Source organism: Faecalibacterium sp. An122 (genome assembly GCF_002160895.1).
GTDB lineage: Bacteria > Bacillota > Clostridia > Oscillospirales > Ruminococcaceae > Faecalibacterium.
This window is the reverse complement of record NZ_NFLL01000016.1, coordinates 1-57671: the sequence shown is the minus strand read 5'-3', so window position 1 is coordinate 57671 and position 57671 is coordinate 1. Positions and strand designations below refer to the sequence as shown.

The following is a 57671-nucleotide window of genomic DNA, read 5'->3' as shown; positions in this document are numbered from 1 at the left end:
CCTATTGCGTCAACCGCCGCAGCAACGATGTGCCCCGGGCCACCTTCACCCCCAGGGAACTGGCCGACTTGACCATCGCCTTTTACCGCCGCAATTACATCGAAGGGTTGTTTTTGTCCAGCGCTGTGCTGGGCAGCGCCGACTATACCACCGAACGGATGATCGAGGTGCTGCGGCTTCTGCGGGAGGAATACGGCTTTCACGGCTATATCCACGCCAAGGCCATCCCCGGCGCCAGCCCGGCCCTGATCCAGCGTCTGGGCTGCCTGGCTGACCGGCTCAGCGTCAACATTGAACTGCCCAGCGAGGGCAGCCTGAAACGTCTGGCCCCCGACAAGGGCCGCAGCGATATCCTGCGCCCCATGGGCCAGATTGCCGCCTCGGCCGCCGCCAGCCGGGAGGCCATGACCCTTTACCGCCATGCGCCGGCCTTTGCGCCGGCGGGCCAGAGCACCCAAATGATTGTGGGGGCCACCCCCGAGAACGACTACCAGATTCTCCGGCTCACCGAGGGCCTCTACCACAAATACAGCCTCAAGCGGGTCTTTTACTCGGCCTATATCCCGGTGACCGAGGACAGCCGCCTGCCTGCCCTGGACACCAAACCGCCTCTGGTCCGGGAGCACCGGCTGTACCAGGCTGACTGGCTGCTGCGGTTTTACCGGTTCCGGGCGGATGAGATTCTGGATGAGTCCAGCCCCTATTTCAGCCCCTACCTGGACCCCAAGTGCGGGTGGGCCATCCGTCACCTGGAATTGTTCCCGGTGGACGTCAACCGTGCCCCTTACGAAATGCTTCTGCGGGTGCCGGGCATCGGGGTCAAGAGCGCCCAGCGGATCCGCACCGCCCGCCGCCAGGGCTCTCTGGGCCTGGAGGAACTCAAGCGGATGGGCGTGGTCCTCAAGCGGGCTCAATATTTCATCACCTGCCGGGGCTTCACCGGGGCCCAGGGAGGCCGCGGCGCCGCCCGGCGGCAGCGGATCGCCCACGCCCTCATTGATCCCGGGGTATTCAACGCGGGCTGTGAACAGCTGAGCCTGTTCAGCGCGCCCGCCGTCCAGCAGCTGGCCGCCCAGGGCACCCCGCCTCAGCTGGCGGGCCGGCTGGTGAAAGAGGAGGCGGTCCGATGCCTGGTCAACGCCCTTTGAGGGAAGCGGATATTATCTACAGCTACGACGGCAGTCTGGCGGGCTTTTTCTGCTGTGTGTTTGAGAGCTTTGCCCGGCGGGAACTGCCCTTTGCCATCTGGGACCCCGAGGCGGAACAGCCCTCACTCTGCCCGGTGCGGGATATCCCTACCGACCCTGAGCGGGCGGCCCGGGTCCGCCGCGGCATCCGGGCCAAACTGGGCCCTGCCGCCGGCGAGAAGGTGGCCGTGGCGTTTTTGTCGGGGCAGGCGGACAAAGAACTGGTGCTGCTCCGGTTCCTGCACCATGCCTTTTCGGTGGGGCCGGGTGCCCTGCGTCAGCTGGGCCGCCCCGAAGTGGCCGCCGTCAATAACCTGGAGCGAAACGTCCAGTGGGAGGCGGAAAAACTCCGCGGCTTCGTCCGGTTTGAGGAGAGCGGCGGGATGCTGGGCGCGGTGGTTCACCCCAAAAACCATGTTCTCCCCCTGCTGCGGCCCTTTTTCTGCGCCCGCATCGGCGGGGAGGACTTTTTGATTTATGATGCGTCCCACAGCGAGGTGCTGCTCCATCAGGGGGGCCAGACCCGGCTGGAAAAGCTGTCCGCGCCCCTGACTTTGCCGGAGCCGGACGCCGCCGAGGCCGAGTGTCAGCGGCTGTGGAAACAGTTTTATGAGACCCTGGCCATTGCCGGCCGCCGGAACGAACGGGGCCGGATGAACCACTGTCCCAAGCGGTATTGGGCCGATATGACCGAACTGCGGGACCAGGTTTAAGGATTTGTCAACCCCGTCGGGTTGTGTTATACTGAACCCACCAAGACAACGGGAGGGCAGGCGAGATGAAAGAGATTCTGATACTGGGCGCGGGGGCGTCGGGCCTGGCGGCCGCCATCGGGGCGGCCCAGACCGGGGGCAAAGGGGTGCGGGTCACCCTGCTGGACCAGAACCCCGCTCCCGGCAAAAAGCTGCTGGCCACCGGCAACGGCCGCTGCAACCTGGACAACCAGGCCAGCAGCGATCCCCGGCGGTATTTTACCGCCTCGCCCGGGGAGCTGGCAGCCCTGCTGGAAGGCATCGGCCGGGCGGACGTGCTGGGCTGGTTCCAGGAGCTGGGGCTGGTGACCCGGGCCGACGAGGAGGGCCGCCTCTATCCCTATTCCAATCAGGCCGCCGACCTCACCGGGCTGCTGCTGCGGTGGGTGGAGCGGCTGGGAATTTCCTGCCGCACCGGCTGCCGCATTCTGGAGCTGGGGCAGAAGGGCCGCCGCTATGCCGTCCAGGTGGAGGAAGGGGGCGCCAAGCGCCTCCTGACCGCCGACCGGGTCATCTGCGCGCTGGGCGGCAGCGCCGGGCCCCAGTTCGGCACCGGCGGCTTTGGGCCTGCCCTGGCCAAACGGTGCGGCGGGGCCTGTGAACCCCTTTACCCTTGCCTGACCCCTCTGCGCTGCGGGGACCCGGCCCGGATGCAGAAGCTGTCGGGCCTGCGGGCCCGCGGCGTGGTCACCCTGCTGGACGGGGAAACCCCGCTGGCCCGGGAAGAAGGGGAAATCCAGTTCGCCAACTACGGCCTGTCGGGCATCTGCGTCATGCAGCTGTCGGGGTTTTTGGCGCCGGGACGGGGGCCGGTCCGGCCGGTGCTGTCCCTGGACCTTTTCCCCCAACAGGAAGCCGATGCCCTGGCCGGATGGTTTGCCCGCCGTGCCGCCCATCTGCCTGACCCCGGCGCGTTCTGGCAGGGCCTGCTGGACCAGCGGCTGGGAGAGGCCCTCTGGGCCGATGCAGGGCTGGCGGCCTCGCCCGACCGGGTTCCGGCAGCGGGCTGGCAGGCATTGGCCCGGGTCTGCAAGGGCTGGCGGTTTGAGCAGCCCACCCTCTGCGGCTGGAAACAGGCCCAGACCACCGGCGGCGGCCTCTCTTTGAAAGAGGTGGAGCCGGATTTCCAGCTCAAGGGGTGCAGAGGCCTCTACTTTGTGGGAGAGACCCTGGACTGCGCCGGCAGCTGCGGCGGTTTCAATCTCCATTGGGCCTTTGGGTCCGGACTGGTGGCGGGCCGGTCGGCGGCAAAAAGCGAGACAACATAAAGAAAACCCGGCCAGACCGGCGGTGTAAACCGCTTGTCTGCCGGGTTTTTGCTTGTTCAAGATGGGATGAGGCGCAGGGAATCAGTCCTCGTCGTCCTGGTCGGCCTCTTCTTCCTCGTCGTCGGCGGCCAGGGGCTTCTTGTAGAAGATCTTGCACAGGACCGTGCTGATACCATACAGCAGGCACATGGGCAAGGCCACCATGGTCTGGGAAACGATGTCGGGCGGGGTGATGACCGCCGCCACAAAGAAGATCAGAACGATCATCACACCCCGTGCCTTCCGCATGAATTCAGGGCTGACAATGCCCATGCGGGACAGGATGATGACGACCAGGGGCATTTCAAACACTGCACCGAAGATCAAAAAGATGGTGATGCAGAAGCTGACGTAGCTTGCAATACTGGTGGTCTGAACGATGTAATCTGCGCCTTCCAGGGTGCCCATGAAGTTGAGCATGAAGGGCAGCGAAATGAAGTAGGCGAACATGACGCCCACCACGAACAGGCCCAGGCCCATCACCAGAACCAGACCAAAGAAGAAGCTCTCGCTTTTCTTCAGGCCGGGTCTTGCAAAAGCATATACATGATAGGCGATGAAGGGGATGGTGACGACCAGTGCTGCGATCAGAGCCACGCGGAAATACTGGATCAGTTTTTCCTGGGGATCGATGGAGATGAAGTTGTACGCTCCATCCGCCATGGCTGTCAGAAAGTTGATCAGCTGATCGGCAATGGTCAGGAAACCGACTGCCGCCACGATGTAGATGACCGCACAGATCACCACGCGATTGCGCAGTTCCTTCAGATGGCCGCTCAGGGTCATATTCCCTTCCGGGTCCACCGCCTTAGTGCCTTTTCTGTGCTTAATGTTCGTGGCCACAATTACTCCTCGTTGTTCTTGCTCTCGGTCTTGGTCTCAGCCTTCTTGGAGGCGTCCTCGTCCTCGTCGTCGATGCCTTCCTTGAAGCCCTTCATGGTCTGGCCGAACATCTTACCCAGCTTGGGCAGGTTCTTGGGTCCAAAGATGATCAGGACGACAATGAGGATCATAACTATTTCAGTGGTACCGATACGCATAATCTGTTACTCCTTTTTGCTTTCCGGGCTTTGGGCCCGTATCACTACTCTACACAGCCGCATTCTGCGGCCTGCTGCTTGGTTGGTGGACTGCCTCAGACCGACGCAGCGGTCTTTTCGGGGTCAGCGGGGGCCTTGTCCGGGTCAGCCGGGGTTTCGGCAGCCTGGGCAGGGGCAGCGGCCTCGGCGGGCGCTGCGGCAGGGGCAGCTTCGGCGGCGGGAGCAGCTTCCGCAGTGGGTGCGGCGGCTGTCTCAGGGGCGGCGGGGGCGGCAGCCTCGACGGGCTCCTCGCTCAGCTCCTCCAGCTCTTCCACCGGCTCCTCGACGGCGGCCTGGGCCTCAACTTCCGCCTTGCTGGTCTTGCCGATGCCGGCAAAGCTCTTGGTCACGTCCTTGACGCTGTTGTCCAGGTCCTTCTTGATGTCGGTCAGGGGAGACATGGCCTCCTTGATGGGCTGCTGGATCTCGTTGAGGGGCTCGACGATGTTCTCCTGAATATCCTTGGACGCGGTGCTGGTGTACTTGCGCAGGTCGCGGAGCATCTTGCCCAGCTTGCGGGCGTATTCAGGCAGCTGATTCGGCCCGATGAATACGAACGCCACGATCACGATGACCACCAGCTCGGTAAATCCGATCTTCATGTTTTACACAATTCCTTTCCGTCTCCTTGCCGGCCGGAAACCGGCTGCTTTGACTGCGTTGATACGCCCTGCCTGTGCCGGCTGGGAACCCTCCCGGTGCCGGCCGAATTGCGGACAAAGCAAGTATAGCATATTCCGCGTGTCTTGACCAGATGTTTTTCTATGTTTTTCTCGGCTGACAGGTAAAATTTCTGCATAATGGGCGGAAAGCTCTGTTTTTTGCTTTGTATGCAGCTGGCAGGAAGTTCACTAATCTTGTACCAAAAAAATAGAGACGGATTATGAGGCGTGTATGAATTTTTTGTGAACAATAGAAAAAATGTCGTAACGGTGCGAGAAATGCCAAAAATGAGAAAAAACAGAGGGAGAATTTTGTTTTCTCCACGTTGGAATATAACTGCAAAATTATACAAAACAACCGCAAAAGGAGCAGGCCGCCGGGACCCGCCTGTCCGGCGCAAAAAAGCCCCCGTCCGACCGGGAGGCCGGGCAGGGGCGGGAAGGCATGGTGCAGGGAGTAACCAGCGGTGAAAAACGCCGCCCGCTATTACAAAAGGGAGTGTGGAGAGACGGCTCAGTTCAGCTTCAGGTCGCCTTCCTTGATCCAGCCCATCCGGCGCTCGATCTCGCAGAACAGAACGCTGAGAACGGCGGGCAGCACGAAGCAGAGCAAAAGCATCCCGATCCAGTCCCAGGAGGTGATAGCCGCCTTGGCCCCCGAGGCCAGATCGCTGACCCAGCCGGTGTACACCCCGATGGGACCCACCAGGCCGCAGGTGCCCATACCCGAGGAGACGGCGGCGCCGTTCATTTCAAAGTGGAACAGACAGGTGGCCAGAGGGCCGGTGATGGCGCTGGCCAGGGTGGGTGCGATCCAGATGCGGGGGTTGCGGACGATGTTGCCCATCTGGAGCATGCTGGTGCCCAGGCCCTGGCTCACCAGGCCGCCGACCCCGTTTTCGCGGTAGCTCATCACCGCAAAGCCCACCATCTGGGCACAGCAGCCCGCCACTGCGGCGCCGCCGGCCAGACCGGTCAGGCCCAGGGCGGCGCAGATGGCCGCCGAGGAAATGGGCAGGGTCAGGGCCACGCCCACAATCACCGACACCAGAATGCCCATCACCAGGGGAGACTGCTCGGTGGCCCACATAATCAGGGTGCCCACCCGGTTGGCGGCCTCGCCGATGGGGGCTGCAATCAGCAGGGCCAGGGCCACGCCCGAAAAGATGGTCACCAGCGGGGTGACCAGAATGTCGATGCGGGTCTCTTTGCTGACGGCCTTGCCCAGCTCAGCCGCCACAATGGCGATGAGCAGCACCGCCAGAGGGCCGCCGGCGCCGCCCAGAGAGTTGGAGGCCCAGCCCACCGTCACCAGACTGAACAGCACCAGGTTGGGGGCGTGGAGGGCGCAGCCGATGGCGCAGGCCATGGCGGGGCCGCTCATGGCCGAGGCGTATCCGCCAATGGTAATCAGCATCTCCACCCCCAGCTGCTGGCCCAGGGTGTTCAGGATGGTGCCCATCAGCAGGCTGGCAAACAGGCCCTGCGCCATGGCGCCCAGAGCCTCAATCAGGTAGCGCTGAGGGGTGATGACAATATCTTTGCGTTTTAAGAAATCTTTCACATTTTCCATCTTCCTACCGCCTTTCCGGTCCAAGGGCCGGCCTCCGGCCCGCAAATGTTCTGCATCAGATGGCTCATAGTATATCATACAGGTGTCAAGACAACAAGATGTCGCCGGAAAATTGGGCGATATGCCAGAAATTGCCGGAAAAACGTGCAATAATTCTGTCTCCGGAAGCGTTTTACTCCCAGTGAGCCTCTGTCTTGTGAAACCCGGCCGGCAGCCGGGACGCTCCCGGGAGCGTCTGGCGGACCCCTTTAAAGATTGACGGCAGAGCGCATTCTGGTGTATACTTAAAACATAATTTCTGGATGTTATGGAGGCTGAGCGAAACGGAATGAGACGAAAGATTTCGACCTTGTTTTCAAGAAAATCAGGAAGGGGCCGCGATCTGGGCCAATGCGTAGCCGCACTGGTCATTGCTCTGACCCTCACTGTGACGGGTGCCGCAGGGTATGCGGCGTCCATTTTTGAGCCGCAGACCCTGTTGGTGGAGCCCGCGGCGGTATATGATGAGGAAAACGACCTTTACACCGTCCCGGAGCAGGCCGCCGAAGAACCGGCTGCTGAGGATGAGGACCAGGTGTCTGAGAGCCAGCAGGCCGCTTCGGAGGCCGCTGAGCCGGTGAAGGAGACTGCCCCCGAGACGGCGGAAGAACCCGCCGAACCGGCCGTGCAGCCCCAGGAGCCCGCAGCGGAGGAGCCCGCTGCCGCACCCCAGGACAGCGAGCCTGTGACCGATACCAACGCCGCCCCGGCGGAGGATGTGGAAACCGCCGCCGAGCCGGTGGAGCCCGAGGTCCCGGCGGCTGAGCCGGTGAATCAGCCGGTGCTGGAAGAAGAAAACGGCCTGACCGAGATGGAAGTGCCGGTGGTTTACGCCACCGACGGCGAGAACGTCTGGCAGGAGATGGACAGCGCCCTGGCCGCCGAGGACCCCCTCCAGGCCCGGTATGAGGCCACCACCATCACCCCGGACAGCAACGGCCGCATCACCCTGACCCCCGAGGAATTCAACCTGATGCTGGAGAACCAGAGCATCGACTGGGACAAAGAGAACTGCTTCACCTGGTTCTTCAACTGGCTGTTCAACTGGCTGTTCCCCGAGAAAGAGACGCCCTCCTATTCCGGCTGGCGCACCGAGGGCGGCAAGACCTATTATTATGACCCCGTCACCCACGAAAAGGTGACCGGTCTGCAGACCATCGACGACAAGATCTATTACTTCGACGCCAAGGGCGTCCGTCAGGACAATGTGACCTTCGGCATCGACGTTTCCCGCTACCAGCAGAAGGTGGACTGGAAGAAAGTCAAGGCGGCCGGCGCCTCCTTTGTCATCATCCGCATCGGCTACCGCGGCTATGAGACCGGCGCCCTGGTGCTGGACTCCATGTTCGAAAACCATTTCGCCGGAGCCAAGGCCGCAGGCCTGAAGGTGGGCGTGTACATTTTCAGCCAGGCCATCAATGAGGATGAGGCACGGGAAGAGGCATTTGCCTGCGCTTACGTCCTGAATGGCCGCAAGCTGGACTACCCTGTCTACTTCGACAGCGAGTACAGCACCTCCTCCCACACCGGCCGCGCCGACAACCTGTCCAAGGCGCAGCGCACCGCCTGTGCCGTGGCCTTCTGCGAAGAGCTGAAGAAGTACGGCTATGAGCCCGGCGTGTATGCGTCCACCAGCTGGTTCCAGAATCATCTGGACCTGTCGGCCCTGAAGGGCTACCGCATCTGGAACGCCCACTACGGCATCAGCGCCCCCGCCATGGATTGCGATATGTGGCAGGGCAGCTGTACCGGCAAGCTGACCGGCGTGAGCAGCAGCGGCCTGGATCTGAATATCAGCTACATGGGATAATCAGCGCGCTGCAAGCGCGTCACAAAGAGAAAAAGATGGTTTGGGGGCAAACGCTATGGACCGCGACCACATCGGCCTGATCGCCTCAGATATGGATTACACCCTGCTGGATGAAAACGGACAGCTGCCCGAAGGCTTTACCGAGCTGGTACGGGCGCTGGAAGAGGAGGGGATCTACTTTGCCGCGGCCAGCGGCCGGCCCCTCTATACTCTGGAAGCCATGTTCCCCGACCTGCGGGACCGCATGGCCCTGATCGGGGACAATGGCGGAGCCATCCGCTGGCGGGGCCGGGACATCTACCAGTCCCGGATGCCCACCGCCGACTATCGGGAAATGGCCATTGCCACCCGGGAGGCGGGGGACATCGGTGTCCTGTGCGGGCTGGAGAGCGCCTATGTGGAGCGCCAGTACCAGAGCTATGCCCGGGTGCTGGGCCAGTTCTACACCCGCGTGACCTATGTGGACGACCTGACAGTTCTGGACGTCCCGGCGGACAAGTACACCATCTACCTGCCCCGGGGCAATTCCCAGGAGGCCTACGACAAGATCTACGGCGAGCTGTACGGAGAGCGGTTCTCGGTGGCGGTAGCCGGGGCCAACTGGGTGGACATCATGAACCGGGGCGTGGACAAAGGCGCCGCCCTGCGGGCGCTGGGACGCAGCCTGAACCTGACTTCGGCCAACCTGATGGCGTTTGGCGATACCTACAACGACGCCGAAATGCTCTGCACCGCCAAATACGGGTTCCTGATGGCCAATGGCAGCCAGGATCTGCGGGCCCGGGTATCTTTCCTGGCCCCGCCCCACTGGGATCAGGGCGTCATCCGCATCATGCGCCAGGTCCTGGACCAGGGCGGCTGGGTCTCCCCCACCGATTTCAACCCCGCCCACTGACCTACTTTTTTGAAAAAAAGTAGGCAAAAAACTTTTCACCTGGTACCGCTGACTGCTGTGGTCCTCACAAGGCCCTGCCGGCGACGAGGTTTCAGCCGCTTTAGGAAGTTCCCGGGCTGCGCCCCAGTAAGTCCGGCGTTTTTGCGGAACCAATCGATCTTTTGGTTCGGCGCGCTGTTTTCAGGTCCATGGGAAAGTTTCATAAATATAGGATCTCCGCTTCTGCTTACCACAGGGGCGGAGATTTTTATTATATATTTTAATTGTTAAGCGTTTGTTTTTTGTTTGGAAAACGTCGACAATAGAAAACGGACTCTGTGTTTGGCGCAGCACTCCAATTTTCACAAGGGCGCGTTGCCGCCCGCTGGGAAAATTGGCTAAGCGCAAGAGGAAAGCCCGCAGGGCTGGGGGAAGTAAAAATCCCCGCTCCTTTTGCAGGAACGGGGAGTTGTGATTTTGTAGAGCTTTTCTGTGGGTCAGAATATCAGGCTTTGAGGTGGTTTGCATCGTACCGTGCCGCAGGCAACGGCAGCGACCGCATCCGGTGGATGAAACAGGGAGCTGTAGTTGGCTGCGCAGCCGAGGCGCTGCCTGCGGCAGAAACAGCCGAGGCGGAGCAGGGGCAGCGGTCTGTCTTTTGCAAGGGCGCGACGACGCCCAAAGCAAAAGCAGGGCACCGCAACCCGGAGCTGCGCTCCGGTTTTTGCAAGCGCCATCCTTGGCACGCCGCAAAAACCGGCTAAGCGCAAGAGGAAAAAACGCCGGGAGCGAGCCGAAGCGTAACGGCCCCGTGGAACTGCAAGAATCCCGGAAAGATTCCGGCGTGTTTGCATCGTACCCGGGCGCAGCCCGAACCTAGCGTGAGCGCGGCACAGTCTGCAACCCTCTGTCACCCTATAAAGAGCGGCCAGAGTGTATGGTACACAGTAAAGCTTTTTGCAAGGCTTTTTCACGAAAAAGCCGAAGTCAGGAGAAGGAGATGAGGAAGGAAGTGGTGTGATCCTCCTGGCCGCTGATGTGGTAGGCGGGCTCCACGTCGGTGCCCCAGCTGTCGATGCCGCCTACGCCGCGAACGGCGCCCATCACCGTCAGGACGGTGCGGCTCACCGGCGGCAGCTCGTCCTGGTGGGCGGCGTTCTCCAGCTCCTGGGCCGTGTAGGGCAGCGCCGAGAAGGCAAAGGGCTTTCCGTCTGCCATCTGCACCGTCAGAGACGACGTGGTGCGGCGGGTGGCGTTCTGCTGCTCCAGGGTCAGGGTGTGGGTGCCCATGTGGACGCCGCAGTCCTGGGGAACCAGATAAGCCGGGATGTGGGGCTCTTCGGTCCAGCGGCCGAAGGTCGCGCCGCGGAACCGGTCGGGGTAGGTCTCTCCCGACAGGCCGGTCCAGCAGACCCGTGCGGCAGGCCGCAGGGTGGACAGACGAACGCCGAACACCGGCAGTTCGGGAGCACCCTCGGTGCCGTGATAGTGGGCGTCCATCCGCAGGGCGCTGCCCGTTACCGTGTACAGGATGTCGGCAGAGGTGCCCGGCACCGACGGGAAAGCAAAGGTATACCGGATGCGGACACAGGAGTCGGTCTTTTCCTCTACCTTCCAGCCCGTCACCTGGGGATAGGCGTCGGCGGCCATCCAGGCGCCGCTCCGAATCGGGAATCCGCAGCCCTTGTCGTTTTCGGTGGCGGCACGCCAGAGGGCGGGCCGCAGCGCGCGCCAGATCCACTCGTTGCCGTCGGCGGTGCGCAGGGAGGCCAGGCCGCCCTCGGTATAGGAGAACTGCAGCTCAAACCGGTCACCCCGGACGCCCAGGTTCACGTCGCCCTCGGTGATGGTCAGGGGACCGCCGGCCCGCAGGGCAGGCAGGGCGCAGGCGGCCGCCCGGCGGGCGTTTTCGGCGTCGTGGGCGGCACGGTGGGCCGGCGTGTCGTACCAGTAGCGGGCTTCCTGCATGGCCGGCTTTTCGGCGCCGTCGGCAAAGACGATGCCGTTGCCGCAGAAGGCGTAGTCGGTGGGACGCTCCCCGAAGTCGCCGCCATAGCCCAGCCGGCGGCCGGCAGGGCCGTCCTGCCACAGGGCCTGATCCATATAGTCCCAGATGAAGCCGCCCTGATACTGGGGGTACTCGTCGATCAGGCGGATATAGCTTTCCATGCCGCCCAGGCTGTTGCCCATGTCGTGCATGTACTCGCAGAGGATGAAGGGCTTGGCGGGCTTGCTTTCCAGATAGGCGCGGATCTCGTCGGGCTTGGCGTACATCCGGCTCTCCATGTCGCTGATCCGGTCAAAGGCCCGGCAGTGGAACACGCCCTCGTAGTGGACCAGACGTCCCGGGTCATTGGCGTGGAAAAAGTCGCTCATGGCCAGGATATCCTCGCCGGCATAGGACTCGTTGCCGCAGCTCCAGATCAGGACGGCGCTGTGGTTTTTGTCCCGCTCGAACATGGACCGGGCCCGGTCCACCACGCAGTCCTTCCACTCGGGCAGGCTGCCCGGCACGTTCCAGGAGGGCTCCACCGCCCCCATCTTCTGCCAGGAACCATGGCTTTCCAGGTTGGCCTCGTCGATCATGTAGATGCCGTTCTGGTCGCACAGGTGATACCACAGGGTCTGGTTGGGGTAGTGGCAGGTGCGGACGGCGTTGATATTGTTCCGGCGGAAGGTCTCCATGGCACGGAACATATCCTCGGGACCGATGACCCGGCCTGCCTCGGCGCTCCACTCGTGGCGGTTGACGCCGTTGAAGATGATCCGCTGGCCGTTCAGCTCCATGACGCCCTGGTTCATCCCGAACCGGCGGAAGCCGGTCTCATAGGGCACCGTCTCCTGGACTTCCCCGGCGGCGTTCCGCAGGGTCAGGGTGACCTGATAGAGGGCGGGGTCGCTGTGATCCCACTTGCGAATCCGGGGCAGGGTCACCGGCTGGCCGTAGAAAAAACCGTCCTCTGCGGCCTGCAGGGGCATGGGGCCATCCCAGATGACGCCGCCGCCCGGCGCGGTCACGGTGCACTGAAGGGTGCAGCCCTCCAGCGAGGCCCCCTGGGCGGCGCTGAGCCGCAGGCGGGGGGACAGGGTGCCGGTGGTGTTGTCGGTCTCCAGACCGGCCCGCAGCCACAGATCCTCGATGTGCAGGGCGGGCTTGGCGTAGAGGTACACCGGGCGGAAGATGCCGAAGAACCGGAAAAAGTCCTGGTCCTCCAGCCAGCTGCCGCTGCAGTGCTTGTAGACCTCCACGCACAGGCGGTTTTCGCCCTCCTGCAGATAGGGCGTCAGGTCAAAGTCGGCAGGGGTAAAGCTGTCCTCACTGTAGCCCACAAACTGCCCGTTGCACCAGCAGTAGAAGGCCCGCTCCACGCCCTGGAAGGAGACGCAGACCCGCTTGTTCTGCAGGGCCTGGTCCAGGACAAAGGTCTTGACGTAGCTGCCCACGGCGGTGTCCTCCCAGGCGATCTGGGGCGGCCGGATGGCCCGGCGGCCATCCCAGGGGTACATGGTGTTGATGTACTGAATCTGACCATAGCCCTGCAGCTCGATGTGGCCGGGGACGGCGATCTCGCCGAAGCCGTCCAGACAAGCGCCGGCCTGCCAGAAATCAGCCGGCCGCTGATCGGGGCAGGGGCTGTAGGCGAACTGCCAGGGGCCGTCCAGGCTCTGGCGCAGCCCGTCGCCGGCGGCGTCGTACCAGGTGTGATCGGAGTGAGCGTCCAGCCGGTTGACCGCGAAAACCCGCGGATCTTCCAGCCAGCTCAGCTCGGGGCGGGAAGCGTTCATAGGGGGTACCTCCTTGCAAAAACCAGGCGGATGTGACAAAACCATTCTACATATGATTGTACCTTTGGGGCATAGCGCTGTCAACGCGAAAATCGCCCGTGAAAGATAGAGGAATGTTGCGTCACCGCCGGCAGGCGGCGGGACACGCGGGGGCAAAATGAAACTTTTTGCAATTTCCTCTTGACAATACGGCAGAAAACTGGTATCATAAATGGGCATTCGGTACGGCGTATGGGGTGCCCACGAGGAGAGATGTCCGAGTGGTTTAAGGAAGCAGTCTTGAAAACTGCCGTGCGGCAACGCACCGTGGGTTCGAATCCCACTCTCTCCGCCATTTTTTAATTGAATCAGTTTTAGCTGACTTTGCTCTGGAGTAGTACTCAAGAGGCCGAAGAGGCGCCCCTGCTAAGGGCGTAGGTCGGGAAACCGGCGCGAGGGTTCAAATCCCTCCTACTCCGCCAGAAAAGCACCAGGAACCACAGGATGGTTTCTGGTGCTTTTTTCATTGTCCGGACGTCTTATTCGGCCAGCGAGAAGGTGACGGTCACGTCGCCGCGGCCCAGGGCGTCGGCCCAGCCGGTCAGGTCATTCACCCGGCCCAGACGGGTATAGCTCCAGCTGTTGGAGCCGTAGAAAAGGACGATCTGGTCCCCCTGGTACAGGACGATGTCTCCCGCATGGGTGGTGGTCTGGCGGTCGTTGGAGGGCAGGCTCTCGCCCAGGGGGCCTACCTTTTCAAAGCCGCCGTAATTTTGCAGCCGGAGGGTCAGGGGAGATTCGGCCAGCCGCTGGGCCAGGGCCCGGGCGGCGTCGTTTTGTTCCAGCGTGGCCGCAAAGGTGCGGCCGTTTACCTGCAGTTGGATGGTCATGGTTTCTGCCTCCTTGGAAGGAATGGATGAAGCGGCCGCCGTCGGGGCGGGGCTGGACGCCCTGCTGGATGGGGTTTCGGCCGGGAGAGGGGCCGTACAGCTTCCCAGAAGCACCGCGGCCAGAACGCACCCCAGCAGCCGGAAAACAAGCGTGTTCATGGACAGGACCGCCTTTCAAAGTAAGATGCAGGGCGGGCTGTGCAGCCGCCCCGTTTTCAGTATAAAACCGGCCGGGAGAAATAGCAAATACCTGTCTCCCATAGGCTGATATAACCTCTGGGCATAACAAAAAGGTCCGGACAGGGCGCGCAGGGCGTCCGGTTCGGACCTTTTGTTATTTAATAGGTATTGCAGCGGGGAAGGGGCCGGGGATTATTCCCAGGCCGGGGCCGCCGGCATCCGGCACAGCCGGTGATAGAAGAAGGAAAAGCAGATCAGATGCACCGTGAAGGTGACCGCCCAGGTGACGGGATAGGACAGGTACAGGACGGTCAGGTTGTGGAAGGATGCAAAGACGGTGTAAATCCAGATGACCCGCAGGACGCAGGCGCCGGTCAGGGAGACAATGGTGGGGGTGACGGCGGTGCCCATGCCGCGGACCACGCCGCAGGTTACATCCATCAGGCCGCAGATCAGGTAGGGCAGACAGATGATGCGGATGCGTTCCAGGCCGTAGGGGATGATCTGGGGGTCGGAGGAATAGATGGACAAAAGTTCCCGCCCGAAGAAAACCGCCAGCCCGCCCAGGGCCAGGCCGATCACCGACACAATCAAGAGGCAGTCCCGCAGAATCAGGGGGATGCGCTCCTTTTTGCCGGCGCCGATGTTCTGGCTGGTGAAGTTGAGGGCCGCCTGATAGACCGAGTTCATGGCGGTGTAGACGAAGTTCTCGATGTTGGAGGAGGCGGTGCCGCCGGCCACCGCCAGGGTCCCGAAACTGTTGATGGAGGACTGAATCAGGACGTTGGAGATGGAGAACACCGCGCTCTGGATGCCGGCGGGCAGGCCCACCCGGACAATCTGCACCAGCACCGGCTTGCACAGACGCATTTCCCGGGGGTGGAGCTGGTAGTGGGTGCCCGGTTCACTCAGGCACTGGATCACCAGGAACGCCGAAAGATACTGGGAGATGGAGGTGGCCAGGGCGACGCCCGCCACGTCCATCTGCAGGAACAGGACGAAGATGACGTTCAGACCGGCGTTGGTGATGCCGGCGGCGGTCAGGAAAAACAGGGGGCGGCGGGTGTCGCCGGTGGCCCGCAGGATGCCTGCGCCGAAGTCATAGATCATCATGGCGGGCATGCCCACAAAGACGATCCGCATGTAGAGGATGGACTGGTCCAGCAGGTCGGCGGGGGTGTCCATCCAGCGCAGCAAAATGGGCATCAGAGGGACGCCCACCGCCACCAGCACCACGCCGCAGAACAGAGCCAGAAGCAGGGCGGTGTGGACGGTGTCGTGGACCCGCCGCCAGTCCTGGGCGCCGTAGCTGCGGGCCATCACCACGCTGCAGCCGATGGACAGGCCCAGGAACAGGTTGACCATCAGGCTGTTCAGGGAGGAGGTGGCGCCCACCGCCGCCATGGCGCTGCTGCTGGCGAACTGGCCCAGCACGATGATATCCGCCGCGTTGAATAAGAGCTGTAAAATACCCGAAGCCATCAACGGGATGGAAAAGCGCAGCAGATTGCCCACCAGAGGGCCGCTGCACATATCCACGTCAGGGGAATGCCGCTTCATTTGTTGTGCCTTCTTTCCGCAATAATCGTGTAAAAACCCAAGATTCTCCGCAAGAGAAACAAACGTCTCCTAGTTTACTCCACTGCCGCCGGAAAAGCAAATATCTATTTTGTATACATGGATGCGCGGATTGTATAACAGAGCCCGCCCTCCGGCGCCGGGGGCAGGGCCCCGGGGCGCAGTTTTCTGCGGGAAAAACGCCGGGAAATCCGGTCCAAAAGGCCACACTGGCCGCCGGTGCGGCGCTGTGGTAGGCTGAGACCGGAGAAAACCGCAGAAAGGAGGGCAGAACCCATGCAGTACAACAGCGGCCCGGACCGTTTCACAGGCGGCTGACGCCGGAAAGGAGGATTATGAAGGATATCATTGACGTGAGCCGCTACCAGGGGGTGATCGACTGGGAGCGGCTGGCGGGGAAGATCGGCGGGGCCATGCTCAAGACGGTGTCCACCAACAAGAGTTTCGGCGGCATCTACATCGACCCCCAGTTTGAGCGCAACTATGCCGAGTGCAGGCGGCTGGGGATTCCGGTGGGGGTGTACTACTACACCTACGCCCAGGACGTCCAGACGGCCGCCGCCGAGCTGGCCATGCTGCGCCAGGCGCTGACCGGCAAAACCCTGACCCTGCCGGTGGCGGTGGACGTGGAGGACAACAAGCTCAAGCCTTTGAGCGCCGACGCCCTCACCGACCTGGTGGCCTATGCCGCCGATACCATCGAGAGCTGGGGCCTGTACGCCATGGTGTACACCTATACCTATTACGCCAACACCGAGCTGGATATGGACCGTCTGGCGGCCTACGATCTGTGGATTGCCGACTATCGCGGCCAGCGCCCCGACCGCAGCCATGGGATGTGGCAGTACACCAGCACCGGCCAGCTGGAGGGCATCGCCGGAAACGTGGACATCTCCCACGCCTACAAGGACTATCCCTCCATCATCACCCGGGCAGGCCTGACCGGGCTGCGGGGGTGATGGAATGGAGAGCGTCATCGCGGCCGCCCTGTCGGGGGCGGTGACCCTGGTGGGGGTCCTGATCGCCAACAGCAAAAGCCAGGCCGTCACCGACACCAAGCTGGAGGAGCTGACCCGGGAGGTCCGGCTCCACAACAATTTCGCCCAGCGGGTGCCGGTGCTGGAAGAAAAGATGAAGGTCGCCGACCACCGCATCGGGGACCTGGAAAACAAACTGGAACACCTTACCTAAAAGAAAGGAGTACGCCATGAACGAAATTTCCATTGGCACCATTGCCCGCACCGCCTGCCTGGCCCTGGCCCTGACCAACCAGATCCTGTCGGCGGCGGGCAAGCCGGTGCTGCCCATCGAGGACAGCCAGCTGGAACAGCTGGTGACTTCGGGCCTCACCGTGGCCGCGTCCCTGGCCGCCTGGTGGAAAAACAACAGCTTTACCCCGGCGGCCATCCGGGCCGACGAGGCTCTCAAGGCCTTCCGCGGACAGTAAGCTGGTGAAACAAGGGTGATACCGCTTGACAAAGGGCGGGGGAGATAGTACACTCAACACAAGGAACTTCATCACCTTCACATAAAAGATGAAGAAGATTCACAAGTGGGGAAGTGTATCGGATGACTTTGTTTTCGTATGAGATCTTCGACGCGGTGGCGCGGCAGGGCAGCTTCAACAAGGCGGCCCAGCAGCTCCATCTGACTCCCTCCGCCATCAGCCACGCAATCGCCGTGATGGAGGAGGAGCTGGGCTTTGCCCTGTTCACCCGCGGCAAAAGCGGCGTGACCATGACCAGCTACGGCGCATCCCTTTACCCGGCCATTCGGGCGGTGCTGAACAGCGATGAAGCCCTGCAGCAGAGCATTGCCCGCCTCAACGGCCTGGAAAAGGGCAAGGTTCGTCTGGGGACCTTCAGCTCGGTGTGCACCCATCTGCTGCCGGGCATCCTCCAGAGCTTCAAGGCCCAGTATCCGCAGATCGACGTGGAGGTCTATCAGGGCACCTACGACGACGTCAAGGAATGGCTGCGCAGCGGCCAGGTGGACATTGGTTTTCTGGCCTCCAGCTGTCAGGAGGAGTTCACCCTGACCGAGCTGTTGCGGGAGCCGCTGCTGGCCCTGCTGCCGGCCGACTGGCCCGCTCCGCCCGACGGGGTGATGACCCCCGCCATGATGAGCCAGAAAAACTTTGTGGTGCAGGGTGACGCCACCGACGCCGACATGCGCCGGTTTTTGAAGAAGTACAAGATCGGGGTTCAGCGCTGCTGCCATGTCATCGACGACATGGCCAACATCGCCATGGTGGAGGCCGGCGTGGGCATGTCCATCCTGCCCCAGCTGACGGTGAAGGATTGCCAGGCCAATATCCAGATCCTGCCCATCGAGCCCTCGGAGGAGCGCGTGGTGGGTCTGGCTCTGCCCCGGCCCTCGGCCATGGCCCCGGCGGTGGAACAGATGTTCCGCCACATCGTGGACTACTGCACCGCCGGCAAGGCGGAAGCCTGAGCGTTCATCGGAAACCGCAAAAAGCGGCAGCTGTGAAAACAGCTGCCGCTTTTGCAGTTATTGGGTCTCCCGCATGGGCCGGCGGAAGGTGAAATTCTGGATGCGGTCGATGAGGTAGGAGGACAGGGTGACGGTAATCAGGGAGAAGGCGATGCGGGTCAGGGGGATGTAGCTGAGGGAGAGGAACAGGACCACCAGGTCGGTGAACAGGTAAGAGCGGGACAGCCGCCACCCGCTGACCCGGGAAATGGTGAGGGCCAGGGCGTCGTCGCCGCCGCTGGACCCGCCCTGCCGCACAATGATGCCCACTCCGACGCCCACAAACAGGGCGCCCGCCAGGGCCGCCATCAGAGGATGGCCGGACAGGTCGGGCAGCATGGGCGGGAACTGTTCCCACAGCTTGTAAAACAGGGATACGCTGAGGGTGGAAATGGCGGAAATCTTGATAAAGCCGCCGCCCAGATACTTGAAGGCCAGCAGATAACAGCTCAGGTCCAGCACCGGGGTGATGAAGGCGGGGGAAACCCCCAGCCAGTGCTCGACGAACAGCATCAGGCCGATGACGCCGCCCTCGGTGATGCCGGTCTGCTGGTGAATGTTGTGGATGCCGAAGGTGGCGATCATGGCGCCCAGAAGGATGAGCCCCACCCGCCGGAAGGTAATTCCCTCTCCCAGACGGCGGAGCCAGACGGATACGGTGCTGCGAGACATACAAACTCCTCTTGCATTGCGGATGGATTTCATTACAATGATAGTATAAAGGATATAGTAACTATAGTGTCAAGGGGGCAGACATGGAAAATCTCTTTTCGATCGGCGAGGTGGCCCGCTATCAGAACATCTCCAAACAGACCCTGATTTTCTACGATAAAATCGGGCTGTTCCGGCCCACCTGGGTGGACCCGGACAACGGCTACCGCTATTACAGCGCCAGCCAGATCGACTATCTGGACACCATCCTGATTATGAAGAAGATCGGCTTTTCCCTGCAGGAGATCCGGGCCCATATGGAACACTATGACCTGGACAGCAGCCTGGCCACCCTGCACCGTCAGCTGGACGTCATCGACCAGAAAATCGAGGAGCTGCGGATGCTCCGCAGCCGGGTCCAGAACCGGTGCGGCCAGATGGAGGCCTCGCTGGCCCACTGCCGGCCGGGGCAGAACATCGGCCTGGAATACGCCGGAGAACAGTATCTCCTCTGCCGGCCGGTGGAGCCGCCCTGTACCCTGCGGGAAATCAGCGTGGCCACCAAGCAGTGCTTTGCCGAGGCTTTCCGGGAAAAGCTGCCGGTGTTTTTCCAGTGCGGGGTGGTGGTGCCGCGGGAGCGGATTTTGGCGGGGCGGTACACCGAGGCTTCCCTGGCCTTTCTGCCCATCGAAAAGACCGACCAGGCCGGGAACATCCATCGGATGCCGGCGGGACGGCTGGCCTGCATCTACCATGTGGGGGATTATCTGTCGGTGGGCCGGTCCTACCGGCAGCTACTGGACTATTGCCGGGACAACGGCCTGCGGATTGTGTCCGACTCCTACGAATTCTGCATCAACGACTACCTCACCACCCACGATGAGAGCGAATACATCACTAAAATCGCCTTCTATGTGGAAAACGAGGCCCGGGAAACCTGACAACAAAAACGCCCCGCCGGTTTCAGGACCAGCGGGGCGCTGTGTTATGTGACGTTATGCAGATTCCGAGGAGCGGGAGAAGCGGCGGGGCGCCGGGTTCTCGTTTTCCTCGGGCCGGGGCGGGATGGGGGTCAGGCGGATTTCCGCCACCCGGCGGCGGGCGGTGTGGGTGACCACGCCGCTGTAGTTCCCCAGCCGGAAGCCGTCCCCGACCTTGGGCAGATGGCCGGTCAGGTCCTGCAGCAGGCCGTTGACGGTGTTGGAGTCGGTCTCCTGGGGCGGGATGTCCAGTTTGTCGTACAGGTCATCCACGCTGGCCGAGCCGGACACCAGCCAGCTGCCGTCCGACTGCTGGCGGAAGTCCTCCACTGCCTCGTCGTGTTCGTCCCAGATTTCGCCCACCAGCTCCTCCAGGATGTCCTCCAGGGTGATGATGCCCTCGGTGCCGCCGTATTCGTCCACCACCACCGCCATGTGATGGTGCTCCTCGCGGAAGGTGCGGAGCATGGCGGAGATCTTGGTGGTGCCGGTGGTGAACAGAGCCGGGGTCACCAGGCTCTGCAGGGTGGTCTGCTTGTGGAGGCGGGCCAGATAATAGTCCTTTTCGTGGACCACGCCGATGATGTCATCGATGGTGCCGTGATAGACCGGCAGACGGGAATAGCCCGATTCGGCAAAGACCTGGGCCAGCTCCTCCAGCGGGGTGGTATCCCGCACAGCCACCACGTCCACGCGGGGGGTCAGGATTTCCTGGACCTCCACGTCGTCGAACTCAATGGCGCTGCGGATCAGCTCGCCCTCCCGGTCGGTCAGCTCGCCTTCGCTCTCGGCCTCCGAGACCATGGTGATCAGCTCGCCCTCGGTGATGGTGTCGGGCTCCTCCTGAGCGCGGAAGAAATGGCCGATCAGCGTTTTCCACTGGGTGAACAGCCAGTTCAGCGGGGTCAGCAGGGTGACAATCACCTGCAGGATGGGGGCCACCGCGGTGGCGAATGCCTCGGGGGATTCCTTGGCCATGCTCTTGGGGGTGACCTCGCCGAAGATCAGCACCACCACCGTCAGCACAATGGTGGAGAGGGTGGGGCCCTTTTCGGCGCCCACCAGCTGGATAAAGAGAACAGTACCCAGAGAGGAGGCCGAGATGTTTACGATGTTGTTGCCGATGAGGATGGTGGACAGGAGCTTGTCATACTGCTCCGCCAGCGCCAGCACCCGCGCGGCCTTTTGGTCGCCGTTTTCGGCCCGGTTTTTCAGCCGGATCTCGTTCAGAGAGGAATAGGCGGTCTCGGAAGCGGAGAAAAAGCCGGAAAGAGCGATCAACACGACCAGCGCCGCAACGATCATCATACTGCCATCGTCCATAATGGATAAATCAACTCAACTTTCTTTGGTCAAAGGGTGAAAAACGGACGGGCCCGCCGGGTTCCAACGGCCGGAAACAGGCCCGGGGAAAGGGCCCGGAACAGGGCGGCTTTCCCGCGCATGGGCGGAGCGTCCGCCCAAAAAAATGTGCCTCCCGACGCCGGCTTCCGGCGACGGAAAGCACATTTCAATGCTTATCATAGCATATTTAGCCCATGTATTCAAGGGGCCGGGCCGGATTTGCCCACCCCTTTACAGAGGCTTTACCTGAGGATAAACTGGCTGCCGTCCCAGTCCACCATCAGGGTTGCACCCTCGGCAAAGTCGCCGCGGATGATGGCCTTGGCCACGATGGTCTCGATGCGGCTCTGGATGAACCGCTTGATGGGACGGGCGCCGTAGACGCTGTCGTAGGCGGCGTCCAGAATGGCGTCGCAGGCGGCGGTGGTGATCTCCAGCTTGAGGTGCTTGCCCTCCTCCATCCGGCGGCGCAGGTCGTTCAGCTGCAGGTCCACAATCTTGCGGGCCTCCTCTTTGGTGAGGCTCTTGTAGTAGACGATCTCGTCCAGACGGTTGAGGAACTCCGGACGGAACTTGCTGCGCAGCAGGGCGTCGATCTGCTGGCGGGCCTCGGCGCTCAGCTCGTTGGAGCCGGAGGCGCGGCTCTGCTCCAGGTCGTTCAGGATGATGTCGCTGCCCAGGTTGGAAGTCAGGATGATGATGGTGTTCTTGAAGTCCACCGTCCGGCCCTGGCTGTCGGTGATGCGGCCATCGTCCAGCACCTGCAGCAGGATGTTGAAGACGTCGGGGTGGGCCTTTTCCACCTCGTCGAACAGCACCACGCTGTAGGGCTTGCGGCGGACGGCCTCGGTCAGCTGGCCGCCCTCCTCATAGCCCACGTATCCCGGAGGCGCGCCGATCAGGCGGCTGACGCTGAATTTCTCCATATATTCGGTCATGTCGATCCGAACCAGGTTCTTTTCATCGTCGAACAGGCTCTCGGCCAGGGCCTTGGCCAGCTCGGTCTTGCCCACGCCGGTGGGGCCCAGGAACAGGAAGCTGCCGATGGGCCGGTTGGGGTTGGCAATGCCGGCGCGGCTGCGCAGGATGGCTTCGCTCACCTTGGTGACGGCCTCGTCCTGGCCGATGACCCGCTTATGCAGCACATCGTCCAGATGGAGCAGTTTCTCCCGCTCGCCCTCCACCAGCTTCTCCACCGGAATGCCGGTCCAGCGGGCCACGATCCGGGCGATCTCCTCGTCGGTGACGCGGTCCCGCAGGAGGCTGGCCTCCTTCTTCTCGGCGGCCAGTTTTTCCTCGGCGGCCAGCTCCTTCTGGAGCTCGGGCAGGCGGCCGTATTTCAGCTCGGCGGCCTTGTTCAGGTCGTACTCCCGCTGGGCCTTCTCGATGGCGGCGTTGGTCTGCTCGATCTGCTCCCGCAGGGTCTGGACCTTGCCGATGGCGTTCTTCTCGTTTTCCCACTGGGCCTTCATCTGCTTGAACTTGTCCTGCAGCTCGGCCAGCTCCCGCTCGATGTCCTTCAGACGGCTCTGGCTCAGGGCGTCGGTCTCCTTTTTCAGGCTGACCTGCTCAATCTGCAGTTGGGTGATCTTGTGGGCCATGTCATCCATCTCGCTGGGCATGCTGTCCATCTCGGTCTTGATCATGGCGCAGGCTTCGTCCACCAGGTCGATGGCCTTGTCGGGCAGGAAGCGGTCGGTGATGTACCGGTCGCTGAGGGTGGCGGCAGCAATCAGGGCGCTGTCGTTGATCTTGACGCCGTGGAACACTTCATACCGCTCTTTCAGGCCCCGCAGGATGGAAATGGTGTCCTCCACGGTGGGTTCGTCCACCTGCACCGGCTGGAACCGGCGCTCCAGGGCAGGGTCCTTCTCGATATACTGGCGGTACTCGTCCAGGGTGGTGGCGCCGATGCAGTGCAGCTCGCCGCGGGCCAGCATGGGCTTCAGCAGGTTGCCGGCGTCCATGGCGCCGTCGGTCTTGCCGGCGCCCACAATGGTGTGCAGCTCATCGATGAAGAGGATGATTTTGCCCTCGCTCTTCTTCACCTCGTTCAGCACGCTCTTGAGGCGCTCCTCGAACTCGCCGCGGTACTTGGCGCCGGCCACCAGGGCGCCCATGTCCAGACTGAAGATGGTCCGGTCTTTCAGGTTCTCGGGCACGTCGCCCCGGACAATCCGCTGGGCCAGGCCCTCGGCGATGGCGGTTTTGCCCACGCCAGGCTCGCCGATCAGACAGGGGTTGTTCTTGGTTTTACGGGACAGGATGCGGATGACGTTGCGGATCTCCTGGTCCCGGCCAATGACAGGATCCAGCTTCTGCTTGCGGGCCAGATCCACCAGATCCTGGCCGTACTTCTGCAGGGCGTTGTAAGTCTCCTCGGGGTTGTCGGTGGTGACGCGCTGGTTGCCGCGCACCGAGCTGAGCACCTTGAGGAAACTGTCCTTGGTGATGCCGAAGGCCCGGAACAGTTCGGCGGTGTTGCTGGTGGTCTCGCTCAGCAGGCCCAGCATCAGATGCTCGACGCTGATGAACTCGTCCTTCATGGCCTTGGCTTCCCGGGCGGCGGCGCTCAGGGCCTTGTCGGCGGCCTGGGAGATATAGATCTTGTCGGGGTCACGGCCCGAGCCGGACACCCGGGGCAGGGCAGACAGCTTTTCGGCCACGGCGGCGGTAAAGCTGCCGGTGTCCACGCTCATTTTCTGGAGCAGCTGGGGGATCAGCCCGTTTTCCTGGCTGGCAATGGCCAACAGCAGGTGTTCGGGCTCCAGGGCGTTGTGCTGGTACTCCACAGCCAGCTGCTGGGCCGCCTGGATGGCCTCGATGGTTTTCTGGGTGTATTGATTGGTATTCATAAAAGCTTCCCTCCATTCACCGGTGCGCTCGGCGCACGCGGGGGTGCAGTGATGCCGTAAAGTGGATGATTCCACCGGCGGTGCAGCGTGACTTTGTCACTCTTGCGACGCAGCTGCTAACACGGCGGCGGGAGAAAGAAACCCGACCCCAAAGGGGCGGATGTGCAAACGAATTGAATCATGGAGCGCACCTCCTGAACGGTTTTAGCACTCTAGCCTTACGACTGCTAATAGTATATTCCTTTCCCGCCTTTCTGTCAAGGGGAAAGGGCCGGAAAACCGGATGTTCACAAAAAGTTTACGCCTGCCGGGGAGATAGACAAACATTTGGCAATCTCTGCCCCTTTTGTTGTGGGAGCATCCAAAAAGCGGCTTGTGCCCTTGTAATGTGCGGGAAAAATGTGGTATAATTACACTGACCAGATAGGTATGTGCCGCCTGGCGGGATGCAGGGCGGCGTCTTGTCTATGGATAAACACTAAACGGAGGGACGTAAGCAATGGAAACGTATGGCATTGAGAAATACGGCATCATTGGCCCCAAGGCCGTGTACCGCAACCTGACCCCTGCACAGCTGACTGAGGCTGCACTGCGCCGCGGCGAGGGCAGCCTGAGCAAGACCGGCGCCCTGGTGGTGACCACCGGCAAGTACACCGGCCGCTCGCCCAACGACAAGTTCATTGTGGACACCGAGGGTGTGCACAATGACATCGCCTGGGGCAAGGTCAACCGCCCCATCAGCCGCGAGAAGTTCGACGCCATCAAGGGCAAAGTGGCTGCCTACCTGCAGGGCCGCGAGATCTTCATCTTCGACGGCTACGCCGGCGCAGACCCCAAGTACACCAAGAAGTTCCGCATCATCAATGAGCTGGCCAGCCAGAACCTGTTCATCCACCAGCTGCTGATCCGCCCCACCGCAGAGCAGCTGGCCGAGTACGGCGAGGCTGACTACACCATGCTGGTGGCCCCCGGCTTCAAGTGCGATCCCGCTGTGGACGGCGTCAACAGCGAGGCCGCCATCATGATCGACTATGAGGCTCACCTCATCGTCATCGCCGGCAGCCAGTACAGCGGCGAGATCAAGAAGAGCGTCTTCTCCACCATGAACTACGTCATGACCAAGGAGAACGTCCTGCCCATGCACTGCTCGGCCAACATGGACCCCGAGACCCACGAGACCGCCGTCTTCTTCGGCCTGTCCGGCACCGGCAAGACCACCCTGTCTGCTGACCCCGCCCGCAAGCTGATCGGCGACGACGAGCACGGCTGGAGCCCCGACGGCATCTTCAACTTTGAGGGCGGCTGCTACGCCAAGTGCATCAACCTGAAAGAGGAGAACGAGCCCGACATCTTCCGCGCCATCAAGTTTGGTTCTCTGGTGGAGAACGTGGTCATGGACCCCGAGACCCGCGAGCTGAACTTTGACGACGACAGCCTGACCGAGAACACCCGCGTGGGCTACCCCGTGGACTACATCTCCAACGCTCAGATCCCCGGCGAGGGCGGCATCCCCAAGGTGGTCATCTTCCTGACCGCTGACGCCTTCGGCGTTCTGCCTCCGATCAGCCGTCTGAGCAAGGAAGCCGCCATGTACCACTTCGTCACCGGCTTCACTTCCAAGCTGGCCGGCACCGAGCGCGGCATCACCGAGCCCCAGCCCACCTTCTCCACCCTGTTCGGCGAGCCCTTCATGCCCATGGATCCCCAGGTCTACGCCAAGATGCTGGGCGACAAGCTGGATGCTTACGGCACCAAGGTCTACCTGGTCAACACCGGCTGGGCAGGCGGCAGCGCAGCTGCAGGCGCCAAGCGCATGAAGCTGAGCTACACCCGCGCCATGGTCTCCGCTGCTCTGAACGGCGACTTTGACAACGTGGAGTTCAAGCATCACGACGTCTTCAACGTGGACTATCCCACCAGCTGCCCCGGCGTGCCCGCCGAGATGCTGGATGCCCGCGGCATGTGGGCTGACAAGGCTGCTTACGACGAGCAGGCCAACAAGCTGGCCAAGATGTTCGAGGACAACTTCTCCAAGAAGTATCCCCACATGGCCGCTGAGATCGCCAACGCTGGCCCCAAGGCAAAGTAAGGGATTTTTCCATCCAATCTGAATCATAAAAAGCCCGCCGTCCTGGTTTTCGGGACGGCGGGCTTTTTGTTGTTTTTGGCGCTGTGGAAACGATGGGGACTTATTCGCCCTGGCAGGTGCTCTCGGCGTCGGTGAGGAGGGCGCGCTGGCGGATTTTCTCCAGGGTGACCTCGCTGAGGATGTGTTCCGCCTTGCAGGCGTCCTCGGCGGCGGTCTTTTCGTCCACTCCCAGCTGCATAAAGAAGTGGGTCAGCAGGCGGTGACGGCTGTAGATCCGCTCTGCGATTTCTTTGCCCGGCGGCAGCAGGGTCAGATTGCCCTCGCCGTCCACCGCGATGTAGCCGTTTTCGCGCAGCTTTTTCATGGCGATGCTGACGCTGGCCTTGGTGAAGCCCAGCTCATTGACAACGTCGATGGAGCGCACCTTGCCCTGACGCTCGGTCAGCATCAGGATGGTTTCCAGGTAATCTTCTGCGGACTGGTGGATGGTCATGATTGGTTCTGCCTCCTGTTTTCTGCCCGGCGGGCAGGTGATGATGGGATTATGATAAGAGTACCACAACCGGCGTCGTAACGCAAGGTCAGGGGGCCGGTTTCAGGCCGTTACAGGCTGGCCAGATAGGCGGCAGGGCCGGCCTGGTACAGGTCGCCTCCCACGCTGTCCAGAATGACGGTCAGAGGCATATCCTGGACGGTGAGCCGGCGGACCGCCTCACAGCCCAGATCGGGCCAGGCGATGACCTCCAGCGATTCCACGCTCTTGGCCATCAGGGCGCCGGCTCCGCCCAGGGCGGCCAGATAGACGGCGCCGTTGCGCTGGACGGCGGCCTTGACGGCGTCGCTGCGCTTGCCCTTGCCGATCATGATCTTGTTGCCCAGGTCCAGCAGACGGGGGGACATGGCGTCCATGCGGCCCGAGGTGGTGGGACCCGCCGAGCCGATGACCTGACCGGGCCGCTCGGGGGTGGGGCCGACGTAGTAGATGGCGCTGCCCTCAATGGGGAAGGGCAGGGCCTCGCCGGCGTCCAGAGCCTCCATCATCCGCTTGTGGGCCTGGTCGCGGGCGGTGTACACCACCCCCGACAGCAGCACGGTGTCCCCGGCCCGCAGGGGGGCCAGGTCTTCTGCTGTGCAGGGGGCTGTCAGTTTGTATTCCATAGGGGTTCGACTCCTTGCTTGTAAACAGGTGAATGGCTGGGCCGGCGGCTCACAGCTGGGCGGTGGCCCGGCGGGTGACGTGACAGGAGACGTTCACCGCCACCGGCAGGCCGGCCACATGGGTGGGCATCTGCTCGATGGCCAGGCCCAGACAGGTGGTGCGGCCGCCGAAGCCTTGGGGCCCGATGCCCAGCGCGTTGATTTCCTCCAGCAGGGCCTTTTCCAGGTCGGCGTAGTAGGGGTCGGGATTGGGAACATCCAGGGGACGCAGCAGGGCTTTCTTGGCCAGATAGGCCACCTTGTCAAAGCTGCCGCCCACGCCCACGCCCAGAATCACCGGCGGGCAGGGGTTGGAGCCAGCCTGGCGGACGGTGTCCACCACAAACTGCTTGAATCCCTCCACGCCGTCGGCGGGCTTGAGCATCCCGATGCGGCTCATGTTCTCGCTGCCGAAGCCCTTGGGGGCCACGGTGATGGTGCAGCCCTCGCCGTTGACCAGATGGACGGTGATGGCGGCGGGGGTGTTGTCGCCGGTGTTGCCCCGGCGGAGGGGATCGGCGGCAATGCTCTTGCGCAGGTATCCGTCGGTGTAGCCCCGGCGGACGCCCTCGTGGATGGCGGCCTCAAAGTCCCCCTCAATGTGGACGTCGGTGCCCAGCTCCACAAAGACACAGGCCATGCCGGTGTCCTGGCAGATAGGCAGGCCGGCCTCGCCGGCGGCGGTCAGGTTGTCGCACAACAGGCCCAGGGTGGTCTGGGCCAGAGGCCAGGGCTCGGAGGCCCGGGCCGCCTGCAGAGCGGCTTCCACGTCGGCGGGCAGATGGGTGTTGGCCTCAATGCACAGGGCCGCCACCGCCTCGGTGATCCGCTGGGCGGGGATGGTTCTCATGGCGTTCCCTCCTTACAGCCGGGCCACGCCGGTCTCCCGGGCAGCCTGGGCCACGGCGTTGGCCACGCTCTCGGCCACGCGGGGGTCAAAGGCGTTGGGGATGATGTACTCGTCGCTGCGCTCTTCGTCGGTGATCAGGTCGGCGATGGCGTAGGCGGCGGCCAGTTTCATGGAATCGTTGATGTCCCGGGCCCGCACCGACAGGGCGCCCTTGAACAGGCCGGGGAAGCACAGAACGTTGTTGACCTGGTTGGGGAAGTCGCTGCGGCCGGTGGCAATCACCCGCACACCGCCGGCCTTGGCCTCGTCGGGCATGATCTCGGGGGTGGGGTTGGCCATGGCAAAGACGATGGCGTCCTTGGCCATGTGGCGGCACATCTCGGTGGTCAGGCAGCCGGGCTTGGACACGCCGATGAACACGTCGGCCCCCTCAATGGCCTCGGCCAGGCCGCCCTTGATCTGGCGGGGGTTGGTGACTTCGCCCAGCCAGTTCTTGTGGGCCTCGGCACTGTTGCAGCCCTTGTACAGGGTGCCGAACTGGTCCACGGCGATGATGTCCTTGGCGCCGGCGGTCATCAGCATCTTGATGATGGCGGTGCCGGCGGCGCCGGGGCCGTTCAGGACGATGTGGGCCTCCTCCATCTTTTTGCCCACCACCCGCAGGGCGTTGATGAGGGCGGCGGTCACCACAATGGCGGTGCCGTGCTGGTCATCGTGGAAGACCGGGATGTCCAGCTCCTTCTCCAGCACCTGCTCGATCTCAAAGCACTCGGGGCTCTTGATGTCCTCCAGGTTGATGCCGCCGAAGGTGGGGGCGATGGCCTTGCAGGCCGCGATGACGCTGGCGGCGTCGGGGGCGTTGATGCAGACGGGGAAGGCGTCCACCCCGCCGAACTGCTTGAACAGGACCGCTTTGCCCTCCATCACCGGCAGGGCGGCTTCGGGGCCGATGTCGCCCAGGCCCAGCACGGCGGTGCCGTTGGAGACCACCGCCACCATGTTGTTCTTAAAGGTGTAGCGGTAGACGTCCTCGGGGTTGGCGGCAATCTTGCGGCAGGGCTCGGCCACGCCGGGGGTGTAGGCGGTGGACAGATTGTCCCGGGTCTTGACCTCCACCTTGCTGACAATGCCCACCTTGCCGTGGTGGGTCTCGTGCATTTCGAGAGCTGCTTTATTGTAATCCATAGAATCCTCCTCCATATGGCTGACGTTTTTTCTATTGTAGCACAAAGGGGGCGGGCTTTTCCAGCCGCAGAGACCGCCATGGGGAAAGTTTATGGGAATTTTGTAAAAGAACTTTCTTTTTTTACAATTGTCCGCTATACTGAAGTACATCCTGCCCGGCCCGGGCAGATCTTTTGCACCCAATACAACCGGCGCGGCGGCCCGCTGCGCCCCTGTCATCAGGAGGTTTTTCACTTGAAGCATCTTCGTTCTGCTGCGGCGCTGGCCGCGGCGCTGGCGCTGGCGATTTCGGCGGCCGGCTGCGGCGCGTCCTCTTCGGAGGCCACCAGCTCGGTGCTGGGCCCCGCCGCCAATTACGACTATCAGAACTTTACCTACAGCCAGGGCCTCGACACCAACGGCCATTGGGAAGGGGTCACCGCCCTGGACTATGTGACCCTGCCCGAGGACTTTGCCTCCATCTCCCTGCGCAAGTCCGACGTGGAGCCCTCGGAGGAGGATCTCCAGGCCCAGTGGGACAGCCTGCTGGACAGCTACCGCATCAATCAGCCGGTCACCGGCCGGGCAGCTGAGGAGGGGGACATCGCCAACATCGACTACAGCGGTACGGTGGACGGCGTGGTCTTTACCGGCGGCACCGCCGAGGGCTATGACCTGACCCTGGGCAGCGGCACCTTCATCGCCGGCTTTGAGGACCAGATCATCGGCCACAACGTGGGGGACAACTTCGATGTGACCGTCACCTTCCCCGACGACTACGGCGACTCCACCGATGAGGCCGGCAACACCATCACCCTCTCGGGCAAGGAAGCCGTCTTCAACGTCACCCTGAACAGCCTGTCGGTCAGCGTCCTGCCCGAGGCCACCGACGCCTGGGTGGAGGAGAACTTCGGCGAGCTGAACGACCTGCACACCGTGGACCAGGTGGACCAGTACTTCTACGATGCCCTGTACCAGTCCAACCTGACCAACGCCATTGTGGACTACCTGACCGAGGAGTCCAAGGTGTCCAGCATTCCCGACGTGGTGCTGAACTACCAGGTGAACAGCCAGCTGAGCTACTACAACAACTACGCATCCATGTTCGGCTACAGCACCCTGGATGAGTTCCTGTCCGGCTTCCTGGGCTACGACAGCGCCGACGCCCTGCTGGCCGACACCGAGCAGGATATCCTGACCTCCTGCAACCAGCTGCTGATCTTCCAGGCGGTGGCCGAGAGCCTGAATCTGGCCCCCACCGACGCCGATCTGGAGACCTACGCCAGCTACACCGAGACCATGGGCGAGGGCTATGTCCATCTGCTGGCCCTCCAGGACCGGGTCCTGGCAACCCTGCGGGAAGGCGCTCAGGTGGCCTGATCCCAACCAAAACAGCATCGAACAAAAGAGCGCCCTTCCGGTTTGGAAGGGCGCTTTTGTTGTAAAGGTTATTCTCGGTAGTCTTTTTCCAGGGAGAAGCCCCGGCCCCGGACCTCGGTGACCTCGTTGACCACCATAAAGCAGGCGGGGTCGATGGCCCGGACCAACTTTTCCAGCCGGGGAAGCTGGCGGTTGGAGATGACGGTCAGCAGCAGCTGGCCGGGCTGGCGGAGATAGCCGCCCTCGGCGGACAGAAGGGTGACGCCCCGGTCCAGCTCCGAGAGGATTACCGAACGGATTTCGTCGGTGTGGGCGCTGATGATCTTGACCTCGGTGCGGTGCTCGCCCATCATGATGACCTTATCCAGGACGGTGGAGTAGACAAACACCAGCACGATGCCGTAGAGCACCTGTTCCTTGGGGCTGGAGACGGCCTGGGCCATCAGGATGGTGAGGTCAAAGAAGGTCATGCTGAACGCCACCGGGATGCGGAAATACTTCTGGAGAACCAGCGGGGGAATGTCCATGCCGCCGGTGGAACCGCCGGTGCGGATGACGATGCCCAGAGAAATGCCGATGCCCAGCCCAGCGAAGATGGTGCACAGCAGCAGGTCGTCGGTGAGGACGTAATCCTGGAACAGTCCCTCCCAGATGGCCAGGGTGAGGGGGGACAGAAAGGTGCTGGCCAGGGTGGAGATGGCGAACCGGCGGCCCAGCAGGACCCAGCCCACCACCAGCATCAGGACGTTGACAAAGAGAAGCACCCCCGACACCGGCAGGCCGCTGACGCGGTTGGCGGCCAGGGCGATGCCGGTGGCGCCGCCAGTAATCAGGCCGGAGGGAATCAGGAACAGGACCACGGTGAGGGAGTAAAGGGCGTTGCCGGCCACCAGGGCCAGGGCGGTCCGCAGAATGCGGAGCGTTTCGCTGCGGTGATTCATGGCAGACACCTCCTTGATGCAGTATGCCACGCAAACGGAAAGAAATCAAAGCCCGGAGAAGGCCCGCACAAAAGTATGATATGGGCCTCGGGTCCGGACCTATCCAGGAAAAAGGATTTTCCCCGGAACAAGGCAAAAAAGAAAAGCCCCGCGTCCGCCGAAACCAGCAGACGCGGGACAACTTTATTCTATCAAAAAGGCCCAGAGAGGTCAAGTGAAATCCCTGTGCATCAGATCTTCAGATCCTGCTCCCCCAGCACGTCGGAGGTGGGGGTGTCAAAGACCGGGATGTTGGCGTAGGGATCGGCGGCATCGTCGGCGGGCAGGGACTTCATATACTCGTCCATGGCGACGGCCACGTCCTTGGCCATGGCCACAGCCTCCACCACGGTGCGGGCGCCCTTGACGGCGTCGCCGCCGGCAAAGACGCCGGGACGGGTGGTGCGGCCGCTGGGATCCACCGTCAGCAGGCCCTTCTGGTTGGTGTCGATGCCGGTGGTGGTCTGAATCAGGCTGCTCTCGGAGCCCTGGCTCACCGAGATGATGACGCCGGTGTGGGCGTAGAATTTCTCGCTGCCCTCCACCTGGGTGAAACGGCCGTCCTCGCCCTTGACGGTGTCGCGGCAGATCAGGCCGTCGTCCCGGATCTCCACCGGGGCCTTGCAGAACCGGAAGCCCACGCCCTCCAGCTTGGCGTAGCTGACCTCATAGGCCGAGGCGCTGATGCAGCTCTCGTCCCGGCGGGCGTAGCAGGTGACGTGGCGGGCGCCGTTGCGGATGGCGGTGCGGGCGCAGTCCATGGCCGAGTTGCCCACGCCGATGACCGCCACATTGTCCCCCAGCCGGAAGGCCTTGCTGTTGGCCAGGTAGTCGATGCCGAAGGCCACATTGCCCAGGCTCTCGCCCTTGATGTGCATGGCGTTGGCCTTCCACAGGCCGGCGCCGATGAAAATGCTCTTGTAGCCGTCCCGGAACAGGTCGTCGATGGTGAGGGTGCGGCCGATTTCGGTGTTGGTGCGGACCTTGATGCCCTTCAGCTCCAGGTGACGGTACTGGAAGTCGTCCAGGACGCTGTCGGGCAGGCGGTAGTTGGGGATGCCGTACCGCATGACGCCGCCGATCTTGTCCCGGGCCTCAAAGATGGTGATGTCGTAACCCCACCGGGCCAGCAGCACCGCAATGGTCAGGCCGGCCGGGCCGGAACCAATGATGGCGGCCCGCATGCCGTTCTTGGGGGCGGGGCCGGCCACCATCTTGTTGGCGTAGGTGGTGGAAATGTAGTTCTCAATCACCGAGAAGTGTACCGGGTCGTGGGAGGGCATCCGGTTGCGGATGCAATGGCCCTCGCACTGCTTTTCGTGGTCGCAGACCAGGCTGCAGACGGTGGTCAGGGGGTTGTTTTCAAACAGCATCCGGCCCGCCTTGTCCATCTCGCCGGCCTTCAGCAGGCGGATGACTTCGGGAATGTTGGTGCTGATGGGGCAGCCCTGCTGGCACATGGGCTTTTTGCACCCCAGGCAGCGGTTGGCTTCGTCCAGAACGTGTAACGCCATAGATGATATCCTCCTTGTGTCCGATTGGTACGCTTCTCTGAAATGTTGTATCCAACAACAGCTTACTATAATAATACACCCTTTGGCCCCGGCTGTACAATGACGGATTCACTGATTTTCAGCAGGATTTTTTGGCTTTTTCGCCGGAAGTGCCAACGCCGGCGGGGCCAGGCTTCAAGAAAAGCCCCCGGCGGCGGGCCGGGGGCGGAAAAAACGATCAGTTGAACTTGACAATCTTGCGGGCGAGACGGTAGCCGAAGATGGTGACCTTGTCGCCGCCGGGGATTTTCAGGTTGGTGGCGCCGCCCAGGGACAGCTTGACCCGGCGGTAAACCCGGGGGCTCACATGGGCCCGCAGGTAGGCCCACAGATCGGCCTTCTTGACCTTGGCCTCGGGGCTGCCGTCCAGAATCAGGAAGATGTCGCTGATGGCCATCATGGTGGACAGATACTGGCTCATGTAGCTGCGTAGGCGGTGCTGCTCGGGGGGCAGGGCGTCCAGATCCTGGCAGTCGATCATGTACCGGGTCACCCGCAGCTGCTGGTCCACCCGCTTGACCATGACGCTCTCGTTGACGCTCTGGTCGGCCCGGCCGATGAAGTAGCGGTACAGGTCCAGATCCATGTAATACATGCTCTTGACGTAGGGCAGGGGCTGGTAGACAAAGATGTTGTCCACATAGAAGGTGTGCTTGGGCAGCACCATGCCGCAGCGGCGGAGCACCTCGGTGCGGTAGATGACCGAGTGCATCAGGATGTTCTGGTCGGGGCGGAAGTGGCCCACGTGCATCCAGGAGAACAGACGGTTCTGGGGGAACACGTTGGTGTAGCGGACGGTGTGGCTGGTGCCGTCCTCCACGTGCTCATAGACGTAGTTGCAGAACATCAGGTCGGGGGCGGTGCCGCGGTGGAGCAGGAGGCGGAGCCGGTTCAGCACCTTTTCCAGGGCCTCGGTGTCCAGCCAGTCGTCGCTGTCCACTACCTTATAATAAATGCCGGTGGCATTGCGGATGCCCTGGTTGACGCCCTCGCCGTGGCCGCCGTTCTCCTGGTGGATGGCCCGGACGATGGTGGGGTATTTGGCGGCGTATTCGTCGCAGATGGCGGGGGTTTCGTCCTTGGTGGAACCGTCGTCCACCAGGATGATTTCGGCGTCCTCCCCGGCGGTGAGCAGGGTGTCGACACAGTGACGCATATAGGCCGCGGAGTTGTAACAGGGCACGGCAAAGGTGATGAGTTTTTGATCCATAATTGTTTAACCTCGTTTTGGATGGATAGACGTTGGCGGGACAGCCGCAGATCCCGGTCAGATGCGAGATAACCTTCCGCACCGGGGCGGATGGGAATGGCGCCCAGGGGGCATCGTTCCGTCCAGTGTCCGCGTTACAACTATTATACCATGTCATGAGGCAAAAATCTATCCGCTCCAAAGACCTCAAAAACCCAAAAATGCTGGAAAATCCGCTAAAAACTCGTGAAAACAAGTCATAAAATGCGGACCGCTGGCCCCAAAACAAAAAATGTGGTATACTGCATACCGATTGACCGAAGGGAGGGCCATCATGGAGGATCAGTACAGCGTTTTAAAACGGGTGTTCGGCTACGACCGTTTCCGCCCGGGACAGGAAGAGATCGTGGAGGCGATTCTGTCGGGGCGGGATGTGCTGGCGGTGATGCCCACCGGCGCAGGCAAGTCCATCTGTTACCAGGTGCCGGCCCTGATGATGCCGGGGATCACCCTGGTGGTCAGCCCCCTCATCAGCCTGATGCAGGACCAGGTCCGGGCGCTGGTGGCGGCAGGCGTGCCGGCGGCCTACCTGAACAACAGCCTCAACGACAACCAGAAGGCCCTGATGCTCCGCCGCGCCCAGGAGGGCCGGTACAAAATCATCTATGTGGCGCCCGAACGGCTCCAGATGCCGGGATTTCTGCGGTTTGCCGAAGAACAGCCCATCAGCATGGTGACGGTGGACGAAGCCCACTGCATCAGCCAGTGGGGCCATGATTTCCGGCCCAGCTACCTGCAGATTCAGGATTTTGTCCGCCAGCTGCCCACCCGCCCGGTGGTCAGCGCCTTTACCGCCACCGCCACCATCCGGGTTAAGGAGGACATCGAGGACAAGCTGGATCTGGAGCGGCCCTTCCGCCTGACCACCGGCTTTGACCGGCCCAACCTGCGGTTTGAGACCATGCGGGTGATCTCGGGGGAGAAGCCCCACGCCCTGGTGAAGTTCCTACTGGAGGAGGGAGATGCCCCCGGCATCATCTATTGCAGTACCATCCGCCAGGTGGGGGAAGTGACCAACCTGGTGTCCCAGGTGGGAATTGCGGCGGCGCCCTACCACGGCAGAATGTCCCCGGAGGAGCGCAAGAAAAACCAGGAGGACTTCCTCTATGACCGCATCCAGGTGATGGTGGCCACCAACGCCTTCGGTATGGGCATCGATAAGCCCAACGTCCGCTTTGTCCTCCATTACAATATGCCCAAGGATATCGAGAGCTACTATCAGGAGGCGGGCCGCGCCGGCCGGGACGGGGACCCGGCCCGCTGCGTTTTGTTCTACGCCCCCAGCGACGTGCGGATTGCCCAGTACCTCATTGACCGGGAGGAACAATCCGGCGACCAGCCCGACGAGGTGCGCCAGGCCGTGGCCGAACAGGCCCGGGAACGGCTCAAGTACATGACGTTTTACGCCACCACCCGGCGGTGCCTGCGGGCGGATCTGCTCCGCTATTTTGGAGAAAAGAGCCCCATGACCTGCAACAACTGTTCCAACTGCCTGGCCGTCAAGGTGCCTGTGCCCCAGCGCCGTGCGCCCGACCCCAACGACCCCACAACCGATCCCAACCGCCGCAAGGCCAGCCGGGAGGCCGCCCGCCTCACCCTCAGCACCCAGGACGAGGAACTTCTGGCCGCCCTCTATGCCCTGCGCAAGGAGCTGGCCCGCAAGGAAAAACTGCCGGCCTTTATGGTTTTCTCCGACGCCACCCTGCGGGATATCTGCACCCGCCGTCCCACCACCAAGGAAGACCTGCTGCAAATCAGCGGCATTGGTGAAATGAAGGCCGCCCGGTATGGCCCTGCATTTTTGACCCTGGTCAAACGGCATGCCAAGTAAATGGTAAAAATATTTTTATTGTTTTGATTTCCTCCAACCCTGTAGGTTCACCTCTTGTGCTTAGCCCGTTTTCTCTGCGGGTCAGAAAACCAGGTTTTGAGGTGGTTTGCATCGTATCCGGGCGCAGCCCGGACGTAACGTGAGCGCGGCATAGTCTGCAACCCTCACAAACGGCATAAAGAGCGGCCAGAGTTGATGGTACCCAGTAAAGCTTTTTGCCAAGCTTTTTCTCGAAAAAGCGGGGAGCACTTGTAAGTTACGTTAAAATGAGGTAAAATAAAGCGATCTGAACGGATGCTGCCAAACGCGCAGCAATAGATTGGAAGGGAGGGGCCGAAAGGCTTTCAAAACACATGATCTTAGCCATCGATATAGGCAACACCACCGTCGCCCTGGGCGGCATCAAGGACGGACGTGTATGCTTTGTGGCCCATATGGATACGGTGCGCACCCGTACCGCAGCCGAGTACCGTGCTGAAATGGATCGGATTTTTTCGCGGCGGCGCAACCCTGAACGCAAAGTGTGGTTCGAGGGGGCTGTGCTGACCAGCGTTGTGCCTCAGCTCACCGGAGCTCTGGCGGTGTGCGCACGGCACTATACCGGCAAGGACCCGGTGATTGTGGGTCCCGATATCCGCACCGGCCTGACCATGGGGGTTCCTGATCCCTCCGCTGTGGGCAAGGACCGGATTGCAGACGCCGCCTATGCGGCGGCCAATTACCCTCTGCCGGTGATTACGGTGGACCTGGGCACCGCCACGACCTTTAATGTGGTGGATGAAAACCGGGTGTTCCGGGGCGGGGTGATCTGCCCCGGCCTGTCCACCGGACTGCGGGCACTGGGAGACCGGTGCGCCCAGCTGCCCCAGATTCATCTGGCACGGCCCCGCCACGCCATCGGCACCACTACTCAGGAATGTATGCTCTCGGGCTCGGTGATGGGCACCGCCGTCCTTCTGGACGGAATGGCGGCCCGGATCGAGGAGGAGTTGGGCAGCTCCGCTACTTTGGTGCTGACCGGTGGCCTGGCCAAATATGTGGCCCCCCTGTGCCGGCATCCCCTGACCTATGACCCCGAACTGATGCTGAAGGGTCTGGCTTTGCTGTATGAGATGAACAGCCGTCCGGCCCGCCGGGGCGACAGCCGCCGCCTGCATCCTTCGCGCCGGGAAGACCAGCCCCGGGGCGGGCGGCAGATGAAAAGGAGGACGGCAGGATGAAACTGGGCATTGTAGGCAGCGGAAAAATCGTCCAGGAGTTTCTGCCCTGGCTGGCACAGTCGCCGGTGGTGGAGGTGGCTGCCCTGTGCAGCACCCAGCGCAGCGCAGCTCAGGCCAAGGCCCTCTGTGAACAATATGGGGTCCCCCTTCATACCACCGACTATGAGGAACTGCTGAAGGCGGTGGATACCGTCTATGTGGCGCTGCCCAATCTGCTCCACACCGCCTATACCAGGGCGGCGCTGGAGGCGGGCCGGAACGTCATTGTGGAAAAGCCGCTGGCGCCCTGCGCCGCGGAGGCGGTCCAGCTGGCCGACCTGGCCCGCAAAAAGGGCCTGTTCCTCTTTGAAGCAGTCACCACCCTGTACATGGAAAATTACCATAAACTGCGTCAGCTTCTGCCCCGGGTGGGCCCGGTGAAGCTGGTGCAGTGCAATTTCAGCCAGTATTCCAGCCGGTACGACGCCTTCTGCGCCGGCCAGGTGGCCCCCGTCTTTGACCCCAACCAGGCGGGCGGCGCATTGATGGATCTGGCCGTCTATAACATCAGCTATCTGGTGGGCCTGTTCGGAGAGCCTCAGCAGGTCCATTATACCGCCAATGTGGAGCGCGGCATCGATACCAGCGGCATCCTGACCATGGATTACCGCTCCTTCAAGGCGGTGAGCATCGCCGCCAAGGACTGCGCGGCCCCGCCCCGGTATGTGATCCAGGGCACCCGCGGCTATCTGCTCCAAAAGAGTACCGCCAATTTCTGCGGCCCTTTCACCCTCCATCTCAACGATGGAAAAGAGGAACACTTCTCCCTCAACGGCAAGCGCCCCCGCTGTGCGGCGGAATTTGAGGCGTTTGCCCGAGCCATTGACGCCGGCGACCAGGAAATGTGCAGCGGCATGCTGGACACCTCCCTGGCGGTGAGCCGGGTTTTGACGGTGGCCCGGAAGGATGCGGGGATTCGGTTCCCCTGCGACAGGTAAACGCCTTTCGGCATTTTGTACCGGCACTCCAACCCAAGGCCGGACGAATCATGCAGCCGCCGCCCGGCGGTCGGGCCGCGGCAGAGAGGATGGAATAGAAAAAGGCGGTGGGAAGGTCCGGCTGTGGGGCCGGACGAAAAAGCTTTGATTCGCAAACACAAAAAACAATAGTTTTGCGCTGTATCCGTTTTTGAGGGCGGAACGGCAGCAGGAGGAATGACATTATGAATCGCAATCATACCAATCTTCAGGCATTGACCCGGCTGGCCCTGTTGGTGGCCATCGAACTGGTGATGAAGGCCATCGGCCTGGGCAGCGTGCCGGTGGGCCCGCTGTACATGAGCTTTTTGACCCTGCCCATTGCGGTGGGCGCCATCACCATGGGCCCTCTGGCCGGTCTGATTCTGGGCGCCGTGTTCGGTGCGGTCAGCTTCTATGACGCCGTCACCGGCGGCTCCGCCATGACCAGCGCCCTGTTCCAGGTCAGCCCGCTGCACACCTTTATCCTGTGCGTGGGCATGCGTCTGCTGATGGGCCTGTGCGTGGGCCTGATCTATGAGGCCCTGCGCCGCCTGGACAAGAAGGGGAACTGGAGCTGCATCGTCAGCGCCATGTGCGCCCCGCTGCTCAACACCGTTTTCTTCATGAGCTACATCGTCCTGGCTTTCTACAACTGCGACTACGTCCAGGGCCTGGTGGCCGCCAACGGCGCCACCAACCCCCTGATCTTTGTGGTCCTGCTGGTGGGCGTCCAGGGCGTGGCTGAGTTCCTGGTCAGCGGTCTGCTGGGCGGCATCGTGGCACGCGCCGTGGAGCGGTATATCAAATAAATCCAAACGATCCCTTTTGCATCGCAGGCAGGCCGGAAGGCCTGCCTTTTTTGCTGCGGTCCGCACACCCTGGCCCCGGCCCGCATAGGCTGAGTCACAGGGGGGGATGCACCATGACAGATAAGCTCTTTGCGGTGGTAGGCGACGACGCCCGGCAGGCGGCCGCAGGCCGGGCCCTGGCCCGGGCGGGGTTCCAGGTGGGCGGGCCGGGACAGATCGGCTGGGCCGACTATATTCTGCTGCCCCTGCCGCTGGATGTGGAGGCGGTGGGGCTGGCGGGACTTCTGCGGTCCGCCAAACCGGGGGCCCTGGCTCTGGCCGGCAAACCCTCTGCCGAGGCCCGGCGGCTTGCCCGGGAGGCGGGCATCACCATGGTGGACTACTTTGCCCGGGAGGAGCTGACCGTCCTCAACGCCATCCCCACGGCGGAGGGCTGCATCGGGATTCTGCTGGAGCGCCGGGTGCGGACTCTGTGGGACGCGCCGGTGCTGGTGACCGGCTATGGCCCGGTGGGGCAGGCGCTGGCGGTGCGCCTGACGGCCCTGGGCGCCCATGTGACGGTGGCGGCCCGGCGGGCCTCCCAGCGGGCCCTGGCCCGGAGTCAGGGGGCCCACTGGGTGATTCCGCTGGAAGAGCTGGCGGCGGCAGCCCCCGGCTTTGACGCGGTGGTGAACACCATTCCGGCCCTGGTCCTGACCCGGCCGGTGCTGGCGGCCCTGCGGCCCGGCAGCCTGATTGTGGATCTGGCCAGCCGGCCGGGGGGCACCGATTTTGCCGCGGCGGCCGCGCTGGGCCATACCGCCCTGCCGGCCCTCAGTCTGCCCGTGCGCTGTGCGCCCGAGAGCGCGGGAGAATATGTGGCCAATACGGTGCTGGAAATCATCAGGGAACGGGTGGAACAGGAGGCGGCAGGATGAACGGGAATCAGATCGGCACGGTGGCCTTTGCCCTGTGCGGAAGCTTTTGTACTTTTGAGGCGGCGGTGCCCCAGGCGGAGAAACTGGCGGCCCGCGGCTGGCAGGTGATCCCGGTGATGAGCTTTGCGGCGGCGGGCACCGATACCCGGTTCGGCAGCGCCGCCGGCTGGAAAGCCAAGCTGGAGGCGGCCGCCGGCCGCCCGGTGCTGGATACCCTGACCGGGGTGGAGCCCCTGGGCCCCAAACACATGGCCGACGCCCTGGTGATCGCTCCCTGTACCGGGGCCACTCTGGCCCGGCTGGCGGCGGGGCTGTCCGACACCCCGGTGACGCTGGCGGCCAAGAGCCTGCTGCGGGTGGGGTGCCCGGTGGTGGTGGCGGTGTCCACCAACGATGGCCTGGGGGCCTCGGGAGAGAACATAGCCCGCCTGATGCAGCGGAAGGGCTTCTATTTTGTCCCCTATGCCCAGGACGATCCGGTGGGCAAACCCCAGAGCCTCAAGGCCGATATGACCCTCATTCCCCGGACCCTCCGGGAGGCCATGGCGGGCCGCCAGCTCCAGCCGGTGCTGCTGCAGAGGCCTCTTTTCCCTCAATAAAAAGTGTGCTATACTATAAAAGATCCAGAAAGAGGCGGAGCGCCGGGCGCTTTTGCCGGGAAAGAGGGAAGAATGAAACAACTGACCACAGCTCTTGCAGCCTTTGCGGTTCTGCTGGTGCTGACAGCCTTCGGGCTGCCGGCCGGGGCGGCGGGCCCGTCTCTGGGCGCCACCCAGGCCTACTGTATCATTGATGCCGAGACCGGCCTGGTGCTGGCCCAGCAGAACATGGACCAGGAGCTGCACCCGGCCTCCATCACCAAGGTGATGACCCTGGGCCTGGCCTGCGAAAAGGCCCAGGGAGACTGGACCGGCGTGGTGACGGTGAGCCATGAGGATGTGTATTCCCTGGCCGGCACCGATTCCAGCCACATCGCCCTGCTGGAAGGGGAACAGGTCCCGGTGAAGGACCTGCTCTACGCCACCATGATGGCCAGCGCCAACGACGGGGCCAACGTGCTGGCGGAATACTTCGGGGGCGGGTCCATTGCCGACGGCGTCCAGGCCATGAACCACCAGGTGGCCGAGCTGGGTCTGGCCCACACCCATTTTGCCAACCCCCACGGCATCAGCGACGAAAACCACTATACCAGCTGCTACGACATGGCCCAGATTCTCCGCTGGGCTTTGACCCAGCCGGGGTTTGAGGAGCTGTTCACCAACAACGAGATGTATATCATGCAGCCCACCAACCTCCAGCCGGTGACCCGTTACTTCTCCCAGCAGGACTCCATGCGGATCGGTTCCAGCATGTTCTATGAGCCCACCATCCTGGGGTCCAAGATCGGGTATACCGACATTGCGCGCCAGACCTATGTCTGTCTGGCCGAGAAAAACGGGGTCAAGGTGATCTGCGTGACCATGCGCAGCGAGAGCAAGGCCGACCGCTACACCGACGTCCGCGCCCTGCTGGACTATGCCTTCTCCACCTGGACCGGCTATACCGATGTTCCGGGCATGACCGGGGCGGCCAGCATCACGGTGCGGGGCGGCGGCGACGTGCTGGGCACCCTGAGCCTGGATGCACCGGGCATCCGGGTGCCGCTGGCGGCGGGCCTGACGGCGGAGGACGTGACCCTCAGCATCGACCTGCCCGAGGTGTACACCCTGGGCGGCGAGCTGAACGGCTGGGCGGTGTACACCGTCCACGGCGGAGACTGGCAGGAAACCGCCAGCATCCGGGTGCCGCTGACCACCACCGGCCTGCGGAATGTTCTGGAAACCAGCCGCGGCGCCGCCCACCCGGCGGCCGGGGATGTGGCGCCCCGCTCAGGGATTCCCATGGTGATGGAGGCCGCTGTGCTGGCGGTGGTGATTGTGGGGGCCGGCGCTTTCTGGTACAGCCGCCGCGGCGCTGTTGTACGCTTAAACAGGGCACAACCTGCTGATAGTTCTTATAAACAAAAATAAAAGAGGTATACGATTATGGGTAAGTTCACTTTTACGCAGACTGAGATCCCCGGCGTGGTGGTCATCGAGCCCCAGGTGTTCGGCGACGACCGCGGCTATTTCATGGAGACCTACAAGAAAGAGGATTTTGCGGCGGCAGGCATCCCGGCCGAGTTCGTTCAGGACAACCAGAGCCGTTCCACCCGGGGCGTCCTGCGGGGCCTCCACTTCCAGAAGCAGCACACCCAGGGCAAACTGGTCCGCGTCACCCTGGGCGAGGTGTATGACGTGGCGGTGGACTGCCGCCCGAACAGCGCCACCTTCGGCAAATGGGTGGGCGTCACCCTCTCGGCCGAGAACAAAAAGATGTTCTATATCCCCGAGGGCTTTGCCCATGGCTTCCTGGTGCTGAGCGACGTGGCAGAGTTCTGCTATAAGTGCACCGACGTCTACGACCCCACCAGCGAGGGCGGCATCCCCTACGACGATCCCACCGTGGGCGTGGTGTGGCCCGACTGCGGCTGTGAGCACAAGACCAGCGCCAAGGACAAGCTCCATGAGCCCTTTGCCGCCCAGACCTTTGACTTCTTTGCAAAGTGGTGACGGCTGTGGCAAAACTGAAAGCAATGTGGGGCGCCCTGTGGCGCTACCGGTATCTGTTGTACAATCTGGTCAGCCGGGATTTCAAGCTGAAATACCGCCGCAGCGTCCTGGGCGTGGTGTGGAGCGTCCTCAACCCGCTGCTGATGTGCCTTGTGTACTGGGCGGTGTTCAGCAGCCTGATGGACATGCGGGGCAGCGGCATTGACAACTTCCCCGTGTTCCTGATGTGCGGGCAGCTGCTGTTCAACTTCTTCAACGAATCCACCTCCACCAGCATGGGCAGCATCCTTGCCGCCGCCCCTCTGCTGAAAAAGGTCTATATCCCCAAATATATCTTCCCTCTGGAGAAGTGCTGCTTCGCCATGGTGAACTGTGTGTTCAGCTTTGTGGCGCTGCTGCTGGTCATGATCTTCACCGGCAGCTCCTTCCACCTGACCCTGATCCAGGCGGTGTACCCTCTGGTCACCCTGTTCTTCTTCAGCCTGGGGGTGTCTTTGTTCCTGGCGGCGGCCACCGTCTTTTTCCGGGACATTCAGCACATCTGGAGCGTCTTTGTGACCGCTCTGCTCTACTTCTCGGCCATCTTCTATGACCCCGCCCAGATGACCTTCTCCATCGGCGGGTTCAATATGCAGCAGGTCATCGCTCTCAATCCGATTTACTGGTATATCACCGGCTTCCGCCGCACCGTTATGTGGGGTATCCCGCTGGATCTGCGGATGGTGGAGGTCTGCGGCCTGTGCGCCGTGATCTCGCTGCTGGTGGGGGTGACGGCCTTCCGCCGCACCCAGGACCGCTTTGTCCTGCACATCTGACGAGGGGGAGGAGACAACACCCATGGACACACCCAATACACAGCCCATCATCGAGATCAAAAATGTCTCGATGTGCTTCAACCTGGCCAGCGAAAAACACGAGAGCCTGAAAGAATACTTTCTGGCCATGGTCCAGGGCCGGCTGCACTACGATGAATTTTACGCCCTCAAAAACGTCAGCCTGGACATCATGCCGGGGGACTTTTACGGTCTGGTGGGCCTGAACGGCTCGGGCAAGTCCACCCTGCTCAAGACCATTGCGGGGGTGTACAAGCCCACCCGGGGCCAGGTGACGGTGCGGGGGACCATTGCGCCCCTCATCGAGCTGGGCGCCGGCTTTGACATGGACCTGACCGCCCGGGAGAACATCTACCTGAACGGCACGGTGCTGGGCTTTTCGCCCAAGTACCTGGACGAAAAGTTCGACGAAATCGTGGAGTTCAGCGAGCTGCAGAACTTCCTGGACGTTCCCCTGAAAAACTATTCCTCGGGCATGGTGGCCCGCATCGGCTTTGCCATCGCCACCATCACCAAGCCCCAGATCCTGATTGCCGACGAGGTGCTGTCGGTCGGCGACTTTTTGTTCCAGCAGAAGTGTGAAAAGCGGATGCAGGAACTGATGGCCGGCGGCACCACCGTGATTCTGGTGTCCCATTCCATCGAGCAGATCGAGCGGATGTGCTCCAAGGTGGCCTGGCTGAGCCATGGCCAGCTGAAGATGAACGGCGACACCAAGACGGTCTGCGACGCCTACAAGGCGGTCCAGCGGGGCCAGGCCTGAGGCCGGGACCCATCAAGAGATACGAGGGAAAACATATGAACGAACAGCAGCGCAAACGCATCCGGGAGCTGAGCCGCTATGCGGTGACGGTGGCCAGGGAAGAAGGCCTGCCCGCCATGGCCAAACGGAGCGCGGGCTTCATCAAGCGCCGCTTTTTCGGCAAAAAGGCCCGCTATCTGCCCGACAAAAAGGTTCTGGCAGCCCAGCGGGCCCTTTATGAGGGGAAAACCCGGGCAGACTGCGGCCTGCCCACCATCAGCATCCTGACCCCCCTGTACAATACGCCGCCGGTCTACCTGCGGGCCTTTCTGGATTCCTTTGTGGGGCAGACGGCGCCCAATGGCCAGCTCTGCCTGGCGGACGCTTCCGACAGCGCTCACCCCGAAGTAGGGGAGATTGTGCGGGAATATCAGGCAAAGAATCAACAGATCGTATATAAAAAGATCGAAAACCAGGGCATTGCCCAGAATACCAATGCGGCCGCCGCCCTGGCGGACGGGGAATATCTGGCCCTGGCCGACCACGACGATGTCCTGGCCCCCCATGCCATGTATGAGATGGGCCGGGCCATTCTGGACCTGCGGGCCGCAGGCCAGCCCGACGGTTTCCTGTACAGCGACGAGGCCCTCTTTGAAAAGGACATCCGCCGCCCCCGGGCCGCCCATTTCAAGCCCGACTATGCCCCGGACTACCTCCTCTGCTGCAACTACATCTGTCACCTGGCGGTGTTCCGCCGGGAGCTGTATGAGCAGATCGGGGGCGAGCGGCCGGAGTGCAACGGCAGCCAGGACCACGACCTGTTCCTCCGTCTGATCGAAAAGGTAGGAGGCGCCGCCCACCTGCCCCAGGTGTTGTACTATTGGCGAGTTCACGCCGGGTCCACCTCGGGGGGCACCGACGCCAAGCCCTATGTGGCTGCGGCGGCCAAGCGGGCCCTGGCGGACCACCTGGCCCGTACCGGCCAGAAGGGCGAAGTCACCGACGGCCTGTTTCCCAGCACCTACCGGGTGCGGTGGGAGGTGGAGGGCGAGCCCAAGGTCAGCGTTCTGATCCCCAACAAGGACCATACCGACGACCTGGAACAGTGCCTCCACAGCCTCTATGCCCGGACCCTCTGGGAAAACTATGAGGTCATCGTCATCGAGAACAACTCGGAGAAGCCCGAGACCTTCGCCTATTACAAGGAGGCCCAGCGCCGCTATGAGGGGCTGCGGGTGGTACAGTATCCGGGCAAGGGGTTCAACTTCTCGGCCATCAATAACTTTGGCCGGAAGTATGCCTCCGGCAGCTATCTGCTGCTGCTGAACAACGACGTGGAAATCACCGACGGCGAGTGGATGACCGAGCTGGTCCGCCAGTGCGCCCGCCCCCGGGGCGGCGCCATCTGCGGGGCCATGCTCTACTACCCCGATGACACCATCCAGCATGCAGGCGTCATCACCGGCCTGGGCGGTTATGCCGGCCACAGCCATAAGTATAAGAACCGGGGCGGCAGCGGCTATATGTTCCGGGCCGCCACGGTGCAGGACTTTTCGGCGGTGACGGGGGCCTGTCTGCTGGTGAAAACCAGTGTCTGGGACGCCGTGGGCGGGCTGGATGAGCGGTTCGCAGTGGCCTTCAACGACGTGGATTTCTGCCTGCGGGTGCGGGATGCAGGATATCGGGTCATCTGGACCCCCTATGCCTGGCTGTACCACCACGAGAGCAAGAGCCGCGGCTCGGACGAAAAGGACCCCATCAAGGAGCGCCGTTTTGCGGCCGAGCAGCAGCGTCTCTATGACCAGCACGGCCGGGACAACATCCTCAACGATCCCTACTACAACCCCAGCCTGACCCACGACCGGGAGGACTTTTCTGAGAGCGCCGACCTGAAACGGCTCCAGTCGGGGGAACTGCGGGTGCGCTACAGAGCGCAATAAAACGCAAAAACAAAACCAAAAGGAGAGATGCAGTGTGAACGTTCTGGGGCATTTCAGCACCATCACCCGGCACAAGATGCTGGTGATGCAGTATTGTTTTGCGTGCGGGCTGTATAAGCAGGGCCTGGCCCACGATCTAAGCAAGTACAGTCCCACCGAGTTCATACCGGGGTGCATCTATTACCAGGGAGACCACAGCCCCAACGAAGCCGAGCGCCAGGCCAAGGGATACACGGCGGCGTGGCTCCATCACAAGGGCTGCAACAAGCATCATTTGGAGTACTGGATTGATTACGGCGGGGGCAAGACCGGCCTGATCGGCATGAAGATTCCCCTGCGGTACATCTGCGAGATGGTCTGTGACCGTGTGGCGGCCAGCCAGGTTTATCTGGGGGAACGCTACACCGATGCCTCGGCCTGGGAGTATTACCAGCGCAGCCGGGACCATTACCTGATGCATCCGGCGTCCCGGGCCATGCTGGAAAAGCTCCTGAAAATGGTCCGCGACCAGGGCCAGGACGCCACCTTCGCCTACATGAAAGCCCTCCTTGGCCTCCACCAGGAATACTGACCTACTTTTCTGGAAGAAAAGTAGGCAAAGGCAACGGCGGCGACCGCGTCCAGTGGACGAAACAGGGAGCCGCCGTTGGCGCCGCGCTCCGTTTTTTGAAAGCGCCCGCCGTGGCGCGCCGCAAAAAACGGCTAAGCGCAAGAGGATTCACCTGGTACCACTGGGTGCTATGGTTCTCACCAAGTCCAGCCGGCGGCAAGGTTTCAGCCGCTTTATGAGGTTCCCGGTCTGCGCCCCGTTGAGTCCAAGGTTTTGCGAGTCCTAATTTGTTTTTTATTCCGTCGTGCTGCTTTCCGCATATAGGAAAGCTCCATAAGTACAAAATCTCCGTTTCTGCTTACCGCAGGGGCGGGGATTTTTGTTTATAGAGCTTTTTCGCAGGTCAGAAAACCGGGTCTTGAGATGGTTTGCATCGTACCGTGCCGCAGGCATAAACGTAACGAATGAGCCGGAGTGAAACGGCCCCGCGGAACCTTGGGAGATCCGGAAAGTGTATGGTACCCAGTGAATCCCTCTTGCGCTTAGCCAATTTTCTCTGCGGGCATGAATGCCCTTGTGAAAATTGGAGCGCTGCGCCAGCGGCAGCTCCCTGTTTCATCCACTGGATGCGGTCGCCGCCGCTGCCTTTTGCTTCCTTTTTCTTTCAAGAAAAAGGAAGGTTTTGATTTTGGGGGAAACTGTGCTACAATAAAGCAATCATGAATGAAAGGGGGCTTTGTGGATGTCCACGGCAGTCTGTCGGGTTCTGGAACTGAAACGGCCCGAAGAAATTGATCTGGCCCAGGCGGCTCGGTACTTGGGCGCGCGGGGTGAGCCGGATTCGGCCACAATGGCTTTGCTGGACCGGTGCGCCCGGCCTCTGCTGAATGCTGCTGCGCCCCGGGCGGTGTATCTGCGGGCGAAAAAAGAAGATTTGGCCTCCCTGTGGCAGGGGGCGGACGTGGAACGCCACCTGGCCGGCTGTCCCGAGGCGGTGCTGCTGGCGGTGACGCTGGGTCCCGGGGTGGATGCCCAGATCCGCCGCGCCGGCATCGGAGATGTGGCCGCCCAGGCGGCCGCCGATGCGCTGGCCAGTACCCTGGCGGAACAGGTCTGCGACCAGGCCGAGGAGATTCTGCGGGCCATGGCACGGGACCAGGGTCTGTATTTGACGGGGCGCTATTCGCCGGGATATGGGGATTGGCCCATCGCGGTGCAGTCCCGGCTGGCGGCCCTGCTGGATACCCAGAAGCGGATTGGCCTGTATGTCACCGATACCTTTTTGATGCTTCCGCGCAAGAGCGTGACGGCGGTGCTGGGTCTCAGCGATGTGCCCGTCACCGGCAAACGGGCGGGCTGTGCCCACTGTGCCCTGCGCGATAAATGCGAATACCGAAAGAGAGGCGTAACCTGTGAGAGCTGAAGAACTTTTTTCCTCCGCCCGCACCATCCTGCTGGATGGCGCCATGGGCACCATGCTGCAGGCGGCGGGCCTGCCCCTGGGCGCCAAGCCCGAGGCCCTGAACCTGGAAAATCCCGCCCTGATTGAGTCCATCCACGCCCAGTATGCGGCGGCAGGCAGCCGCATTGTCTGCGCCAATACCTTTGGCGCGTCGGCCCACAAGCTGGCGGGTACCCCCTACACGGTGGCCCAGGTGGTGGAGGCGGGCATTGCCTGCGCCCGCCGCGCCACGGCGCCCCATGGGGCATGGGTGGCTCTGGACGTGGGCCCTCTGGGGGAACTGCTGGAACCGGCAGGCACCCTCGCCTTTGAGGATGCGGTGGCCGATTTTGCCGAGATCATCCGGGCCGGCGCGGCAGCCGGGGCGGACCTGGTGCTGCTGGAGACCTTCACCGATCTGTATGAGCTGAAAGCCGCCCTGCTGGCCTGCAAGGAAAACTGTGACCTTCCGGTTCTGGCCAGCATGAGCTTTGAGGCCGGCGGCCGGACCTTTACCGGGTGTACGGTGGGCAGCTTTGCCGCCACCGCCCGGGGTCTGGGTGCGGATGCCCTGGGCATCAACTGCAGTCTGGGCCCCAAGGAAATTTACCCCATGGCCAGGACCCTCTGTGAGGCGGTTCCGGGGGATTACCCGGTGTTTGTCAAGCCCAATGCCGGCCTGCCCCGGGCCGACGGCAGCGGCTATGACATCACCCCCCAGCTCTTTGCCATGCAGCTCAAGCCCTACCGGGAACTGGGCCTGTTCGCGGCGGGAGGCTGCTGCGGCACCAATCCCGATTTCATCCGGGCGCTGCACAAGGTTTTTGACGACTGCCCGGTGGGCCGCCCGGCCCATCCCATGCCGTCGGTCCTGTGCACCCCGGTGCAGTGCGTCCAGGTGGACGGCATCACGGTGGTGGGCGAGCGGATCAACCCCACCGGCAAAAAGCGGTTTCAGCAGGCGGTCCGGGAAGGGGATGTGGACTACATCCTGGCCCAGGGCATCAGCCAGGCCGACAGCGGCGCGGTGGTGCTGGACGTCAACGTGGGCGTTCCCGGGGTGGACGAGGCTGCCGCCATGGAAAAGGTGGTAAAGGCCCTGCAGAGCGTGGTGTCGCTGCCCCTGCAGCTGGACTCCTCCAACGCCGAGGCCCTGGCCCGGGGTCTGCGGGCCTACAACGGCAAGCCCATCGTCAACTCGGTCAACGGGGAACAGGCGGTGCTGGACCGCCTGCTGCCCCTGTGCAAAAAGTACGGCGCCGCCGTGGTGGGCCTGACCCTGGACGAAAACGGCATCCCCAAGACCGCCGCCCAGCGGGTGGCCATTGCGGCCCGTATCCGGGATGCGGCCCTGGCAGCGGGGATTCCTCTGGAGGATATCTACATTGACTGCCTGACCCTCACCGCCAGCGCCCAGCAGGACGACGTCATGACCACCCTGGAGGCCCTCCGGGCCTGCAAGGAGGAACTGGGAGTGCGGACGGTGCTGGGCGTGTCCAACATCAGTTTCGGCCTGCCCTGCCGTCCCTACCTGAACACCGCCTTTTTGACCATGGCCATGCAGGCCGGTCTGGATTTGGCCATCATGAATCCTGCCAGCGAAGAAATGATGGGCGCGGTGTTTGCATACAATGTTTTGTCAGGCCGCGACCGGCAGAGCGGGGCCTATATTGCCCGTTATGCCGGCCGCGCCATGCCGTCGGCCGCGCCCCAGCCGGTGCAGCAGAACACCAGCGGTGCGGCGGCCGGTGAGGCAGCCGGGGAGAGCGGACCCTATGCCGCCCTGATGCGGGCGGTGGAACAGGGCCTCAAGGGCGAATCCGCCGCCGCCACCCGGGCCCTTCTGGCAGAGCACCCGCCCCTGGACCTGGTGGATCATGCCCTGATCCCGGCCCTGGACGTGGTGGGCGCGGGCTATGAGAAGGGGACTCTGTTCCTGCCCCAGCTGCTTCAGTCGGCCAGCGCGGCCCAGGCTGCCTTTGAGGAGATCAAGGCCGCCGTCGCCAAACAGGGCCGCCCCGGCGAGAGCAAGGGCAAAATCGTTCTGGCCACCGTCAAGGGGGATGTCCACGACATCGGCAAAAACATTGTCCGGGTGATTCTGGAAAACTACGGCTTTGACGTGCTGGATCTGGGCCGGGATGTGCCGGTGGAGACGGTGGTGGAGGCGGTGCGCCAGAGCGGCGCCCGGCTGGTGGGCCTGTCGGCCCTCATGACCACCACCCTCAAGAGCATGGCCGAGACCATCGAGGCACTGCACGCCGCCAAGCTGGACTGCAAGGTGATGGTGGGCGGCGCGGTGCTCACCGAGAGCTACGCCATGCAGATCGGGGCCGACTGGTACGCCAGGGACGCCAAGCGTTCCGCCGATATCGCCAAGGAGTTTTACAATGTGTAAAATACGATATCGTTTGTATTTTATGCAAGGTAAGGTGTTGATGTAGTTTTGAGAGGAGCAAAACCATGAAAGGCACGCTGGATGAAAGCTATACGGTGGAAGTGATCGAGCCGAAGCTCATCCAGGGGGAAACCATCTTGAAGTATGCATACGACCGGCAACAGTACCCGGATTTGCTGGAATGGCTTATAGAGAGATTCTGGTCCCATAAGCCCTTTCTGTACCAAGATGAGCTGCAGAGCTGTATGGTGATAGAGGCAAAGTATTCATGGATGAGCTGTTCTTACATGGATGAGAAGGAAATCGACTTGGATAATCTGTTTTTCCCGCCTGACATCTATGGAAACTTGGGGAAAATGGTGGAGCCGGGAAAAAAGTGGAGTATATGAAACGCTTTGCGTATGGCACCATTACGTTGAAGCCGTATGAGCCGGAGGGCGATGCCTGAGGCCAGCCCGGCTGCTTGTTTGCAAATCGTTCAAAAAGAACACAAAAAGCTGCCACAAATTGGCTGTATACTTAAAGTGCAGTCGGGGAGGAGAACAGACCTCCCCGTCAAGTGGATTCAACTCCCTTTCCAAAGGTCCCCCCAGACCTCACCGCAGCCCCGCCCAGCAGGGCGGCAGGCCGCGGCTCCGACATCCTACTGTTCCCCCGCCCATGCCAGGCAATCGCCGGGCGGCGGACAGACTACTTACTCTCTCCCGCTTCGGCGCGGAGTTCCTGATACAGGACAGCACCGGCACTTTTCCTTTTTCACGGTGCTGTCCCTTTTCTTTGCAGACGGTGGTCCGGCCTGGACGGCGGCAGCCCACAGGCCGGACACCGGCAAAAACCTTGTGCCAAAACGCGAAAAGCGCCCGGCCTTCTCCTTGCGGGAAGGCGGGCGCTTTTTGTATGGGCGGAAATCAGATCACATAGTCGTCCCCGGACTGGGCCGGCCGGGCCAGGTCGGCCAGGGTGATTTTGTCCAGATAATCCCGGATGACCTCGTTCAGGCCGCGCCACATCTCATAGGTGCGGCACTCGGACAGGCGGCCGCAGGCCGCTGCACCCGGTTCCAGACAGGTGACCGGGGCCAGATTCCCCTCGGTCAAAAGCAGGATATCGCTGATCCGGTATTGATCGGCGGGACGGGTCAGGCGATAGCCGCCGCCCTTGCCCCGCAGCCCTTGCAAAAGGCCGTTTTGGACCAGGGATTTCAGGATGTTTTCCAGGTATTTTTCCGAGATGCCCTGCCGGGCGGCGATTTCTTTGAGGGGCATGTATTTCTCCGACTGATGTTCGGCCAGGTCGATCATGACCCGCAGCGCATACCGCCCTTTTGTCGAAACAATCATATTCGTCTGCTCCTGTTCCAGGCTGCACATGGCAGAGCCTTTTTAACCTATTATACGACAGGGTAAGTGACTTTTCAACTGTGCTGTGGGAAAATGTTGACAAAATCCTCCGGTGCAGTTATAATTCCCTTAAACCGACTGGTTGAGTTGGTAAACCGCCCTGTGAGGAGGAATGAATATGAGCAAGATCTACACCGCAGCAGACCAGCTGATCGGGCACACCCCCCTGCTGGAGCTGACCCATATAGAGAAAAAAGAGGGCCTGGAGGCCCGCATCCTGGCCAAGCTGGAGATGTTCAACCCCGGCGGATCGGTGAAGGACCGTGTGGCGAAAGCCATGCTGGACGACGCCGAGGCCAAAGGCCTCCTGAAGCCGGGCGCCGTCATCATCGAGCCCACCTCGGGCAATACCGGCATCGGCCTGGCCAGTGTGGCGGCGTCCCGCGGGTATCGGGTCATCATTGTGATGCCCGAGACCATGAGCATGGAGCGCCGGCTCCTGATGAAGGCCTACGGCGCCGAGCTGGTCCTGACCGAGGGCAGCAAGGGAATGACGGGGGCCATTGCCCGGGCCAACGAGCTGGCCGCCGAGATCCCCGGCTCCTTCATCCCGGGACAGTTTGACAACCCCGCCAACCCGGCGGCCCACGAGGCCTCTACCGGTCCCGAGATCTGGGCCGACACCGACGGGCAGGTAGACATCTTTGTGGCGGGCATCGGCACCGGCGGCACCATCACCGGCGTGGGACGGTACCTCAAGAGCCAGAACCCCGACATTAAGGTGGTGGGCGTGGAGCCGGCCACCTCGGCGGTGCTCAGCGGCAAGAATCCCGGGTCCCACGGGCTCCAGGGTCTGGGGGCCGGTTTTGTTCCGGCCATTCTGGACACCTCCATTTACGACGAGATCATCCCGGTGACCGACGAGGAAGCCTACACGGCCGGCCGGAATCTGGGCCGCGAGGAGGGCGTTCTGGCGGGCATTTCTTCGGGCGCGGCCCTCTGGGCAGCGGTCCAGCTGGCCCGCCGTCCCGAGAACAAGGGCAAGACCATCGTCACCCTGTTTCCCGACACCGGCGACCGCTACCTCTCCACCCCTTATTTTTCCGAGAAAAAGTAAGCCCCCCTACTTTTCTGGAAGAAAAGTAGGCAAAAGACTTTTTACTGGGTACCATGAAGTTTCCGGGTCTCAGACAGTTTCACGGGGCCGTTACGCTCCGGCTCGCTCGTTACGTTTGTGCCTGCGGCACGGTACGATACAAACTCCGTGTACCTGGGTATGATGCAGCGTCTCTACCGCCCGGGTATTCTGTGCCGAAAAACAGCATCAAAGAAAAAACCCTGCTCCTGGTTTGGGGCAGGGATTTTTTGTTGGAACTTACATGGTATGGGTGGAAAAGACCGGCTCATCCTCCCACAGCACCGGCTGACCGGCCGCCAGGGTCTTGGGCATATCCAGCAAACGCTGGTTGGCGCTGCCCCGGAACCGGAGGCTGATATCATACTGAGCCTGCACAAAGGGGCCGTCCACCAGCACGTCCAGCAGGGACAGGATTTCGTCGGTGGTCTCGCACCGGCAGCGGGAGGGCTCTTTGCCCTGCAGCTGTTCCAGGGTATAGCCCGAGTAGCACCAGATGGTCTTGGTGGGGTAAAGGGCTTTGAAGTCGCGCAGGAAAGGCAGCAGCTCCCGCTGGTTGGCCGGCTCCATCGGCTCGCCGCCCAGCAGGGACAGACCCGTGATGTAGTCGGGCTGGGAGGAGGCAAAAATCTGGTTCCGCACCTCCTTGGTGAAGGGGGCGCCGTAGCCAAAGTCCCAGGCGATTTCATTGAAGCAGCCGGGGCACCGGTGGGTGCAGCCCGACACGAACAGGCTGGTCCGCACTCCCGGACCGTTGGAGATGTCGTAGTATTTGATGTTGGCGTAATTCATGGGAATTCCTCCTTGCCGCGGCGGACGGCCGCGCAGTAATGACAGCGGTAAATAGGGCGGTTTTGTTTGTGATGGAATTGCTGATGTGAGAAAGAAGTACAGTGTTTTCTATTGGCGCACATTTTTCCGTATAGTTGGAACGAAAAATATCGTCTGAACCGTCTGAAACTTGTGTGTGACGCCGAATTCTGTGATTGTTCACAAAAAAGTATTGAATTCCTTGTGCAAGGTGAATATAATACGGGCAAGGACGCAGATAGAGGGCGTCCGGAAAGCCCGGCAGCGAGAAGCCGGGAATAACTGCTCCGCTTGGTGGAAAGCGGAGACGGATTGCCGCAGCATTGAGGCGGGCAATCCAAACCCATTGCAAAGGAGATTGCGTATTATGAAATATATTGAGATGATTCTTGATTCCTTCAGCTGCAATGCCGCAGTGCAGAGCCGCATGGAGGACGCCTGTGTGGATCGCTGGGGCTTCTGCCTGGACAACCAGATCTGAGCAGAGCACCGGAGGATGTTCCAAAAAACCCGAGAAAGGAAGGACCTTTTTATGATCGAACGAGTAAGAGTGAAGAACATTGACCAGATCAACAAGATCGCACACATTGCCAGCGCCCTGAACAGCGATGTGGGCATCCATGATGCAAACGGCCAGATTGCCGATGCAAAGAGCCTTCTCGGGCTGCTTCGGCTGGACTATAGCCGTCCCGTCGAGGTCGTCTCGGAGAATGCCCATGCCCTGCGCGCCTGCGTGCGTGCCTGCGCAGTGTAAGCATCCGCCGGAATGAGCGGAACGCTGCAGGCCCTGCGCCTGTGACTGAATCAGAAGAAAGCCCCCGCCGGATTCACTCCGGCGGGGGCTTTTTGTCGTGCCTGGGGCACGCGCAGAAAAGAGGACCCGGGCCGTGATGTTCAGACTATGTTTCCACAGGGAACGGACTGTCCCTCGGGGCGGCCCCCCGGGGCAGCGCGGCACAGGGCATAAAAAGCCCCGCCGGGGGAGGAAAACCCGACGGGGAGCTTGTTAGAGGTGAAGCACCCGGTCCCGGATCTCCTGGGTACGGCCCTGATTCCAGAACTGAGTCCCGATGTAGCCGCAGGTGCGGCGGGCCACATTCAGCTTGCTCTGGTCGCGGTTGCCGCACTTGGGGCATTCCCAGACCAGCTTGCCGTCGTCCTCGACGATGCGGATTTCGCCGTCGTAGCCGCAGCACTGGCAGTAGTCGGACTTGGTGTTCAGCTCTGCATACATAATGTTGTCGTAGATGAACTGGAGCACGCTCATGACGGCCTCCAGGTTATCCTGCATGTTGGGCACCTCGATGTAGCTGATGGCGCCGCCGGGGGACAGCTCCTGGAACTCGCTCTCAAACTTCAGCTTGGTGAAGGCGTCGATGTTCTCCGACACATGGACGTGGTAGCTGTTGGTGATGTAGTTCTTGTCGGTGATGCCGGGGATGATGCCGAACCGCTTCTGCAGGCAGCTGGCAAACTTGTAGGTGGTGGACTCCAGCGGGGTGCCGTACAGGGAGTAGTCCATGTTCTCGGCCTGCTTCCATGCCTTGCAGCAGTCGTTCATGTGCTGCATGACGCTCAGGGCAAAGGGTTTGGCCTCGGCGTCGGTGTGACTCTTGCCGGTCATATACTTGACGCACTCATACAGGCCGGCGTAGCCCAGGCTGATGGTGGAGTAGCCGCCATAGAGCAGTTTGTCGATCTTCTCGCCCTTCTTCAGGCGGGCCAGAGCACCGTACTGCCACAGAATGGGGGCGGCGTCGCTCAGGGTGCCCAGCAGACGCTGGTGGCGGGCCTGCAGGGCCCGGTGGCACAGATCCAGACGCTCGTCGAAGATCTTCCAGAACTGGTCAAAGTTGCCCTTGGAGCTCAGAGCCACGTCCACCAGGTTGATGGTGACCACGCCCTGGTTGAATCGGCCGTAGTACTTGGGCTTGTTGGTCTCGGGGTCCACGTAGGGGGTCAGGAAGCTGCGGCAGCCCATGCAGGTGTAGCAGTGGCCCTCGCCGTTCTTGTCGACTTTCAGCTCCAGCATCTTCTTTTCCGAGATGTAGTCGGGCACCATCCGCTTGGCGGTGCACTTGGCGGCCAGCTCGGTCAGATAGTAATAGGGGGAGTCGGGGTGGATGTTGTCCTCCTCCAGCACGTAAATCAGTTTGGGGAAGGCGGGGGTGATCCAGACGCCGGCCTCGTTCTTGACGCCCTGGTAGCGCTGGCGGATGGTCTCCTCAATGATGATGGCCAGATCGGCTTTCTCCTGGGGATTCCGGGCCTCGCCCAGATACATAAAGACGGTGATGAAGGGGGCCTGGCCGTTGGTGGTCATCAGGGTGACCACCTGATACTGGATGGTCTGAACGCCGCGGTTGATCTCAGCCCGCAGCCGCTTTTCCACAATGGCCTTTTTCCGCTCGGCGGAGACGGGCAGGCCCTCCATCTCGCTTTCCACCTCGGCGGCGATCTTCTTGCGGGAGACGTCCACGAAGGGAGCCAGATGGGTCAGGCTGATGCTCTGACCGCCGTACTGGTTGGAAGCCACCTGTGCGATGATCTGGGTGGCGATGTTGCAGGCGGTGGAGAAGCTGTGGGGCTTCTCAATAAAGGTACCCGAAATGACGGTGCCGTTCTGGAGCATATCCTCCAGGTTGACCAGATCGCAGTTGTGCATGTGCTGTGCGAAGTAGTCGGCGTCGTGGAAGTGGATCAGACCTTCCTGGTGTGCCTTGACGATGTCGGGGGGCAGCAGCAGACGGGCGGTCAGGTCCTTGGAGATCTCACCGGCCATGTAGTCGCGCTGGACGCTGTTGACGGTGGGGTTCTTGTTGGAGTTCTCCTGCTTGACTTCCTCGTTGTTGCACTCGATGAGGCTGAGGATGCGCTCGTCGGTGGTGTTGGTCTGGCGCTTCAGGTTCTGGATATACCGATAGGTAATGTAATGGCGGGCCACATCATGAGCCTGAATGTCCATCAGCTCGTTTTCCACCATGTCCTGAACTTCCTCGACGCTCACCGCACGGCTCAGCTGCTGGCAGCGGCCGGTGACGGCGGCGGCGATGTCGGTGATCTGTTCCCGGGTCAGACGGAGATTCTCCTCCACCGACTCGTTGGCCTTGGAGACAGCCACAATAATCTTGGTAATATCGAAGGGCACCTCGGTACCGTTTCGCTTGATGATCTTCATGCGATTCCTCCTCCTTTGTCCGCTTGCGGCAGCAGACGGCGGCGAACCGCCCCCTGGCTGCCTATATATAGTAATAGAATAAAGCTTGCGCTGGAAAGGGTTGACCGCCCGGGAAATCTACTATATATAGAGGAGAGAACCCCTGAAAACGGTCGTCCCGCGCGGTCGTCCGCACGGTGTGCAAGACTATGATACCATTATTTAGTGGCAAGTCAAGGACTTCAACCCCATATTTAGTGTTTTTGGAGGGATGCCCAAAAAAGGCACAAGATTTTGGGGCGGAATCATGGCTCCCAAAAAGTCTTGAAAAAAGTTGGAAAAAATGCTTGACAAAAGTCAGACTCTGTAGTATTATACTCAGGCGCCCAGCGGAACGGCTTCCGCGAGAGTCCGAAAGAATGAAAGCACTTCAAAATCACTTGAAAAAAGATGAAAAAAGTGCTTGACAAAACGGACC

The 57671-nt window shown here is 62.0% G+C and carries 49 protein-coding genes and 2 tRNA genes (1 of these 51 running past the window's edge); 31 read left to right on the top strand and 20 right to left on the bottom strand.

What is annotated here, in order from left to right; all coding sequences use genetic code 11:
- The 3 genes from B5E67_RS10390 to B5E67_RS10380 form a co-directional block, all read left to right on the top strand.
- Positions 1–1148, top strand: the 3' portion of a protein-coding gene (locus B5E67_RS10390; RefSeq protein ID WP_087245958.1) for a putative DNA modification/repair radical SAM protein. It extends 211 nt beyond the left edge of the window; the window shows 1148 of its 1359 coding nt (coding positions 212–1359); the start codon falls outside the window, past its left edge; it ends in the stop codon at positions 1146–1148.
- Complete coding sequence (locus B5E67_RS10385; protein WP_087385188.1) at positions 1127–1900, top strand: TIGR03915 family putative DNA repair protein; 774 nt, start codon at positions 1127–1129, stop codon at positions 1898–1900. The genes B5E67_RS10390 and B5E67_RS10385 overlap by 22 nt, the downstream gene beginning before the upstream one ends.
- A gap of 65 nt (positions 1901–1965) precedes the next feature.
- A complete protein-coding gene (locus tag B5E67_RS10380; protein WP_087385186.1) occupies positions 1966–3207 on the top strand; it encodes an aminoacetone oxidase family FAD-binding enzyme in 1242 nt (413 codons plus the stop codon).
- Between the two features lie 81 nt (positions 3208–3288).
- On the opposite strand, the gene tatC is transcribed toward B5E67_RS10380, so the two are convergent.
- The 4 genes from tatC to B5E67_RS10360 form a co-directional block, all read right to left on the bottom strand.
- A complete protein-coding gene (gene tatC, locus B5E67_RS10375; RefSeq protein ID WP_087385184.1) occupies positions 3289–4089 on the bottom strand; it encodes a twin-arginine translocase subunit TatC in 801 nt (266 codons plus the stop codon).
- A gap of 2 nt (positions 4090–4091) precedes the next feature.
- Positions 4092–4286 (bottom strand): twin-arginine translocase TatA/TatE family subunit, encoded by a 195-nt coding sequence (gene tatA / locus B5E67_RS10370; RefSeq protein ID WP_087245950.1) that lies wholly within the window; start codon positions 4284–4286, stop codon positions 4092–4094.
- A 95-nt stretch (positions 4287–4381) separates the two neighbouring features.
- On the bottom strand, positions 4382–4927 hold the full coding sequence (tatB, locus tag B5E67_RS10365) for a Sec-independent protein translocase protein TatB (RefSeq protein WP_087385182.1): 546 nt from the start codon (positions 4925–4927) through the stop codon (positions 4382–4384).
- 574 nt (positions 4928–5501) lie between these two features.
- Positions 5502–6560 (bottom strand): PTS sugar transporter subunit IIC, encoded by a 1059-nt coding sequence (locus B5E67_RS10360; RefSeq protein ID WP_087385180.1) that lies wholly within the window; start codon positions 6558–6560, stop codon positions 5502–5504.
- 328 nt (positions 6561–6888) lie between these two features.
- Between B5E67_RS10360 and B5E67_RS10355 the strand changes: the two genes are divergently transcribed.
- On the top strand, positions 6889–8409 hold the full coding sequence (locus tag B5E67_RS10355; protein ID WP_087385178.1) for a GH25 family lysozyme: 1521 nt from the start codon (positions 6889–6891) through the stop codon (positions 8407–8409).
- 55 nt (positions 8410–8464) lie between these two features.
- Positions 8465–9304, top strand: coding sequence for an HAD family hydrolase (locus tag B5E67_RS10350; RefSeq protein ID WP_087385176.1), 840 nt, complete (start codon positions 8465–8467; stop codon positions 9302–9304).
- A gap of 966 nt (positions 9305–10270) precedes the next feature.
- Here B5E67_RS10350 and B5E67_RS10345 read toward each other — a convergent pair.
- Positions 10271–13069 carry a glycoside hydrolase family 2 TIM barrel-domain containing protein gene (locus B5E67_RS10345; protein WP_087385174.1) on the bottom strand — a complete coding sequence of 933 codons (2799 nt, stop codon included), beginning with the start codon at positions 13067–13069 and terminating at the stop codon, positions 10271–10273.
- A 246-nt stretch (positions 13070–13315) separates the two neighbouring features.
- On the opposite strand from B5E67_RS10345, the gene B5E67_RS10340 reads away from it, so the two are divergent.
- Both B5E67_RS10340 and B5E67_RS10335 read left to right on the top strand, forming a co-directional pair.
- Positions 13316–13403, top strand: a tRNA-Ser gene (locus B5E67_RS10340).
- Positions 13404–13439: 36 nt separating this feature from the next.
- Positions 13440–13530 (top strand) — tRNA-Ser (locus B5E67_RS10335).
- A gap of 57 nt (positions 13531–13587) precedes the next feature.
- Here B5E67_RS10335 and B5E67_RS10330 read toward each other — a convergent pair.
- Together B5E67_RS10330 and B5E67_RS10320 are read right to left on the bottom strand one after the other, a co-directional pair.
- Positions 13588–13938 (bottom strand): cyclophilin-like fold protein, encoded by a 351-nt coding sequence (locus B5E67_RS10330; protein ID WP_087385172.1) that lies wholly within the window; start codon positions 13936–13938, stop codon positions 13588–13590.
- Positions 13939–14310: 372 nt separating this feature from the next.
- Positions 14311–15678: an MATE family efflux transporter gene (locus B5E67_RS10320; protein ID WP_087385168.1), complete on the bottom strand. Its 1368-nt coding sequence runs from the start codon at positions 15676–15678 to the stop codon at positions 14311–14313.
- A gap of 353 nt (positions 15679–16031) precedes the next feature.
- Here B5E67_RS10320 and B5E67_RS10315 point away from each other — a divergent pair, with 353 nt between their 5' ends.
- The 4 genes from B5E67_RS10315 (at position 16032) to B5E67_RS10300 (ending at position 18150) form a co-directional block, all read left to right on the top strand.
- Positions 16032–16655: a GH25 family lysozyme gene (locus tag B5E67_RS10315; RefSeq protein WP_087385166.1), complete on the top strand. Its 624-nt coding sequence runs from the start codon at positions 16032–16034 to the stop codon at positions 16653–16655.
- 4 nt (positions 16656–16659) lie between these two features.
- Positions 16660–16887, top strand: a complete 228-nt coding sequence (locus B5E67_RS10310; RefSeq protein ID WP_087245931.1) for a hypothetical protein — start codon at positions 16660–16662, stop codon at positions 16885–16887.
- A 16-nt stretch (positions 16888–16903) separates the two neighbouring features.
- On the top strand, positions 16904–17143 hold the full coding sequence (locus B5E67_RS10305) for a phage holin (RefSeq protein WP_087366764.1): 240 nt from the start codon (positions 16904–16906) through the stop codon (positions 17141–17143).
- Between the two features lie 122 nt (positions 17144–17265).
- Positions 17266–18150, top strand: a complete 885-nt coding sequence (locus B5E67_RS10300; protein WP_087245927.1) for a LysR family transcriptional regulator — start codon at positions 17266–17268, stop codon at positions 18148–18150.
- A 57-nt stretch (positions 18151–18207) separates the two neighbouring features.
- Here B5E67_RS10300 and B5E67_RS10295 read toward each other — a convergent pair whose 3' ends face one another.
- The gene (locus B5E67_RS10295; protein ID WP_087245925.1) at positions 18208–18861 is read right to left on the bottom strand and encodes a YitT family protein; all 654 of its coding nucleotides are present in this window, start codon (positions 18859–18861) and stop codon (positions 18208–18210) included.
- Between the two features lie 83 nt (positions 18862–18944).
- Here B5E67_RS10295 and B5E67_RS10290 point away from each other — a divergent pair, with 83 nt between their 5' ends.
- On the top strand, positions 18945–19781 hold the full coding sequence (locus B5E67_RS10290; RefSeq protein ID WP_087385164.1) for a MerR family transcriptional regulator: 837 nt from the start codon (positions 18945–18947) through the stop codon (positions 19779–19781).
- Positions 19782–19835: 54 nt separating this feature from the next.
- Here the strand turns inward: B5E67_RS10290 and B5E67_RS10285 are convergent, their stop codons facing one another.
- Both B5E67_RS10285 and clpB read right to left on the bottom strand, forming a co-directional pair.
- Positions 19836–21143 carry a hemolysin family protein gene (locus B5E67_RS10285; protein ID WP_087385162.1) on the bottom strand — a complete coding sequence of 436 codons (1308 nt, stop codon included), beginning with the start codon at positions 21141–21143 and terminating at the stop codon, positions 19836–19838.
- Positions 21144–21406: 263 nt separating this feature from the next.
- Positions 21407–24019, bottom strand: coding sequence for an ATP-dependent chaperone ClpB (gene clpB, locus B5E67_RS10280; RefSeq protein WP_087385160.1), 2613 nt, complete (start codon positions 24017–24019; stop codon positions 21407–21409).
- Between the two features lie 499 nt (positions 24020–24518).
- Here clpB and pckA point away from each other — a divergent pair, with 499 nt between their 5' ends.
- Complete coding sequence (gene pckA / locus B5E67_RS10275) at positions 24519–26108, top strand: phosphoenolpyruvate carboxykinase (ATP) (RefSeq protein WP_087245917.1); 1590 nt, start codon at positions 24519–24521, stop codon at positions 26106–26108.
- A 100-nt stretch (positions 26109–26208) separates the two neighbouring features.
- Here the strand turns inward: pckA and B5E67_RS10270 are convergent, their stop codons facing one another.
- The 4 genes from B5E67_RS10270 to B5E67_RS10255 form a co-directional block, all read right to left on the bottom strand.
- Positions 26209–26601 carry a metal-dependent transcriptional regulator gene (locus B5E67_RS10270; RefSeq protein WP_087248321.1) on the bottom strand — a complete coding sequence of 131 codons (393 nt, stop codon included), beginning with the start codon at positions 26599–26601 and terminating at the stop codon, positions 26209–26211.
- Positions 26602–26711: 110 nt separating this feature from the next.
- Entirely contained in the window at positions 26712–27266 is a 555-nt protein-coding gene (locus B5E67_RS10265; protein WP_087248319.1) for a Fe-S-containing hydro-lyase, read from the bottom strand.
- Between the two features lie 49 nt (positions 27267–27315).
- Positions 27316–28155 (bottom strand): fumarate hydratase, encoded by an 840-nt coding sequence (locus B5E67_RS10260; RefSeq protein WP_087385158.1) that lies wholly within the window; start codon positions 28153–28155, stop codon positions 27316–27318.
- A 12-nt stretch (positions 28156–28167) separates the two neighbouring features.
- Positions 28168–29340, bottom strand: a complete 1173-nt coding sequence (locus tag B5E67_RS10255) for a malic enzyme-like NAD(P)-binding protein (RefSeq protein ID WP_087385156.1) — start codon at positions 29338–29340, stop codon at positions 28168–28170.
- A gap of 234 nt (positions 29341–29574) precedes the next feature.
- On the opposite strand from B5E67_RS10255, the gene B5E67_RS10250 reads away from it, so the two are divergent.
- Positions 29575–30699 carry an FKBP-type peptidyl-prolyl cis-trans isomerase gene (locus tag B5E67_RS10250; RefSeq protein ID WP_242956935.1) on the top strand — a complete coding sequence of 375 codons (1125 nt, stop codon included), beginning with the start codon at positions 29575–29577 and terminating at the stop codon, positions 30697–30699.
- 68 nt (positions 30700–30767) lie between these two features.
- Here B5E67_RS10250 and B5E67_RS10245 read toward each other — a convergent pair whose 3' ends face one another.
- From B5E67_RS10245 to B5E67_RS10235, 3 genes are all read right to left on the bottom strand, one after another.
- Positions 30768–31640, bottom strand: a complete 873-nt coding sequence (locus B5E67_RS10245) for a YitT family protein (RefSeq protein ID WP_087385154.1) — start codon at positions 31638–31640, stop codon at positions 30768–30770.
- Between the two features lie 230 nt (positions 31641–31870).
- Complete coding sequence (locus B5E67_RS10240; protein WP_087248312.1) at positions 31871–33193, bottom strand: NAD(P)-dependent oxidoreductase; 1323 nt, start codon at positions 33191–33193, stop codon at positions 31871–31873.
- A gap of 217 nt (positions 33194–33410) precedes the next feature.
- Complete coding sequence (locus B5E67_RS10235; protein ID WP_087366787.1) at positions 33411–34442, bottom strand: glycosyltransferase family 2 protein; 1032 nt, start codon at positions 34440–34442, stop codon at positions 33411–33413.
- Between the two features lie 313 nt (positions 34443–34755).
- Between B5E67_RS10235 and B5E67_RS10230 the strand changes: the two genes are divergently transcribed.
- The 15 genes from B5E67_RS10230 to B5E67_RS10160 all read left to right on the top strand — a co-directional run bounded on the left by B5E67_RS10230 (position 34756) and on the right by B5E67_RS10160 (position 51140).
- A complete protein-coding gene (locus tag B5E67_RS10230) occupies positions 34756–36312 on the top strand; it encodes an ATP-dependent DNA helicase RecQ (RefSeq protein WP_087385152.1) in 1557 nt (518 codons plus the stop codon).
- Positions 36313–36665: 353 nt separating this feature from the next.
- Entirely contained in the window at positions 36666–37532 is an 867-nt protein-coding gene (locus B5E67_RS10225) for a type III pantothenate kinase (protein ID WP_087385150.1), read from the top strand.
- Entirely contained in the window at positions 37529–38509 is a 981-nt protein-coding gene (locus B5E67_RS10220; RefSeq protein WP_087385148.1) for a Gfo/Idh/MocA family oxidoreductase, read from the top strand. Before B5E67_RS10225 ends, B5E67_RS10220 begins: the two co-directional genes overlap by 4 nt.
- A gap of 224 nt (positions 38510–38733) precedes the next feature.
- Positions 38734–39339: an ECF transporter S component gene (locus B5E67_RS10215; RefSeq protein ID WP_087385146.1), complete on the top strand. Its 606-nt coding sequence runs from the start codon at positions 38734–38736 to the stop codon at positions 39337–39339.
- Positions 39340–39452: 113 nt separating this feature from the next.
- The gene (locus B5E67_RS10210; protein ID WP_087385144.1) at positions 39453–40256 is read left to right on the top strand and encodes an NAD(P)-dependent oxidoreductase; all 804 of its coding nucleotides are present in this window, start codon (positions 39453–39455) and stop codon (positions 40254–40256) included.
- Positions 40253–40855 (top strand): dipicolinate synthase subunit B, encoded by a 603-nt coding sequence (locus B5E67_RS10205; protein WP_087385142.1) that lies wholly within the window; start codon positions 40253–40255, stop codon positions 40853–40855. The genes B5E67_RS10210 and B5E67_RS10205 overlap by 4 nt, the downstream gene beginning before the upstream one ends.
- Before the next feature lie 72 nt (positions 40856–40927).
- Positions 40928–42265: a serine hydrolase gene (locus B5E67_RS10200; RefSeq protein WP_087385140.1), complete on the top strand. Its 1338-nt coding sequence runs from the start codon at positions 40928–40930 to the stop codon at positions 42263–42265.
- Between the two features lie 15 nt (positions 42266–42280).
- A complete protein-coding gene (gene rfbC, locus B5E67_RS10195; protein WP_087248294.1) occupies positions 42281–42847 on the top strand; it encodes a dTDP-4-dehydrorhamnose 3,5-epimerase in 567 nt (188 codons plus the stop codon).
- Between the two features lie 5 nt (positions 42848–42852).
- Entirely contained in the window at positions 42853–43662 is an 810-nt protein-coding gene (locus B5E67_RS10190) for an ABC transporter permease (protein WP_242956933.1), read from the top strand.
- Positions 43663–43684: 22 nt separating this feature from the next.
- Positions 43685–44443, top strand: a complete 759-nt coding sequence (locus tag B5E67_RS10185; protein ID WP_087248290.1) for an ABC transporter ATP-binding protein — start codon at positions 43685–43687, stop codon at positions 44441–44443.
- Positions 44444–44478: 35 nt separating this feature from the next.
- Entirely contained in the window at positions 44479–46362 is a 1884-nt protein-coding gene (locus tag B5E67_RS10180) for a glycosyltransferase family 2 protein (protein ID WP_087385138.1), read from the top strand.
- A 34-nt stretch (positions 46363–46396) separates the two neighbouring features.
- Positions 46397–46933, top strand: coding sequence for a DUF5662 family protein (locus B5E67_RS10175; RefSeq protein ID WP_087385136.1), 537 nt, complete (start codon positions 46397–46399; stop codon positions 46931–46933).
- A 721-nt stretch (positions 46934–47654) separates the two neighbouring features.
- Positions 47655–48335, top strand: coding sequence for a vitamin B12 dependent-methionine synthase activation domain-containing protein (locus B5E67_RS10170; protein ID WP_087385134.1), 681 nt, complete (start codon positions 47655–47657; stop codon positions 48333–48335).
- Positions 48325–50751 carry a homocysteine S-methyltransferase family protein gene (locus B5E67_RS10165; RefSeq protein ID WP_275539316.1) on the top strand — a complete coding sequence of 809 codons (2427 nt, stop codon included), beginning with the start codon at positions 48325–48327 and terminating at the stop codon, positions 50749–50751. Before B5E67_RS10170 ends, B5E67_RS10165 begins: the two co-directional genes overlap by 11 nt.
- A 65-nt stretch (positions 50752–50816) precedes the next feature.
- A complete protein-coding gene (locus B5E67_RS10160; protein ID WP_087385132.1) occupies positions 50817–51140 on the top strand; it encodes a hypothetical protein in 324 nt (107 codons plus the stop codon).
- A gap of 519 nt (positions 51141–51659) precedes the next feature.
- On the opposite strand, the gene B5E67_RS10155 is transcribed toward B5E67_RS10160, so the two are convergent.
- Positions 51660–52091 (bottom strand): Rrf2 family transcriptional regulator, encoded by a 432-nt coding sequence (locus B5E67_RS10155; protein WP_087248323.1) that lies wholly within the window; start codon positions 52089–52091, stop codon positions 51660–51662.
- Positions 52092–52269: 178 nt separating this feature from the next.
- Here B5E67_RS10155 and cysK point away from each other — a divergent pair, with 178 nt between their 5' ends.
- Positions 52270–53208: a cysteine synthase A gene (gene cysK, locus B5E67_RS10150; protein ID WP_087248282.1), complete on the top strand. Its 939-nt coding sequence runs from the start codon at positions 52270–52272 to the stop codon at positions 53206–53208.
- A 258-nt stretch (positions 53209–53466) separates the two neighbouring features.
- On the opposite strand, the gene nrdG is transcribed toward cysK, so the two are convergent.
- Complete coding sequence (gene nrdG, locus B5E67_RS10145; RefSeq protein WP_087385130.1) at positions 53467–54018, bottom strand: anaerobic ribonucleoside-triphosphate reductase activating protein; 552 nt, start codon at positions 54016–54018, stop codon at positions 53467–53469.
- 550 nt (positions 54019–54568) lie between these two features.
- Between nrdG and B5E67_RS10140 the strand changes: the two genes are divergently transcribed.
- Positions 54569–54790 (top strand): hypothetical protein, encoded by a 222-nt coding sequence (locus B5E67_RS10140; RefSeq protein ID WP_087248278.1) that lies wholly within the window; start codon positions 54569–54571, stop codon positions 54788–54790.
- Positions 54791–55042: 252 nt separating this feature from the next.
- Here B5E67_RS10140 and nrdD read toward each other — a convergent pair whose 3' ends face one another.
- On the bottom strand, positions 55043–57214 hold the full coding sequence (gene nrdD / locus B5E67_RS10135; protein ID WP_087248276.1) for an anaerobic ribonucleoside-triphosphate reductase: 2172 nt from the start codon (positions 57212–57214) through the stop codon (positions 55043–55045).
- Between the last annotated feature and the right edge of the window lie 457 nt (positions 57215–57671).

Coding starts and splice junctions, on each gene's coding strand:
- B5E67_RS10210 (WP_087385144.1), top strand. CDS start 39,453: ATGACAGATAAGCTCTTTGCGGTGGTAGGCGACGACGCCCGGCAGGCG.
- B5E67_RS10240 (WP_087248312.1), bottom strand. CDS start 33,193: ATGGCGTTACACGTTCTGGACGAAGCCAACCGCTGCCTGGGGTGCAAA.
- B5E67_RS10270 (WP_087248321.1), bottom strand. CDS start 26,601: ATGACCATCCACCAGTCCGCAGAAGATTACCTGGAAACCATCCTGATG.
- B5E67_RS10300 (WP_087245927.1), top strand. CDS start 17,266: ATGACTTTGTTTTCGTATGAGATCTTCGACGCGGTGGCGCGGCAGGGC.
- B5E67_RS10385 (WP_087385188.1), top strand. CDS start 1,127: ATGCCTGGTCAACGCCCTTTGAGGGAAGCGGATATTATCTACAGCTAC.
- B5E67_RS10170 (WP_087385134.1), top strand. CDS start 47,655: ATGTCCACGGCAGTCTGTCGGGTTCTGGAACTGAAACGGCCCGAAGAA.
- B5E67_RS10205 (WP_087385142.1), top strand. CDS start 40,253: ATGAACGGGAATCAGATCGGCACGGTGGCCTTTGCCCTGTGCGGAAGC.
- B5E67_RS10330 (WP_087385172.1), bottom strand. CDS start 13,938: ATGACCATCCAACTGCAGGTAAACGGCCGCACCTTTGCGGCCACGCTG.
- nrdG (WP_087385130.1), bottom strand. CDS start 54,018: ATGAATTACGCCAACATCAAATACTACGACATCTCCAACGGTCCGGGA.
- B5E67_RS10265 (WP_087248319.1), bottom strand. CDS start 27,266: ATGGAATACAAACTGACAGCCCCCTGCACAGCAGAAGACCTGGCCCCC.
- B5E67_RS10200 (WP_087385140.1), top strand. CDS start 40,928: ATGAAACAACTGACCACAGCTCTTGCAGCCTTTGCGGTTCTGCTGGTG.
- B5E67_RS10285 (WP_087385162.1), bottom strand. CDS start 21,143: ATGGACGATGGCAGTATGATGATCGTTGCGGCGCTGGTCGTGTTGATC.
- B5E67_RS10235 (WP_087366787.1), bottom strand. CDS start 34,442: ATGGATCAAAAACTCATCACCTTTGCCGTGCCCTGTTACAACTCCGCG.
- B5E67_RS10290 (WP_087385164.1), top strand. CDS start 18,945: ATGGAAAATCTCTTTTCGATCGGCGAGGTGGCCCGCTATCAGAACATC.
- B5E67_RS10155 (WP_087248323.1), bottom strand. CDS start 52,091: ATGATTGTTTCGACAAAAGGGCGGTATGCGCTGCGGGTCATGATCGAC.
- nrdD (WP_087248276.1), bottom strand. CDS start 57,214: ATGAAGATCATCAAGCGAAACGGTACCGAGGTGCCCTTCGATATTACC.
- B5E67_RS10230 (WP_087385152.1), top strand. CDS start 34,756: ATGGAGGATCAGTACAGCGTTTTAAAACGGGTGTTCGGCTACGACCGT.
- B5E67_RS10180 (WP_087385138.1), top strand. CDS start 44,479: ATGAACGAACAGCAGCGCAAACGCATCCGGGAGCTGAGCCGCTATGCG.
- B5E67_RS10315 (WP_087385166.1), top strand. CDS start 16,032: ATGAAGGATATCATTGACGTGAGCCGCTACCAGGGGGTGATCGACTGG.
- B5E67_RS10245 (WP_087385154.1), bottom strand. CDS start 31,640: ATGAATCACCGCAGCGAAACGCTCCGCATTCTGCGGACCGCCCTGGCC.
- B5E67_RS10380 (WP_087385186.1), top strand. CDS start 1,966: ATGAAAGAGATTCTGATACTGGGCGCGGGGGCGTCGGGCCTGGCGGCC.
- B5E67_RS10350 (WP_087385176.1), top strand. CDS start 8,465: ATGGACCGCGACCACATCGGCCTGATCGCCTCAGATATGGATTACACC.
- B5E67_RS10185 (WP_087248290.1), top strand. CDS start 43,685: ATGGACACACCCAATACACAGCCCATCATCGAGATCAAAAATGTCTCG.
- B5E67_RS10215 (WP_087385146.1), top strand. CDS start 38,734: ATGAATCGCAATCATACCAATCTTCAGGCATTGACCCGGCTGGCCCTG.
- tatA (WP_087245950.1), bottom strand. CDS start 4,286: ATGCGTATCGGTACCACTGAAATAGTTATGATCCTCATTGTCGTCCTG.
- B5E67_RS10305 (WP_087366764.1), top strand. CDS start 16,904: ATGAACGAAATTTCCATTGGCACCATTGCCCGCACCGCCTGCCTGGCC.
- B5E67_RS10225 (WP_087385150.1), top strand. CDS start 36,666: ATGATCTTAGCCATCGATATAGGCAACACCACCGTCGCCCTGGGCGGC.
- B5E67_RS10360 (WP_087385180.1), bottom strand. CDS start 6,560: ATGGAAAATGTGAAAGATTTCTTAAAACGCAAAGATATTGTCATCACC.
- rfbC (WP_087248294.1), top strand. CDS start 42,281: ATGGGTAAGTTCACTTTTACGCAGACTGAGATCCCCGGCGTGGTGGTC.
- tatB (WP_087385182.1), bottom strand. CDS start 4,927: ATGAAGATCGGATTTACCGAGCTGGTGGTCATCGTGATCGTGGCGTTC.
- B5E67_RS10310 (WP_087245931.1), top strand. CDS start 16,660: ATGGAGAGCGTCATCGCGGCCGCCCTGTCGGGGGCGGTGACCCTGGTG.
- B5E67_RS10320 (WP_087385168.1), bottom strand. CDS start 15,678: ATGAAGCGGCATTCCCCTGACGTGGATATGTGCAGCGGCCCTCTGGTG.
- cysK (WP_087248282.1), top strand. CDS start 52,270: ATGAGCAAGATCTACACCGCAGCAGACCAGCTGATCGGGCACACCCCC.
- B5E67_RS10220 (WP_087385148.1), top strand. CDS start 37,529: ATGAAACTGGGCATTGTAGGCAGCGGAAAAATCGTCCAGGAGTTTCTG.
- B5E67_RS10255 (WP_087385156.1), bottom strand. CDS start 29,340: ATGGATTACAATAAAGCAGCTCTCGAAATGCACGAGACCCACCACGGC.
- B5E67_RS10295 (WP_087245925.1), bottom strand. CDS start 18,861: ATGTCTCGCAGCACCGTATCCGTCTGGCTCCGCCGTCTGGGAGAGGGA.
- B5E67_RS10160 (WP_087385132.1), top strand. CDS start 50,817: ATGAAAGGCACGCTGGATGAAAGCTATACGGTGGAAGTGATCGAGCCG.
- B5E67_RS10345 (WP_087385174.1), bottom strand. CDS start 13,069: ATGAACGCTTCCCGCCCCGAGCTGAGCTGGCTGGAAGATCCGCGGGTT.
- B5E67_RS10140 (WP_087248278.1), top strand. CDS start 54,569: ATGATCGAACGAGTAAGAGTGAAGAACATTGACCAGATCAACAAGATC.
- pckA (WP_087245917.1), top strand. CDS start 24,519: ATGGAAACGTATGGCATTGAGAAATACGGCATCATTGGCCCCAAGGCC.
- clpB (WP_087385160.1), bottom strand. CDS start 24,019: ATGAATACCAATCAATACACCCAGAAAACCATCGAGGCCATCCAGGCG.
- B5E67_RS10260 (WP_087385158.1), bottom strand. CDS start 28,155: ATGAGAACCATCCCCGCCCAGCGGATCACCGAGGCGGTGGCGGCCCTG.
- B5E67_RS10355 (WP_087385178.1), top strand. CDS start 6,889: ATGAGACGAAAGATTTCGACCTTGTTTTCAAGAAAATCAGGAAGGGGC.